This is a genomic window from Slackia isoflavoniconvertens (genome assembly GCF_003725955.1).
Lineage (GTDB): Bacteria > Actinomycetota > Coriobacteriia > Coriobacteriales > Eggerthellaceae > Slackia > Slackia isoflavoniconvertens.
The window spans coordinates 1-57,671 of sequence record NZ_QIBZ01000015.1 but is presented as its reverse complement, the minus strand read 5'-3'; the positions used below and the strand labels follow the sequence as shown (position 1 = coordinate 57,671).

General features: G+C 57.1%; 48 protein-coding genes, 1 tRNA gene and 1 rRNA gene (1 of these 50 running past the window's edge). 41 read left to right on the top strand and 9 right to left on the bottom strand.

What is annotated here, in order from left to right; translation table 11 throughout:
• From DMP05_RS08085 to lysS, 6 genes are all read left to right on the top strand, one after another.
• Positions 1–705, top strand: the 3' portion of a protein-coding gene (locus DMP05_RS08085; protein ID WP_123219961.1) for a C40 family peptidase. 453 nt of this gene lie to the left of the window's left edge; 705 of the gene's 1,158 nt are visible here — the last part of the coding sequence; its start codon lies off the left edge, out of view; the stop codon is at positions 703–705.
• 389 nt (positions 706–1,094) lie between these two features.
• Positions 1,095–2,306: a coiled-coil domain-containing protein gene (locus DMP05_RS08080; protein ID WP_123219960.1), complete on the top strand. Its 1,212-nt coding sequence runs from the start codon at positions 1,095–1,097 to the stop codon at positions 2,304–2,306.
• 127 nt (positions 2,307–2,433) lie between these two features.
• A tRNA-Pro gene (locus tag DMP05_RS08075) sits at positions 2,434–2,510 on the top strand.
• Between the two features lie 65 nt (positions 2,511–2,575).
• A complete protein-coding gene (gene tatA / locus DMP05_RS08070; protein ID WP_114614643.1) occupies positions 2,576–2,872 on the top strand; it encodes a twin-arginine translocase TatA/TatE family subunit in 297 nt (98 codons plus the stop codon).
• A gap of 140 nt (positions 2,873–3,012) precedes the next feature.
• Complete coding sequence (gene greA, locus DMP05_RS08065) at positions 3,013–3,480, top strand: transcription elongation factor GreA (protein ID WP_114614642.1); 468 nt, start codon at positions 3,013–3,015, stop codon at positions 3,478–3,480.
• 446 nt (positions 3,481–3,926) lie between these two features.
• Positions 3,927–5,888: a lysine--tRNA ligase gene (gene lysS / locus DMP05_RS08060; protein ID WP_123219959.1), complete on the top strand. Its 1,962-nt coding sequence runs from the start codon at positions 3,927–3,929 to the stop codon at positions 5,886–5,888.
• 3 nt (positions 5,889–5,891) lie between these two features.
• Here lysS and DMP05_RS08055 read toward each other — a convergent pair whose 3' ends face one another.
• On the bottom strand, positions 5,892–6,143 hold the full coding sequence (locus tag DMP05_RS08055; RefSeq protein ID WP_123219958.1) for a hypothetical protein: 252 nt from the start codon (positions 6,141–6,143) through the stop codon (positions 5,892–5,894).
• Positions 6,144–6,214: 71 nt separating this feature from the next.
• Here DMP05_RS08055 and DMP05_RS08050 point away from each other — a divergent pair, with 71 nt between their 5' ends.
• From DMP05_RS08050 to DMP05_RS08005, 10 genes are all read left to right on the top strand, one after another.
• Positions 6,215–8,788 (top strand): ATP-dependent Clp protease ATP-binding subunit, encoded by a 2,574-nt coding sequence (locus DMP05_RS08050; RefSeq protein ID WP_123219957.1) that lies wholly within the window; start codon positions 6,215–6,217, stop codon positions 8,786–8,788.
• Positions 8,789–8,876: 88 nt separating this feature from the next.
• A complete protein-coding gene (ispD, locus tag DMP05_RS08045; RefSeq protein ID WP_123219956.1) occupies positions 8,877–9,749 on the top strand; it encodes a 2-C-methyl-D-erythritol 4-phosphate cytidylyltransferase in 873 nt (290 codons plus the stop codon).
• 277 nt (positions 9,750–10,026) lie between these two features.
• Positions 10,027–10,512, top strand: coding sequence for a 2-C-methyl-D-erythritol 2,4-cyclodiphosphate synthase (gene ispF / locus DMP05_RS08040; RefSeq protein ID WP_123219971.1), 486 nt, complete (start codon positions 10,027–10,029; stop codon positions 10,510–10,512).
• A gap of 47 nt (positions 10,513–10,559) precedes the next feature.
• A complete protein-coding gene (cysE, locus tag DMP05_RS08035; RefSeq protein WP_123219955.1) occupies positions 10,560–11,273 on the top strand; it encodes a serine O-acetyltransferase in 714 nt (237 codons plus the stop codon).
• A 12-nt stretch (positions 11,274–11,285) separates the two neighbouring features.
• Positions 11,286–12,752, top strand: coding sequence for a cysteine--tRNA ligase (gene cysS, locus DMP05_RS08030; RefSeq protein WP_123219954.1), 1,467 nt, complete (start codon positions 11,286–11,288; stop codon positions 12,750–12,752).
• A gap of 212 nt (positions 12,753–12,964) precedes the next feature.
• Positions 12,965–13,732 (top strand): 23S rRNA (guanosine(2251)-2'-O)-methyltransferase RlmB, encoded by a 768-nt coding sequence (gene rlmB, locus DMP05_RS08025; protein ID WP_123219953.1) that lies wholly within the window; start codon positions 12,965–12,967, stop codon positions 13,730–13,732.
• A 17-nt stretch (positions 13,733–13,749) separates the two neighbouring features.
• Entirely contained in the window at positions 13,750–14,298 is a 549-nt protein-coding gene (locus tag DMP05_RS08020; RefSeq protein WP_123219952.1) for an NYN domain-containing protein, read from the top strand.
• 249 nt (positions 14,299–14,547) lie between these two features.
• Positions 14,548–15,018: a 23S rRNA (pseudouridine(1915)-N(3))-methyltransferase RlmH gene (gene rlmH / locus DMP05_RS08015; RefSeq protein WP_123219951.1), complete on the top strand. Its 471-nt coding sequence runs from the start codon at positions 14,548–14,550 to the stop codon at positions 15,016–15,018.
• Positions 15,019–15,216: 198 nt separating this feature from the next.
• Positions 15,217–15,723 carry a metallophosphoesterase family protein gene (locus DMP05_RS08010; RefSeq protein WP_244595100.1) on the top strand — a complete coding sequence of 169 codons (507 nt, stop codon included), beginning with the start codon at positions 15,217–15,219 and terminating at the stop codon, positions 15,721–15,723.
• A 373-nt stretch (positions 15,724–16,096) separates the two neighbouring features.
• The gene (locus DMP05_RS08005) at positions 16,097–16,600 is read left to right on the top strand and encodes a rhodanese-like domain-containing protein (protein WP_123219950.1); all 504 of its coding nucleotides are present in this window, start codon (positions 16,097–16,099) and stop codon (positions 16,598–16,600) included.
• Between the two features lie 165 nt (positions 16,601–16,765).
• Here the strand turns inward: DMP05_RS08005 and DMP05_RS08000 are convergent, their stop codons facing one another.
• On the bottom strand, positions 16,766–18,793 hold the full coding sequence (locus DMP05_RS08000) for a heavy metal translocating P-type ATPase (protein ID WP_244595099.1): 2,028 nt from the start codon (positions 18,791–18,793) through the stop codon (positions 16,766–16,768).
• A gap of 78 nt (positions 18,794–18,871) precedes the next feature.
• On the bottom strand, positions 18,872–19,129 hold the full coding sequence (locus tag DMP05_RS07995) for a DUF6110 family protein (protein WP_123219948.1): 258 nt from the start codon (positions 19,127–19,129) through the stop codon (positions 18,872–18,874).
• Positions 19,130–19,266: 137 nt separating this feature from the next.
• On the opposite strand from DMP05_RS07995, the gene DMP05_RS07990 reads away from it, so the two are divergent.
• On the top strand, positions 19,267–19,662 hold the full coding sequence (locus tag DMP05_RS07990) for a heavy-metal-associated domain-containing protein (RefSeq protein WP_244595098.1): 396 nt from the start codon (positions 19,267–19,269) through the stop codon (positions 19,660–19,662).
• 235 nt (positions 19,663–19,897) lie between these two features.
• Here the strand turns inward: DMP05_RS07990 and DMP05_RS07985 are convergent, their stop codons facing one another.
• Positions 19,898–20,842, bottom strand: a complete 945-nt coding sequence (locus DMP05_RS07985; RefSeq protein WP_123219947.1) for an SGNH/GDSL hydrolase family protein — start codon at positions 20,840–20,842, stop codon at positions 19,898–19,900.
• A gap of 138 nt (positions 20,843–20,980) precedes the next feature.
• A complete protein-coding gene (locus DMP05_RS07980; RefSeq protein ID WP_123219946.1) occupies positions 20,981–22,405 on the bottom strand; it encodes an aminopeptidase in 1,425 nt (474 codons plus the stop codon).
• Between the two features lie 198 nt (positions 22,406–22,603).
• Here DMP05_RS07980 and DMP05_RS07975 point away from each other — a divergent pair, with 198 nt between their 5' ends.
• From DMP05_RS07975 to DMP05_RS07935, 9 genes are all read left to right on the top strand, one after another.
• Positions 22,604–23,599, top strand: a complete 996-nt coding sequence (locus tag DMP05_RS07975; protein ID WP_123219968.1) for a helix-turn-helix transcriptional regulator — start codon at positions 22,604–22,606, stop codon at positions 23,597–23,599.
• 316 nt (positions 23,600–23,915) lie between these two features.
• Complete coding sequence (locus DMP05_RS07970; RefSeq protein ID WP_114614554.1) at positions 23,916–25,433, top strand: IMP dehydrogenase; 1,518 nt, start codon at positions 23,916–23,918, stop codon at positions 25,431–25,433.
• Positions 25,434–25,705: 272 nt separating this feature from the next.
• Positions 25,706–26,821, top strand: a complete 1,116-nt coding sequence (locus DMP05_RS07965) for a coiled-coil domain-containing protein (RefSeq protein WP_244595097.1) — start codon at positions 25,706–25,708, stop codon at positions 26,819–26,821.
• 304 nt (positions 26,822–27,125) lie between these two features.
• Positions 27,126–29,696, top strand: a complete 2,571-nt coding sequence (gene leuS, locus DMP05_RS07960; RefSeq protein WP_123219945.1) for a leucine--tRNA ligase — start codon at positions 27,126–27,128, stop codon at positions 29,694–29,696.
• A 333-nt stretch (positions 29,697–30,029) separates the two neighbouring features.
• A complete protein-coding gene (locus DMP05_RS07955; protein WP_123219944.1) occupies positions 30,030–30,671 on the top strand; it encodes a SanA/YdcF family protein in 642 nt (213 codons plus the stop codon).
• A 99-nt stretch (positions 30,672–30,770) separates the two neighbouring features.
• Entirely contained in the window at positions 30,771–31,097 is a 327-nt protein-coding gene (locus tag DMP05_RS07950; RefSeq protein ID WP_161957506.1) for a gamma-glutamyl-gamma-aminobutyrate hydrolase family protein, read from the top strand.
• A gap of 132 nt (positions 31,098–31,229) precedes the next feature.
• Positions 31,230–32,363, top strand: a complete 1,134-nt coding sequence (locus tag DMP05_RS07945) for a cysteine desulfurase family protein (protein WP_123219942.1) — start codon at positions 31,230–31,232, stop codon at positions 32,361–32,363.
• A gap of 60 nt (positions 32,364–32,423) precedes the next feature.
• Positions 32,424–33,590 (top strand): tRNA 2-thiouridine(34) synthase MnmA, encoded by a 1,167-nt coding sequence (gene mnmA, locus DMP05_RS07940; protein ID WP_123219941.1) that lies wholly within the window; start codon positions 32,424–32,426, stop codon positions 33,588–33,590.
• A gap of 284 nt (positions 33,591–33,874) precedes the next feature.
• Complete coding sequence (locus DMP05_RS07935) at positions 33,875–35,122, top strand: 4Fe-4S binding protein (RefSeq protein WP_123219940.1); 1,248 nt, start codon at positions 33,875–33,877, stop codon at positions 35,120–35,122.
• 152 nt (positions 35,123–35,274) lie between these two features.
• Here the strand turns inward: DMP05_RS07935 and DMP05_RS07930 are convergent, their stop codons facing one another.
• Positions 35,275–36,894 carry a helix-turn-helix domain-containing protein gene (locus DMP05_RS07930; protein WP_123219939.1) on the bottom strand — a complete coding sequence of 540 codons (1,620 nt, stop codon included), beginning with the start codon at positions 36,892–36,894 and terminating at the stop codon, positions 35,275–35,277.
• 238 nt (positions 36,895–37,132) lie between these two features.
• Between DMP05_RS07930 and DMP05_RS07925 the strand changes: the two genes are divergently transcribed.
• The 9 genes from DMP05_RS07925 (at position 37,133) to DMP05_RS07885 (ending at position 45,878) form a co-directional block, all read left to right on the top strand.
• The gene (locus tag DMP05_RS07925) at positions 37,133–39,625 is read left to right on the top strand and encodes a DMSO/selenate family reductase complex A subunit (protein ID WP_123219938.1); all 2,493 of its coding nucleotides are present in this window, start codon (positions 37,133–37,135) and stop codon (positions 39,623–39,625) included.
• A gap of 31 nt (positions 39,626–39,656) precedes the next feature.
• Entirely contained in the window at positions 39,657–40,283 is a 627-nt protein-coding gene (locus DMP05_RS07920) for a 4Fe-4S dicluster domain-containing protein (protein WP_123219937.1), read from the top strand.
• 94 nt (positions 40,284–40,377) lie between these two features.
• A complete protein-coding gene (locus DMP05_RS07915) occupies positions 40,378–41,013 on the top strand; it encodes a 4Fe-4S dicluster domain-containing protein (RefSeq protein WP_311718467.1) in 636 nt (211 codons plus the stop codon).
• A gap of 21 nt (positions 41,014–41,034) precedes the next feature.
• A complete protein-coding gene (dmsD, locus tag DMP05_RS07910; RefSeq protein ID WP_123219936.1) occupies positions 41,035–41,742 on the top strand; it encodes a Tat proofreading chaperone DmsD in 708 nt (235 codons plus the stop codon).
• Between the two features lie 107 nt (positions 41,743–41,849).
• Positions 41,850–42,713, top strand: coding sequence for a dimethyl sulfoxide reductase anchor subunit family protein (locus tag DMP05_RS10200; RefSeq protein ID WP_123219935.1), 864 nt, complete (start codon positions 41,850–41,852; stop codon positions 42,711–42,713).
• A 20-nt stretch (positions 42,714–42,733) separates the two neighbouring features.
• Positions 42,734–42,868 (top strand): response regulator, encoded by a 135-nt coding sequence (locus DMP05_RS10195; RefSeq protein WP_280176486.1) that lies wholly within the window; start codon positions 42,734–42,736, stop codon positions 42,866–42,868.
• A gap of 311 nt (positions 42,869–43,179) precedes the next feature.
• On the top strand, positions 43,180–44,001 hold the full coding sequence (locus tag DMP05_RS07895) for an amino acid ABC transporter substrate-binding protein (protein WP_123219934.1): 822 nt from the start codon (positions 43,180–43,182) through the stop codon (positions 43,999–44,001).
• Positions 44,002–44,124: 123 nt separating this feature from the next.
• Positions 44,125–44,763, top strand: coding sequence for an amino acid ABC transporter permease (locus tag DMP05_RS07890; RefSeq protein WP_221182927.1), 639 nt, complete (start codon positions 44,125–44,127; stop codon positions 44,761–44,763).
• 344 nt (positions 44,764–45,107) lie between these two features.
• The gene (locus tag DMP05_RS07885) at positions 45,108–45,878 is read left to right on the top strand and encodes an amino acid ABC transporter ATP-binding protein (RefSeq protein ID WP_123219933.1); all 771 of its coding nucleotides are present in this window, start codon (positions 45,108–45,110) and stop codon (positions 45,876–45,878) included.
• A gap of 451 nt (positions 45,879–46,329) precedes the next feature.
• Here the strand turns inward: DMP05_RS07885 and hpf are convergent, their stop codons facing one another.
• Both hpf and DMP05_RS07875 read right to left on the bottom strand, forming a co-directional pair.
• Entirely contained in the window at positions 46,330–46,896 is a 567-nt protein-coding gene (gene hpf, locus DMP05_RS07880) for a ribosome hibernation-promoting factor, HPF/YfiA family (RefSeq protein ID WP_123219932.1), read from the bottom strand.
• 245 nt (positions 46,897–47,141) lie between these two features.
• The gene (locus tag DMP05_RS07875; RefSeq protein WP_123219931.1) at positions 47,142–48,782 is read right to left on the bottom strand and encodes an amidohydrolase; all 1,641 of its coding nucleotides are present in this window, start codon (positions 48,780–48,782) and stop codon (positions 47,142–47,144) included.
• A gap of 165 nt (positions 48,783–48,947) precedes the next feature.
• Here DMP05_RS07875 and nhaA point away from each other — a divergent pair, with 165 nt between their 5' ends.
• Together nhaA and hisS are read left to right on the top strand one after the other, a co-directional pair.
• On the top strand, positions 48,948–50,540 hold the full coding sequence (nhaA, locus tag DMP05_RS07870; protein WP_123219930.1) for a Na+/H+ antiporter NhaA: 1,593 nt from the start codon (positions 48,948–48,950) through the stop codon (positions 50,538–50,540).
• A 112-nt stretch (positions 50,541–50,652) separates the two neighbouring features.
• Entirely contained in the window at positions 50,653–52,041 is a 1,389-nt protein-coding gene (hisS, locus tag DMP05_RS07865; RefSeq protein WP_123219929.1) for a histidine--tRNA ligase, read from the top strand.
• 97 nt (positions 52,042–52,138) lie between these two features.
• On the opposite strand, the gene DMP05_RS07860 is transcribed toward hisS, so the two are convergent.
• The gene (locus DMP05_RS07860; protein ID WP_123219928.1) at positions 52,139–52,906 is read right to left on the bottom strand and encodes a class I SAM-dependent methyltransferase; all 768 of its coding nucleotides are present in this window, start codon (positions 52,904–52,906) and stop codon (positions 52,139–52,141) included.
• A gap of 140 nt (positions 52,907–53,046) precedes the next feature.
• On the opposite strand from DMP05_RS07860, the gene DMP05_RS07855 reads away from it, so the two are divergent.
• The 4 genes from DMP05_RS07855 to DMP05_RS07840 form a co-directional block, all read left to right on the top strand.
• The gene (locus DMP05_RS07855; RefSeq protein WP_123219964.1) at positions 53,047–54,429 is read left to right on the top strand and encodes an amidohydrolase family protein; all 1,383 of its coding nucleotides are present in this window, start codon (positions 53,047–53,049) and stop codon (positions 54,427–54,429) included.
• Between the two features lie 3 nt (positions 54,430–54,432).
• Positions 54,433–54,621, top strand: coding sequence for a CASC3 protein CASC3 (locus DMP05_RS07850; RefSeq protein WP_114614533.1), 189 nt, complete (start codon positions 54,433–54,435; stop codon positions 54,619–54,621).
• A gap of 246 nt (positions 54,622–54,867) precedes the next feature.
• Positions 54,868–56,958 (top strand): glutamine synthetase III family protein, encoded by a 2,091-nt coding sequence (locus DMP05_RS07845; RefSeq protein WP_123219927.1) that lies wholly within the window; start codon positions 54,868–54,870, stop codon positions 56,956–56,958.
• A gap of 622 nt (positions 56,959–57,580) precedes the next feature.
• Positions 57,581–57,671: ribosomal RNA gene (locus tag DMP05_RS07840) — 16S ribosomal RNA — on the top strand; the annotation flags it as partial.

Genomic DNA, 57,671 nt, shown 5'->3' with positions numbered 1-57,671 from the left:
GCCGATAACGAAGCGCAGCGCGATGAATACGGCAAACAGGAACGCGAAGCGGCCTATCAAATGGAAGAGGCCGACAAGGCAGTGAAGGAAGGCACGGCGCTCGCCGAGCAATTCCAGGCCTCTTACGATGCGCTTTCCTCCGAGGCACAGGCGCTGTACGATCAGGAACGCCAGGCTGCGCTTGCTGCCGAAGCCCAGGCGGCTATCGAGCAGATTCAGCAGGAATCCGAACCTGAACCTTCGAACAATAATGGCGCGAGCAACAACAATGGTGGCAACAGCAACAACGGCGGCAACAATGGCGGTGGGAATAATGGTGGCGGCGGCACCTCGCCGAGCTACAGCACGAATAATTACATTCCGCCTTCGGGCTCGGTCGTCGATTTTGCGCGCAGCCAAATTGGTGTCCCGTATGAATGGGGCGGCAGCACTCCCAACGTCGGCCTCGACTGCTCTGGCCTTACGTCGTGGTGTTGGCAGCAGGCTACGGGTATCCGGATTGGCCGTACCGATGGTGCTCAGTACTCTTCCGCCCGTTGGCGTGGACCGCTTTCCGAGGCACAGCCCGGTGATGTTTTGTGGACGAGCGGCCATGTGGGCATTTGCACGTCTGCGGGTGGCGGTTCCTACATTCATGCTCCGCAGCCAGGTCAAACGGTATGCGAGTCGAGCTGGCCTCAATTCGTCTGCGCGCTTCGTTGGTAGCAAGTAAATACGTATGTATATGTTTCAGGCCTGTTCGCACGGACAGGCCTTTTATCTTTTATTCAGGTTGCTGAAATTTCACGTTTTGCGATTACATCGTAATAGGAGCGTACAAGTGAATCTAAGGTGCATCATCAAAGCACAATATGATGTGCCGGCTTTTGAATAACCCCTCATCATGCTGTCGAATTATCTTTAACGTTAACAGTATTAAAAGAAGCAAAGTATATAAAAGATACCTGGTTTCATCTGCGACATTCGATTCTAGGTTTGTGAAAGCCATGTGCCGCTTTGGTTACATGGGGTGTAATTAACGCCGCGGCTTTGCTATCCTCGTTCGTCGGAAGTCTCCATATCGACTTCCCGATACCATATGAAGGGGTTCGTTTATGACTACTTTAAACGCACGCTTGACGAGACGAGCCTTCCTCGGCGGAGCCGCCGCCTTTGGCGCCGCGGCCATGGTTTCTCCGAAGAATGCCTTCGCCGATCCTACGTCTGCCGATGTGCAGGCTCAGGCCGACGAAGCTCGTCAAAAGCTGAATTCTATGCGCGAGCAGCTCGGTGCTGCATCCGCGAATTACAACCAAGCCGTGCAAGAGCACGACGAGGCAGTCTCCAAGATGGACGAGTGCCAAACTAAAATCGACGATAACAACGCGCAAATCGACAAGCTGCAAGATAAGCTTTCCAAGCGCGCTCGCAACATGTATCGCGATGGCCAGACCACGTTCCTCGACGTTATTCTGGGCTCGAATTCTTTCGACGATTTCGCGAAGAACTGGGATACGCTCACCTCGCTGAATGAAAAAGATTCCGAGATGGTCGAGCAGACTAAGAATCTTCGCGCCGACAACGAGGCTCAAAAGCAGGAATATGCCAACCAGGCCGATATCGCCCAGCAGAAGGTCGAAGAGGCCGATGCTGCGCAGAAGCAGGCCGAAGAGCTTGTGCAGCAGTACCAAAATGAGGTTGACTCACTCGATTCCCAGGTAGCAGAACTGCTTGCCGAGGAAGAGGCTGCGGCTCAGAAGGCGGCGGAAGAGGCCGCTGCTGCGGCTGCCGCCCAGGCCGAAGCTGCTTCCTCTTCTAGCAACACCTCGAGTAGCGCCTCCAATAGCTCTGCATCCAGCGACAGCAGTTCGAGTGATAGCGCGACGAGTGGTAGCGCATCTGACAATGGCGGCGGCTCGTCTTCGGGAAGCAGCTCGTCGTCGAGCAGCAGCTCATCTTCGGGTGGCGGTTCGAACAATTACGGCGGCTCGGTCGTGGCCGCTGCGCAAAGCCAGCTCGGCGTGCCCTACGTGTGGGGCGGCACGGCATGGGGTTCGGGCCTTGACTGCTCCGGCCTGACGTCTGGCTGCTGGTCGCGTGCCGCGGGTATTTGGATTGGCCGTACGACATGGGATCAGATTGCTTCCGCCCAGTGGACGGGCTCGGTTTCCGAGGCTCAAGCGGGCGACGTGTACGCATGCGGCAGCCATGTGGCAATTGCTACGGGTGGCGGCGGATACATTCATGCCCCGCAGCCGGGCGAAGTGGTGTGCTACAGCTCGCTTTCGTGGTACAACCCCTTCTACTGCGCCTTGCGCTGGTACTAAGCGGGAATTGGAAAGGCATCGACCCAGGTCGGTGCCTTTTTTCGCTAAGAGTGTGCATGAAGTCGAAAAAAAGTGCTTGCATTGTTCGGCGCGTGTGTTAACATATAGCCCGCTGTTTGCGAGAAGTCGGGACGTGGCTCAGTTTGGTAGAGCGCTGCGTTCGGGACGCAGAGGCCGCAGGTTCAAATCCTGTCGTCCCGACCATTTGATCGCATCAGCTTTTTTGTTTTCCGGCCATATTGGTCGGGCCCCAAAACTTGGAGGCTTGCATGAAAATCTTTGGTCTTGGAGTTCCTGAGCTCCTCATCATTCTGGCCGTTGCTCTGCTTATCTTTGGCCCCAAGAACCTTCCGAAGCTTGGCTCCGCGCTTGGCCGCACGGTGAAGAACCTGCGCGATGGCATGGGAAGCGCCAAGAAGGAAATGGACGCGTCTGAGGAAGAAGCTCCCGCCGAGAAGCCCCGTAAAAAGAAGGCTGCTGCTGCAAAGAAGCAGGCTGCCGAAAAGGCCGAAGCGGAAGATGCGACCGAAGCTGCTGAGCCTGCTGCAAAGGCTGAAGAAGAGTAGCACATTCTCCCTTAAGGTAATATGCGGCGTGTCGGCCAGCCCGACATGCCGTTTTCTTATACGAGCACGCATTGCGTGCCCGTTTTAGTAAAAGGGCGGCGTTTTGCCGCTGAATCGATTTTGAAATTAGGTGTCACGAAATGGGTAGCGATTACATCCTTACTCCCGAGGGCCGCGAGAAGCTCGAGCAGGAGCTGCATTACCTCGAAACCGAGAAGCGCGCCGAGGTAGGCGAGCGCATCAAGGTTGCTCGCGAATTCGGCGACATTTCCGAGAACTCCGAATATGACGATGCGAAAAACGAGCAGGGCATGGTCGAGGCTCGTATCGCCGAGATCAACCAGATTCTCTCTGAGGCCACGATCGTCGATACGCCGAAGAAGTCGAACAAAGTTACTGTTGGCGCTATTGTCACGGTGAACATGGGCGGAAAAGAGCGCGTATTCACCATCGTTGGTGGCGCCGAGGCCGACGTCGCTGCGGGCAAGATTTCCAACGAAAGCCCCGTTGGCGCCGCTCTTCTCGGTCATAAGAAAGATGACGAAGTAACCGCCATCGGTCCCACCGGCCGTGAAATCAAGATGACGATTCTCAAGATCGAGCACTAAAAGTACGCTGGCCTTCCGGCCAGCGTACTTTGCTGCCGCTGCTAAGCCACACGGCGGGCATTTTCGCTTTCAGGCTTCGTAGGGATTTCGGCGTTCTGCCGAACGGCGAATGAAGCCTCCGCTGCGAGCCAGCCGGGCACCCCATCTTGGCATTCAGGCTTTGGCTTGCGTACCGAAGTACGCGGCGCCTCGCCTTCAGGCCAATATGGGGCACCCGGCTGGCTCTCGCTGTCGTGAGTGCGAATGCGGCTTTTCGCAACCCGCGGCGGCTTGAGCGCGAATGCGGCTTGAGCGCCTCGCCATCGAAAGGGGCAGGGGATTGTCCTCTGCCCCTTTTATATTTGGTGCGAAAGCGACGTATAATCTGCGACCTTTCGCACTTGTCGCTTGACCTGCGATAGAATGCTTTTGTTCATCACCACATCTGGAAACGAAGAGGTTTTCAAATGACCGATACCGAAAACACCATTGCCCCCGAGCTGCTCAACGACGAGCGTGCGCTGCGTCTTTCCAAGCGTGAAGACTACATCGCTCGTGGCGTGAACCCGTATCCCGAGCACTCCGAAGTGACCGACTACGTGCGTGACATCGTCGCGAAGTATGCCGACCTCGCGACCGGCGAAGACACCGAGGACGTCGTGAAAATCGGCGGCCGTATTGTGGCCAAGCGTGGCCAGGGCAAAATCATGTTCCTCGTGGTGCGCGACACCACGGCCGACATCCAACTTTTCTGCCGCATCAACGACATGTCCGAGGCCGATTGGGGGCTTCTGCGCAACCTCGACCTGGGCGATATCGTGAACGTCGAGGGCGTTGTCGTGCGCACGAAGCGCGGCGAGCTCTCCATCGCTCCGTGCGCCCTTACGCTGCTTTCCAAAGCCGTGCGTCCGCTTCCCGAGAAGTTCCACGGTCTCTCTGACAAAGAGACCCGCTATCGCCAGCGCTACGTTGACCTCATTGTGAACGAAGACGTGCGCGACACCTTCCGCAAGCGTTCCACCATCCTTTCCACGTTCCGTCGTTACATGGAATCTGACGGCTACATGGAAGTTGAAACGCCGATTCTGCAAACCATTCAGGGCGGCGCTACGGCCAAGCCGTTCATCACGCACTTCAACGCGCTTGACCAGGAATGCTACCTGCGCATTGCTACTGAGCTGCATTTGAAGCGCTGCCTGGTTGGCGGCTTCGAGAGCGTGTTCGAGATCGGCCGCATTTTCCGCAACGAAGGCATGGACCTTACGCATAACCCCGAGTTCACTACCATGGAGGCTTACCGCGCCTACAGCGACCTCGATGGCATGAAGGCGCTCGCTCAGGGCATTATCAAGGCGGCCAATGCCGCGGTGGGCAACCCCGAGGTCATTGAATACCAGGGCCAGCAGATTGATTTGTCGGGCGAGTGGGCGAGCCGTCCTATGACCGATATCGTTTCCGAGGTTTTGGGCTTCGAGGTCACCATCGACACGCCGGCTGACGTTCTGGCCGAAGCCGCGCGCGGCAAGGGCCTGGAAGTGAAGCCCGAGTGGACTGCAGGCAAGCTCATTGCTGAAATCTACGACGAGCTCGGCGAAGACACCATCGTGAACCCCACGTTCGTGTGCGATTACCCCATCGAGGTTTCGCCTCTTGCCAAGCGCTATGAAGACGATCCCCGTCTTACGCATCGCTTTGAGCTCGTTATTGCTGGCCACGAATACGCCAACGCGTTCTCCGAGCTTAACGACCCGGTTGACCAGGCCGAGCGCTTTGCCGCCCAAATGGTCGAAAAGGCCGGCGGCGACGATGAGGCCATGGAATATGACGAAGACTACGTGCGCGCCCTGGAATATGGCATGCCTCCTGCGGGTGGCATTGGCATCGGCATCGACCGCGTGGTCATGCTGCTCACCAACTCCGCGAGCATTCGCGACGTGCTGCTGTTCCCGCACATGAAGCCCGAGGCAGGTGCGAAGAGCGGCGCAAAGGCCGCCAAAGAGGCGCAGGATGCCGCTACGGCAAGCCCGTTTGTCAGCTCGATGATTCCGACCATCGACTACTCGAAGGTTGCCGTCGAGCCCTTGTTTGAGGAATTCGTCGATTTCGAAACCTTCAGCAAGAACGATTTCCGCGTGGTGAAGGTGAAGGCGTGCGAGGCCGTGAAGAAGTCGAAGAAGCTTCTGGCGTTCAAGCTCGATGACGGCACCGATGTCGAGCGCACCATTCTTTCGGGCATTCATGCCGACTATGAACCCGAAGACCTGGTGGGCAAGACGCTCGTGGCTATCACGAACCTGCCTCCGCGCAAGATGATGGGTATCGATTCGTGCGGCATGCTGCTTTCTGCCATCCATGAAGAGAATGGCGAGGAGCGCTTGAATCTGCTGCAGCTCGACAGCGCGATTCCCGCTGGCGCAAAGCTCTACTAACAATCAAAGGCCGTCCGCAAGGGCGGCCTTTTTCGTCTCTGGTTTCAGTAGATTCCGCACGAGCAGAACAGCACTTAATGCGCTGTTCGTCGCGAGCAGGATTTGACCGAGCTGGAACCAGGGACGGAACCGTCGAGCCAGACGAGGTAAAGCGAAAGATTTGTTGGTGATGCTTGCTGGAATTTCTTCCTGAATGAAGGGCAGAACCGTCAAGCTGGAAGCCCAATTGATTGTCAACAAGAAGGTATCGCGCATGTGAAGCTTTGGCACTCATTGCGAATGAGTGCTAGCATACATTCAGCAACCTCTACAGAAATGGACCGTATATGGCATTCGATAAATTTACCGACAAGGCGCGACATGTCCTTGTGCTTGCCAGGGAAGAAGCCGCTGCACTCAAACGCCCGCATGTGGGCACTGAGCATTTGCTGCTTGGCCTGGCGAAAGAGCCTGACGGCATTGCTGCGCAGGCTCTCGAACGCGTGGGCATAACGTACGAGAAGGCTCTTGAGGTCGTCGCCGGCATGGCCGAAGGCGAGCAAGAAGCCGAAGCGGGCGCGAACATCTCGTTCACGCCGCGCACCAAGCGCGTGCTGGAAAATGCGCTGCGTGAAGCTATGCAAATGGGCCAAAGCTATATTTCTACCGAACATTTGCTGCTCGGCATTGTGCGCGAAGGCGAGGGCGGCGCTATCGATGCGATGGCGAAGCTCGGCGTCGAAATCGACGCTGTTCGTTCCGCACTCAACGACTTGGTCGATCAACCGACGCCCGTGGCTGCGGGCATGCCGTTTTTCGGCGGCGAGCCCCATGGCGAGAAGAGCATGCTCGAGCAGTTCGGTACCGACCTTACTGCGAAGGCCAAGGCGGGCAAGCTCGACCCCGTTATCGGTCGTGCGGCCGAAATCGAACGCGTGATGCAGGTGCTCTCGCGCCGCCAGAAGAACAATCCGTTGCTCATTGGCGAGCCTGGCGTGGGCAAAACTGCTGTGGTCGAAGGCCTGGCGCAGCTCATCGTAGCCGATCAAGTGCCCGATATCATCTCGGGCAAACGCGTAATCACCCTCGATGTGTCCGCGCTGGTCGCAGGCAGCAAATACCGCGGCGAGTTCGAAGAGCGCCTGAAGAAGGTCATCAAGGAAGTCGTCAAAGACGGCAATATCATTTTGTTCATCGACGAAATGCATACCATCATTGGCGCGGGCTCTGCCGAAGGCTCCATCGACGCTGCCGCCATTTTGAAACCACCGCTGTCTCGTGGTGAGCTGCAGGTAATTGGCGCCACCACTACCGAGGAATACCGCAAGCATCTCGAGAAAGATTCCGCGCTCGCCCGTCGCTTCCAAACGGTGAACGTGAAAGAGCCGAGCGAGGAACAGGCTTTGCGCATTCTCGACGGCCTTCGCGACCGCTACGAGGCGCATCATCATGTGCGCTATTCCGACGAGGCGCTGCAGGCCGCCGTCTCTATGTCTTCGCGTTATATTCAAGATCGCTTCCTGCCCGACAAGGCGATCGACGTGCTCGACGAGGCTGGCGCGCGCATGCGCATTCGCAATCGTACGCTGCCCGACGAGATTCGCAAGTTCGATGACGAGCTTCGCCGCGTTCGCCTTGACAAGGAAGAGGCGGCATCGGCGCAAGAGTTCGAGCGCGCCGCGCAGCTTCGCGACGAAGAAAAGCGGCTTGAAGAGCAGCGTACCGAAGCTGAAAAGCGTTTTTCCGAGGAAAGTGACAAGGAACTCGCCAACATCACCGAGGTCGAAATCGCCGACGTGGTGAGTATGTCGACCGGCGTGCCCGTGAGCAACCTCACCGAAGCCGAAGCAGACAAGCTTTTGCGCATGGAAGGCGTTCTGCACGAGCGCATTATCGGTCAGGAAGAGGCCGTAACGGCCCTGTCGAAGGCTATTCGTCGCAGCCGTTCCGGCTTGAAAGATCCGAAGCGCCCCAGCGGCTCGTTCATTTTCCTCGGCCCTTCGGGCGTGGGCAAAACCGAGCTTTCCAAGGCGCTCGCTGAATTCCTGTTTGGTACCGAAGACGCGCTTATCACGTATGACATGTCGGAATACATGGAGAAGCACAGCGTGAGCCGCCTGGTCGGTTCGCCTCCGGGCTATGTGGGCTTCGACGAGGGCGGCCAGCTTACCAAGGCCGTTCGCCAGCGTCCTTATTCGGTCGTGCTGTTCGACGAAATCGAAAAGGCGCATCCCGATGTGTTCAACATCTTGCTGCAGATTCTCGAGGAAGGCCGCCTTACCGATTCGCAGGGCCGCTCGGTCGACTTCCGCAACACGGTTATCATCATGACCTCGAATGTGGGCGCTCGCCAAATCGCCGAAACTGCGCCGCTTGGCTTCACGCCCGATTCGCAGAAGGGCCTTTCCGATAAGGAAATCAAGAGCCGCGTGATGAGCGAGATGAAGAAGCTCTTCAGACCCGAGTTCTTGAACCGCCTCGATGAGATTATCGTGTTCAAGAGCCTTACCGAAGAGCAGATTGCTCAAATCGTCGACCTCATGGTTGCCGATTTGCGCGATCGTCTCATCGCCATGGATATGACCATCAATCTTACGCCTGAGGCCCGTGCGCTTGTGGCTAAGGAAGGCACCGATACCACGATGGGCGCTCGTCCGTTGCGTCGAGCGATTCAGCGTCTGCTCGAAGATCCTATTTCCGAGCAGCTTCTTGCCGGCACGTGGCATGCAGGCTCGGTTATTGATGTCGATGTGAAAGATGGCGAGCTAACTTTTACGCCTGGCACAGGAGTGATTCCCGCGCCGCGAAAACGTGATAGCATTGCACACGAAGCAGAATCGTTGCTGCCGCAGTTCGATTTGTCGCATGCCGGGGCGCCAAGCCACGGTGGCGGCGTGTCGAGCGACGGCGCGGCTGATTAACGAACCATAGGCGCCGCCTTCGCGGCGGCGCCATGCGAGGGGCGTCTGTGGGCGCCCCTTTGTTGTTGAAGCCATGAAAGGGGAGCCCATGAGCGCACCGGAGAATGTGAGAACCGTGGGAGGTGCAGCCGAGTTCGGCGTTATCGACCCGGTGTTTGTGCCTACGGCGCTTGTTGAAGTCGCCGAAGATGCGGCGGCGCGTCTCGATTTGAGCGAAACGGGCGCGAGAACGGTGCATTTTTCGGGCAAGGTGTCGAAGAGCCCGAAGACGGCTGCCATTATTTTGGCGGGCGGCTCGGGCGAGCGTTTCGGCCACGAGGGCGGCAAGCAGCTCGTCGAGATTTCTGGACGTCCCATGCTCACCTGGTCGATTGCGGCGTTCGATGCGGTTGAAGATGTAGGCGAAATCGTGGTGGTGTGCCCTGAAGAACGCATTGCGGAATATCGCAGTTGCGCCATTGACCCGTACCCGTTTGTGACGCCTATCACGATGGCCCCGGCGGGCGCCACGCGTCAGGAAAGCGCGTTCTCGGGTCTGGAATACGCGTCGGAGGAATATGAGTACGTGGTGCTGCACGATGGTGCCCGCCCGCTCATCGCCCCAGAGCTTATCGCGCATACCATCAACACGCTCAAAGGCACGCTCGACGCCGATGGCGCGATTGTCGCCACGCCTTCGATTGACACGCTCAAAGTGGTCGAAAACGGTTGCATTGTAGGAACCCCCGACCGCCGCGTGTTCTGGAACGCGCAAACGCCGCAGGTGTTCCGTGCGGGCGTGTATCGTCGTGCGCACGCGTCGGCGCTCTCGGAGGGCTTCGTAGGCACCGATGACTCGTCGCTCATCGAACGATTGGGCGGCAAGGTGCTCGTGGTGGAAGGCAAGCGCAGCAACATCAAGCTTACCGTCCCAGAAGATTACGCCATGTTGAACATGAGCCTGGGCGTTCAGCCCGACTAGTGAACCAGCTGAAATGGGGCAGGGGCAAGTTCTCTGTCCCATTTTTTATAGGGCGCATGGCTCTTGAAGGGATAAGCTTTTCGCTCCAAGCGCCACATGGGACGCGAGCAGAGAAGCCCAAGACGCTTTCATTCTGCTAAGCTGCCTCATCTTGTGCTCATCGGAAGGGGTTTTCCTTCTTGCGCCTGCCGCAAACTTCGTTGCGTTGAAGTGGGCTATAATCGTTCGGAACATTACGATTTCGTCTAAGACGAAGGGATTACTCGTGACGAACGCTATGAATATGCGCGTGGGCCTCGGCTTCGATGTGCACGCATTCGCGCAAGGCCGCAAGCTTATTCTGGGTGGTGTCGACATTCCGCATCATCAGGGGCTTTTGGGACATTCCGATGCCGACGTGCTTGCGCATGCCATCTCCGACGCGCTGCTCGGTGCTGCGCGTGCGGGCGATATCGGCAAACTGTTCCCCGATACCGACCCGGCGTATGCGGGCGCCGATTCCATGGTGCTGTTGTCGTGCGTTGCGAACCACGTGCGCGAACTCGGTTTCGATATCGTCGATGTCGATAGCGTTATTTCGGCGCAGGCCCCCAAGCTCTCGCCTTTCCGCGATCAAATGCGCGAGAACTTGGCTCATGCTATGGGCATCGACGTCGACCAGGTGGGCGTAAAGGCCACCACCACTGAACATTTGGGCTTCGAGGGTCGCGAGGAGGGCATTTCGGCTCAGGCCGTGGCCTTGCTTTTGAAACGATGTTGCTAGGGGCGCTTCCGTAACCGTATTTGCTCCCAACATCGAAGGAACCTATCGTGAATATCTTTAAAACCATCGCCGAAGACGTGAACAACGTTAAGCGTCTCGACCCTGCCGCGCAAAGTAAATTCATCATTTGGCTCACGTATCCGGGCCTGCATGCTCGTTGGAGCCATGTTGTTGAGCATTGGCTGTGGAACCATGGCCTGAAAAGTCTGGCGCGCATTTCGAGCCAGTTCACCCGTTTTATGACGGGTGTGGAAATTCACCCCGCCGCGAAAATCGGCCGTCGTTTCTTCATCGACCACGCCATGGGCGTGATTATCGGCGAAACGTGCGAAATCGGCGATGACGTCACGCTGTATCAGGGCGTCACGCTCGGCGGCACGGGCAAAGAAAGCGGCAAGCGCCACCCCACGCTTGGCAATAACGTTATGGTGGGCGTGAACGCGGCGGTTCTTGGCAGTATCACCATTCACGACAATTCGAAGGTCGGTGGCGGCGCGGTTGTCGTCGAGGACGTGCCTGAGAATTGCACCGTGGTCGGCGTTCCCGCGCGCGTTGTGGTGCGCAACGGCAAACTCGTGCAGCAGGAAGAGAAAGACGCCGCCGCTCGCCGCGAATGCCTGCCCGACCCCACGACTGCCGACGTCGTCGAACTCCAGGCGCGTGTTGCTCGCCTGGAAACGCTGCTTGCGGCTCAGGCGCAAGGCAAAACTATCGGAGGCCCCGCGAAAACCACTCCCGACGTTGCGTCGGACTCAGAATAACCAGGAGGAATCGTGCAAATCTACAGCTCCCAAACCCATAAAAAGGCAGAGTTCGAGCCTATCGAGCCGGGCAAGGTGCGCATGTATGTATGCGGCCCCACGGTGTATGACAATATCCACATCGGCAACGCCCGCACGTTTATCAGTTTCGACGTTATTCGCCGCTGGCTCATCGCGAGCGGTTACGAAGTGACGTTTGCCCAGAATCTGACCGACGTTGATGACAAGATTATCAATCGGGCCAACGAGCAGGGTCGCACAGCCGCCGAGGTGGCCACGGAATTTTCGAACAAGTTCATCGACGTCATGCGTCGCGCGAACGTGATCGACCCCGATGTGCGCCCGCGCGCTACCAAAGAAATTGGTCCCATGATCGCCATGATCAAAACGCTCATTGAGCAGGGCCATGCCTATGCGGTCGAGAACGGAGACGTGTATTTCTCGGTGCGCAGCGACGAGACCTATGGTGAAGTGTCTGGCCGCAATATCGACGACCTCATGGTGGGCGCGCGCATTGAGGAAAACGAAATCAAGCGCGATCCTCTCGACTTCGCCTTGTGGAAGGCCGCCAAACCGGGTGAACCCAGCTGGAAAAGCCCCTGGGGCGAAGGCCGCCCTGGCTGGCATACCGAATGCGCTGCCATGGTGCATCGCTACCTGGGTGTGCCCATCGACATTCATGGCGGCGGCAGCGACCTTGCGTTCCCTCACCACGAAAACGAATGCGCGCAGGCAACGTGCGCATGGCACCAGGGCTTTTCGAACACGTGGATGCACACGGGCATGCTGTTGGTGAACGGCGAGAAGATGTCGAAGTCGCTCGGCAATTTCTTCACGCTCGAAGAAGTGCTCGAGAAACATTCGGCGGCAGCACTTCGTCTGCTCATGCTGCAAACGCATTATCGCAGCCCGCTCGATTTCAGCTTCGAGCGCCTGGAAGGCGCGGAAAGCTCGCTGGCCCGTATTGCGGGCACGGCTCAGAACCTGCGTTGGGCTGCGGCCCACGCGACGGGCGAGCCCGATGCCGTATTGGCCCAAAAGCTCGCCGACGCTGTTGCGGCTGCCGATGTCGAGTTCAAGGCCTGCATGGATGACGATTTCAACACCGCAGGTGCCCTGGGCGCATTCTTCGGCTTCATCACCGAAGCGAACTCGTACCTCGATGCCGCCGACGGTGCGGTTAATGCCGAGGTGGTAGTTGCGGCTGCCGAGTTCATCGAGCGCTCCATGGACGTTTTGGGTATCGAACTCCCCGAGCAGGAGGCGGAGCTGCCTGTCGAAATCATCGCGCTTGCTGCTGAGCGCGCTGGTTACGCCGGCGACGACACGGCCGAGGCTGCCGAAGCCCTTATTGCCGCTCGTGCTGAAGCGCGCGCCGCGAAAGACTGGGCCGTGGCCGATGCCATTCGTGATGCTTTGGGCGAGCTTGGCTTGGTGGTGGAAGACACCGCCGCCGGCGCTCGCGTCAAGGCGAAATAACCAAGGGTTGGGTCGCTTCGTCGTTTTCGCTCCGGCGGTGCGGCCCTGTTTGTGACCGTCTGCGTTCATATGGACATTTCTTCTCAATATGAAACGCAGCCAGGCGGGCGCATAGTGAGCGAAGCGAACGGAAGCCCGGCGTGGTCATGGACGGGACCGCACCGCCGGAACGAAAACGACTGAGTGCTTAATGCACATGAAAAGGAGCCCACGTGGCAGACTATATTGAAGGAAAACGCCCGGTCATTGAGGCATTGCGTGCGCAAATGCCGCTCATTTCTGTGCTTATGGCCGACAACGTTCAGCAAGATAGCCAAATCAAAGACATTTTGCGCAAGGCAAAGCAGTACGACGTGCCCGTGAAAACCGTGCCTCGCAAGGTGCTCGACGAGCGCAGCGAGCGCGGCAGCCATCAGGGCGTTATGGCGCATGCAAAGCCGTACCAGTACTCCAGCGTCACCGACATTCTGAAATTTGCCGAGCGCGATGCCGAAAAGAACAATGGCGCCGCGCTCGTGGTGCTGCTCGATCACATTACCGATGCGGGCAACCTTGGCGCCATCGCGCGTTCGGTTGACGTGATTGGCGCGAGCGGCCTCATTATTCCGGGCAAACGTTCGGCGAGCGTGACCGCGGCTACCTATAAAAGCTCGGCGGGCGCCATTAACCATGTGCGCTGCGCCCAGGCGACCAACCTTGCTTCGGCGATTGACCGCCTGAAGAAAGCTGGCTTCTGGGTTGCTGGCGCGAGCGAGAAAGCTCAGCATACGGTATGGGAAGCCCCGCTCTATGGCAAAATCGCGCTTGTAATGGGCAATGAGGCCGAAGGCCTTGCCCGTCTCACGCTCGAGAAGTGTGACTTCCTGGTGAAGCTGCCGCAGGCGGGCCATGTTGGTTCCCTCAACGTTGCCCAGGCGTGCACGGCGGTCATGTATGAGTGGATGCGCCAGACCACTGCTCGCGCCGCCGAAGGCGAATAGCGGGGCGCCTGTTCGCAATGGCAAAGCAACGCAGGAAATTATTGCTCGTCGATGGCTATAACGTGCTGCGCAGCGGTTCGCGTTATCGCGACATGCGCAACCCCGGCCCGAACCCCGATTACGATACCGATTCGTTCAATCGCGCTCGCGAAGCGCTCATTGACGATGTGGTGATGTACGCTGGCCGCGACTTCGAAGCGATTATCGTGTTCGATGGGGCTGACAACGAATATTCCGATGGCAGCTTTGAAAAAATCGCTGGTGTACGCATTATGTTCTCGCGTGCGGGCGATTCCGCCGATAAGGTAATCGAGAAGCTCGCGTGGGATGCGCGCGCCCGAGGCATTGAGACCATGGTGGTGTCGAGCGATGCGGCCATTCAGAACACCGTATTCGGCGGCGGCGTCGATCGCATGAGCGCGAACGGCTTCAGTCGAGCGGTGGCGGTGAATGCCCACGAGTTTCATTTGGACGAGTCACCGAAAACGGCTGTGAAGAACACGGTCGCTGAGCGTTTGGGCGGCGATACGGTTGCGAAACTGAAGGCGCTTCGCGATTCGCTGTAGTGGGTGAATAAACGAAGCTTCCGACCCTCGGTTTGGCGCAAAGAGTCCCCAAAGGTCGCGCTGCCGTTGTTTTTCATGCATTGCGGCTCGGCAAAGCTAGCCTCGGGGTTTCTCTTCGAGATGCCGTTTGCGGATGGAAATGTGCCGTTGAGAAGCGCTCGGGCTTTCGCTACAATCAAATTAACGAATCCGCTTAGGCGTCGCCGTTGTGGTGGCGCCTAAATCGTATTAAGGGAAAGGAGTGGGCCAATGAAAATCCAGGTCGTTGCCGTAGGGAAGTTGAAAGAGCGATTCTGGAAGGAGGCATGCGACGAGTACCTGAAGCGCCTTAAGGGCTATGCGAAGGTGCGCGTCGACGAGGTGCCCGATTGCGATCCGGCGAAAGTCGGTGGGGAAGAGGGCGCACGCACGAAGGAGGGCCGCTCTATTCTGGAGAAGCTGCCCGAGCATTCGCATGTCATTCTGCTCGATGTGGGCGGAAGACAGCTTTCGAGCGAAGGTATTGCGGCGCGCGTCGATGCGTTGGCGCTTTCTGGCGTGAGCGAGATTTCGTTCATCGTGGGCGGCTCCGGCGGCGTGAGCCAAGGCGTGCACGACGCTGCCGACGAAAGCATGTCTTTCGGCAAAATCACGCTTCCCCATAATCTGGCACGCGTGGTGCTGCTCGAGCAAATCTATCGGGCATTCAAAATCTCGCGTGGCGAGCCGTATCATAAATAATTGGTTGCGCCGTTCTGCCGAACGGCGCAACTGCTCGACGCTGCGCCGGGTTTTATGCGGCATCTTGGCTTTCAGGCTTCGCTTTGCGTAGCGCTGCTACGCGGCAGCTCGCCTTCAAGCCAATCTGCTCGCCTAAAACCCTTGCTCGCTGACCTTGGTGCGAATAGGGTTTCTTCGGTGTTGAAAGAAGGGGGTTGCGTGTCACAGCTTCTTGTTGGCGTGCTTTCTGATACGCATGGACGACTTCCTGAAGACGCATATGCGGAACTGGCCGACTGCGACTTCATTATTCATGCGGGCGATATTTGCGGTCAAGGAATAATGCTCGAGCTCGGTGGGCTTGCGCCGGTGTGTGCTGTGCTGGGCAATAACGACTATCCCGAATATGGCGAATCGGTCGGAACGGTGGCGACTCCCCGTATTGGCGGAGTGCGTTTTCTTGTGACGCATACGCCAACGGATTTGCGCGCGATTCTGTCGGGCCGCACAAATGTATTGAAGCCTGGTGACCCCGTGCCGCAGGTGGCGATTCATGGGCATACCCATGTGCCCGAATTGCTGCGCGGTTCGGCCGCTTCTCCCGCCGATGTGGTGCTGTGTCCCGGCTCGGTAACGCGTCCGCGCGGTGGCTCGAAACGGCAGCTTGCGAAAATCGCCATCGAGAATGGCGCCGTGAGGGAGATTCGTTTCGTCGAGCTCGAGTAATCTTCATAATATTCGAACGTGTGTTCGATGATACAATATGATGCGGTAGTGCTCGCCGATTCCTGCGGGTGATGCTCCCTTCGATTTTGATAGGAGTTACCGCCATGGATATTGTGATGGCCGTTGCGGCATGGTGCTCAATTATTGGATTTATTTTCGATAGTGCTGAGCGAATCCAAAGCAGGAAGAAACGAGAAAAGAAAATGGTGCCTAGGAAATGAAAAAAGCCGGTCGTAAGACCGGCCCAACATAAACGAAAGCATCACCCGTAGCTAACTCCCCTGGAAAGTGTGTTAGTTCGGCGGGCGCTGCCATCTGACCGTATTATAACACGGCCCAGGTCGTGAAAACAATTTATAACGAAGGGCTTGCTATGGAACTTGATCACGCGGAACTGCAGGAAATGCTTGCCAATGACCCGTATATGCTGTTGGTCGACGTGCGCGACGAAGAGGAGTTCGATGCTGGGCATATTCCTGGCGCTGGCAACATGTCGGTTGACGATATCGTCGACTGCTTGTTCGATGAGGCGCTCGGCGAGCGAGGCCTCGACGCTATCGCGAATGGTAAAGGCATGGAGCTTTCCGACGACGCTTCGGTCATCGTGCTCTATTCGAATGCTGGCGAGCGATCGGCTCGTGCGTGCGAGCACATGGAATCGCTCGGCTATGTGAATGTTTACAACGCCCCCGGCTTGTCCTCGTGGCCTTATGAGGTTGTAACGACGGCGGAAGAGGCCGCTGTGGCTGCGGCGCTTGCGCAAAATGGCGCCGTTGCGACGCGAGAGGTTGGCCAGAGCCACGATTGCGGTTGTGGACACGATCATCATGGGGAACATGGCCACGAGCACGGGCATGACTGCGGTTGCAATCACTAAATGGCTGCAAGTTTCATTTAATACATTATACGCAAAATAAAAATTAGGTTTCTATTAGATACCAAGCATATGTTTAGTAATCTAATATCAAAATAGCATCTGGTATTAAAAAGAAACTATTACCGTGAAAATAATGGGCGTCCGTTAGGGCGCCCATTATGTTGCTTAGGCTTTCTTTGGTGGCAAATAAGCCTTGGTGTTGTTGAGGCTGAACAAAATCGTTGAAGCATTGTGCAAAAGCGACGAAGTTTGCGGTGTGATGATGCCAGCGATGCCGAGCGCTAGCAAGGCGGAATTGGTAATCATGACCTTGCTGTATGACCCGTTGAGCCTGCTGACGAGGCCCTGGCTCATCTTGCGCAGGCGCACGACGGCTTGCAGATCGGTATCGGACAAAATGATATCGGCAACTTCCTTGGCGATATCGCTGCCACCACCCATGGCAAGACCTACGTCGGCGCGGCCAAGCGCCGGCGAATCGTTTACGCCGTCGCCAACCATGGCGACGCAGCGACCTTCGCTCTTGACGCGGTCAACATAGGCGAACTTATCTTCGGGTAGCAAGTCGGCTTGGAATTCGTCGATGCCCGCCTCAGAAGCGATGCGCGCAGCGGTGCGTGCGGAATCGCCCGTGAGCATGACGATATGCTTGAATCCTAAATTGCGAAGTTCGGCAACGGACTCTTTCACGCCGGATTTCAAAGGGTCTTCGATTCCCAGCACGCCAACGACTTCGCTATCGACGGCCAAGAATAAAGGCGACAGGCCTTCCATTTCGGTCTCGACGCGAGAAAGTGTCTCGGGGTCCAAATGCGCATGCTCGTCATCGAAGACGAAGTGCGCCGACCCGATGACGGCGCGTTTGCCGTCAAGTGCCGAAGCGATGCCATGCGCGACGACGTACTCCACGGCCGCGTGGCGCTCGCGATGCTCAAGCCCTCGTTCTTGGGCGGCGGCAACCACGGCGCGGGCGACGGGGTGGGGGAAATGCTCCTCCAAACACGCCGCAAAACGCAGCACTTCATCTTCGCTCCACCCGTCGGTGGGGATGACGCGCGCGAGTTTCGGCTGTGCCTCGGTGAGCGTGCCCGTCTTATCGAATATGATGGTGTCCGCTTTGGCGAACGCTTCGAAGTATTTCGCTCCTTTGACCATGACGCCGGCTTTGGCAGCATTGCTCATGGCAGTCATTACGGCGATAGAGCCAGTGAGCTTCAGCGCGCATGAGTAATCGACCATAAGCGCGGCCGACGTTTTCACAAGGCTGCGCGTAGAAAGCGCCACAAGTCCCGCGAGCAGGAAGTTCCAAGGCACAATCTTGTTCGCCAGGTTTTCCATGCGCGATTGGCCTTCCGATTTCAGCGAATCGGCGGCTTCGACGAGCGAAACGATCGATCGAAGCTTGGTTTGAGACGTGTTGGCGCGCACGCGCACCAAGATTTCGCCATCTTCGACGACGGTGCCAGCGAACACGTCATCACCAACGGTGCGCTCGACCGCGAGTGGCTCTCCTGTCAGGGTGGCTTGGTTTACCATGGCGCAGCCATGTTCCACCACGCCATCGATGCAAATAGACATGCCAGTGCGCACGGCTACCAAATCGCCAGGCATAAGCTCGCTTGCCGGAACGCTGGTTTCGGTGTCGCCAATCACTTTTTGCGCCTTGTCGGGCACATCGAGAAGTGAATTGATGAGCTCGTTTTCGCTCATGGTGCGCGTGTAATCTTCGAGCAGCTCGCCCACGTTCAACAAGAACATGGTTTGCGACGCCGTGTCGAAATCGCGTTTCACGAACGAAATGCCAATTGCCGATGCGTCAAGCACGGGTACGGTAAGGCGCGAGCGCGACAGCTCGAACAGCGCGGCGCGCAAGAACGGCAGGAAGCTGACTACCGTGCACACGGCGCGAATGGGCGCGGGCAAGAACCATTTGCGTGCATAGCGGGCGCCAATAAGAACAGCCAGGTTCATGAACAGCGCATGCGTTCGCGGCTCGAATTGCACGGAATAGCCGGTTTTTGCATCGGCGATTTTCTCGGCGTTGATTTCGCAGAGCGCATCGAGCACGTTTGTGCGTTTGGGTGCCTCGAAGTCGACCGACATCTGACCGATGCGTCCGTAAAGCTGCACGCGGCGCACGCCGTCGATTTCTTTGGTGAGTTTGATAAGCGCGTCGAGGTCCTCTTCAGGCACAGGGCCCGCCAATTTCAGGCGGGCCCTGCCAGGGATCTCTTTGATTATCGAGAACTTCATGACGAATGCCGTAAGGCTTTATTCGGCGGAAGGCTCCGAATCGGCCTTGGCGGCTTTGGCGTCGCTCGTGAGGTACGTGGCCTCGGCGACCAGATCGTCGACTTCGGCTTTTGCCTGTTCAACCATATCCTGATAGCAGTTCTTTGCACGCAGGCCGCATGCGATGCCATGCACATAGGCCTTCTTTGCGGGCGCACTCGTAAGCGCCTTGATGCCTGCGGTTCCCAGCAGGAAGCCGCCGCCGACGAGCAGGGTGTTGAATGTAGCCTTCTTCATGTTTGTCCTCTTTCGAATCGCGAATGCGTTTATGCATGAACGATGTTCGCTCATGCATACTTTTTGTAAAAGTAAGAGTAGTGTTACACTTTGCGAAAGTCAATGAAAGTAAACTCGATGTTAAGGAAGATTTACATATGGAAGGCATGAATGTTCAGACGGCAGTTTTGCTGGCGGTCATCGTCGTGGGCATGGTCTTCGCCGCGCGACGCATGTATCGTGTGTTTTCGCTGAAGGACGATTGTTGCGGCGGCGGTGCGAAAGACTCGTCGAAGAAATTCAAGGCGCAGCGCGTGAGCGATACGAACGAGGCGAACTACAAGCATGCGCTCGATTTGAGGATTGGTGGAATGACCTGCGAGAAATGCGTCGAGAACGTGCAGAATGCCATCAATTCCGTTGATGCGGGCAATGTGTGGGCTCGTGTCGATTTGGGCTCGAAGACGGCGCATATTCTTTCGAAGAACGCCCTTGACCAGGCTTCTGTTGAGAAAGCGGTTGAAGCGGCGGGGTATTTCGTAAGTCGTCGATAGGGTGGTGCCAATCGAGCTTCGCTTCGGCCTTCGCGCATTCCGCAATGCGGCGCGATCGTCGTACGCGGCTGGGATTGGCGGCTGCCAGCATTTCGCTTGAGCGGTTTCAAGCGAGTTTTGAAGTTGCTGCGCAATTGAAGGAACTGCCTAGATGCGCGCTTGTTGCGCTTAGATAAAACGAAGGCGCCGGCTCCTCGGAAAAACGAGGGCCGGCGCCTTTTTGAAGCGTGCATGCCTAGTTGTCGCACATAAGCAGCCAGGCATTGTTCGGCGCCATGGCATGCTCGCAGAAGCTGCAGGGCTTATCGGCGCACAGCGGCGCGCTGCGCCACAGGGCGGCGTCTTCCCATTCGCTGAGCAGTTCGGCGGGCAGCATGCTTTGCGAAACTGTGGCAAGCTCGCGTGCACCGCGTCCAAGGGCGGCGTCAATTTCCGCTTCATGCTCCATCGACCAGGCGAACATGCCGGCGAGTTGGCGCATGCCTCGTGCGGTGGGGTGCGTGCCTTCAATTGCTTCGTAGTCCATGCCGCAGGCGAAGGCGTCGGCCACATGAGCGCCGGCTTCATGGGCGGCTGCGCGAATGGCGTCGTTGTATTCGGCAAAGGGAACGCCGCGGAAATCGTAAGCGAACTGCGGTTTTACATGGCCCGCAATGCGCCCGGGAACGAGTGTGACGCACCAGATTTCAGTTTCGGGGCAGCGTGCGCGAAGGCGTGCGAGCATCGAAGCATAGGCGGTTTTGAAACGGTCGATTTGACCGGGTGCTGCAAGTTCGGCAAGAACCTTCTCGACGGGTGCTTGTGCGGAAAGCTCAGCAGGGCAGGCCGATCCATGGCCGTCAGCATTCATTTCCGCGCCGCCCCAGCCGTAGTCGTTGATGCCGATGAAACATACGATGGCGTCGGGGGCTTCGCCCTCATCGCCCAGAATCGCGTCTGCGCGCGCATCGGAATCGCCGGCAGGGAAGAACCCGCCTTCCACGAGGCTTCCCGAAAACGAGTCGTTTTTCAAAAGCGAACCGCCAAAATGGTCGATGAGCAGGTGCCACCATGTTTGTTCGACATGCGTAACGCCCGTTTTCTCCAATCTCTCGTCGGAGTAGAACACGTCGAAGCCCGGCGGGTTCCACCCGTCGAATGTGGAGATGGAATCGCCGAGGATCGAAAACGTTTTTGCCACCAGATTGCTCCTTGGGTCGGTTGCTTGGTCGTGCGTGCAAACGCACACGACCCACGCGGCGGGCGCGCGGGTCGATTTGTGCTCATATAAAAGGGGCGCGAAACGACGGATTAAGCCGAGCGTTTCGCGCGTGTAGCGCTAAGCGTATTTCAGGAATGCGCGGTAGGCTTTCAGCGCTTCATATATGTCGGCCTTATCGACCACTTCCCACGGCGCATGCATCGAGAGCACCGGCACGCCACAGTCGATGACATTCATGCCGTATTCGGCCAGAATGTAGGCGATAGTTCCACCGCCGCCCACGTCGACGCGGCCGAGCTCGGCGGTTTGGAACGCGGCGTTGCCCTTGTCCATGATGGAGCGAATCTTGGCCATGTATTCAGCGTTCGCGTCGTTCGAACCGCTTTTGCCGCGCGCACCGGTGAACTTGTTGAACACCACGCCGCGGCCCAGATAGGCGGCGTTCTTCGTTTCGAAAGCGCTCGCATAGCTGGGGTCGAAGCCCGCAGACACGTCGCTCGAAAGCATGGAGGAATTCGCGAGGCAACGACGCAGCGGCAAATCGCCTGCCTGGCCAGCAAGGTCCATGAGTTCGGCGATGGTGTTCTCGAAGAACATCGATGTCATGCCCGTAGCGCCCACGCTGCCGATTTCTTCCTTATCGACCAAAATGCAGATGCCCGTTTTCTCAAGGTCGCTCGCCTCAAGCTGCGCGACCAAGCTGGGGAAGGCGCATACGCGATCGTCGTGGCCGTAGCCGAGCACCATGGAGCGGTCGAAGCCCAGCTCGCGTGCGCGGCCGGCGGGAACGACCTCGAGCTCGCTCGAAAGGAAGTCCTCTTCTTCCATGCCGTATTTCTCGGCGAGCAGCGCGAGCATGGTCGCTTTCACGGGTTCTTTTTCCGCGAGCTTCTCGAGTTCGGTTTTCTCGGCGTTTTCCTTATCTTCCGTCTTTGCGGCAGGGCGGCCACCTGCGAGCACGTCGAGGTTTTCGCCTTCGACAACCTCAGAGGCCTTCTTCTGCATTTGGTCGTTGGCGAGGTGAATGAGCAGGTCAGTGATACAGAACACGGGGTCGCCCGCGTCTTCGCCCACATTCACGCGCTCAACGCTGCCGTCTTTTTTCGCGATAACGCCGTGAATGGCGAGCGGCAGCGTGACCCATTGGTACTTCTTGATGCCGCCGTAGTAATGCGTGTCGAGCAGCGCCAAATCGCCCGATTCGTAGAGCGGGTTTTGCTTGATATCCAAACGCGGGCTGTCGACGTGCGCGCCCAGAATGTTTAGGCCGTCCTGCATGGGACGGCTGCCGATGTGCGCCAAGATGATGGTTTTGCCGTACAGCTCGGCGTAGACCTTGTCGCCCGCAACAAGTTGCTTGCCCGCGGCACGCGCCTCGTCGAGCGAAACGTAACCCGCCTCGCGCGCCTGTTCGATGGCGGTCGCCACGCATTCGCGCTCGGTTTTGTTGGCGCTGATGAAATCGATGTAGTCGGTCGCGAGCTTCTCGAGCTCGGCCAGCTGCGGCTCGTCGTATGCGAGCCATGCGTTCTTGTGCTCCAAAGCAGTTCCTTTCGCTTGGGAATTCTCACAAGCGCATTATAGAAGGGAATGGGCGCGGCGGCGTGTCGGCGGCGAAACGAAACAGAATGGTCTTAACCGAAAGCCTTCTTCGGTGTGTACACCACAAGGGACACTCATCTTCTTTTTCGGAATATAATTGTTTCGAGCAAAGCATGGGCGTTGGCGATTGGAGCGAACATGGCCGAAGTTGTCGCAAGCAAATTGAAGCTGTTGCATTTGGCTCGCATTTTCGAGCGCGAGACCGACGACGGTCACGGCCTTACCGCGCCGCAAATCATCGGAAAGCTCGCCGAGGTCGGCGTGAATGTCGAACGTAAAACCTTGTATCGTGATATCGATTGTTTGCGTGCATTCGGCTACAACATTCTGAAGTACAATCGCGCGCCCGTCGAATACGGCTTGGCCACGCGCGATTTCCAAGAGCAAGAGCTGCTGCTTCTGGCCGATGCCGTGCAGTCGTCGAAATTCCTTACCGAAAGCAAGAGTCGCTCCCTCGTCGAAGGCATCGGAAAGCTCGGCAGCAAATACATGGACGAAAACCTGCGAAAGCAGGTGCACGTCGAGGGCCGTATCAAGAGCCAAAACGAGTCGGTGTTCTACAACATCGACGCCATTCAGCGCGCGATATCGCTTCGCCGCAAAATCGAATTCCGCTATTTCAAATACGACGAGCATAAGAAGCGCGTTACGAGCAAGCATGGGGATGGAAGCGAGATATATAAAGAAACCCCTGTTCAGCTTGCATATATGGACGATGAATACTATCTCATTGTATGGAATGACAAATACGCCGGTTTCACTCATTACCGCGTCGATAGAATGCAGAACCTCGAGGTGTCGAGTGAAACGGCCACGCGCAACGATGAGATATCATCATTTGACGTGGCCAAGCATCAGCAGCGTGTATTCGGCATGTTCCATGGCGAATCGGTCGGTGTCACGCTGCTCGTGCGCGGGTCTGTGATGAGTGCGATTGTCGACCGTTTCGGTAAAGATGTCGAAGTGCTGCCTGCGGAAGACGGTTGGGCGCGCGTGTGCGTGACGGTTATGGCCGCGCCCACGTTTTACGGGTGGCTCGCGACGTTCGGGTCGAGCGTGCAAATCGAAGAGCCGCAGTCGTTGCGCCAGGCATATGCGGGATACCTATCGGCAATCCTGGAGAATTACCAGTAAGGGTCCACGCCGAAAGCGTGGTTGAGTTGTAGTGTGAGGGGTTTTCGTGGCTGAATGCTGTAGGTGTCACCGTCGACTCGGCGTGCTGTCCAAAATCGACGAGATCATTTGGGCGGAATTCGATGAATAACCGCTCATGGGCGTTTTCTTGCCTTTCGCCCTTGGCCAGTGTCGTTTCGTCGCCTTATTGCTGCATCCCGCCCTTCAGTTTCGTGCGTCCTTTGAATTTGTTTGGAGCTATGGCATTCGCGCGTTGGGGGCGCATATAATATTCCGTTAACGTTCCGGAAAACACACAAACCGAAGGAGACATCAGATGGCGTTCTACTACGAGGAACCCTCGCGTACGTTCAATGAGTATTTGCTGGTCCCGGGCCACACCCCGGCGTCCTGCATCCCTGCGAAGGTTGACTTGAAAACGCCGCTGGTGCGTTACCGCAAGGGTCAGGAAGAGTGCCCCATTTCGCTGAACATCCCCATGGTGTCGGCAATTATGGCCGCTGTTTCTGACGACCACATGGCTGTTGCCCTCGCCACTGAAGGTGGCATTTCGTTTATTTACGGCAACCAGACCATCGAGAGCGAAGCGGCCATGGTCGCTCGCGTGAAGGCGTACAAGGCCGGCTTCGTCGTTTCCGACACCAACCTTTCGCCCGACACCACGCTCGAGGAAGTCGTCGCCCTGAAGGAGCAAACCGGCCATTCCACCATGCCCGTCACCGATAACGGCCAGGCTGGCGGCAAGCTGCTCGGCATCGTTACCGAGCGCGACTATCGCCTTTCGCGCATGTCGCTCGACACCAAGGTTTCCGAGTTCATGACTCCCCGCGAGAATCTCGTGGTTGCTACCGAAGGCACCTCGCTCAAGGAAGCCAACGACATCATCTGGGATCACAAGCTCAACAGCCTGCCTATCGTCGACGCGAACGATAACCTGTGCTACCTCGTGTTCCGTCAAGACTACGACACCCATAAGGAAAACCCGCTCGAGCTGCTCGACAACGAGAAGCGCTACCTGGTTGGCGCGGGCATCAACTCCCGCGACTACGCCGAGCGTGTTCCCGCTCTGGTCGAGGCTGGCGCCGACGTTTTGTGCATCGACTCTTCCGAGGGCTATTCTGACTGGCAGAAGATGACCATCGAATGGGTGCGCGAGCACTACGGCAACGATGTGAAAATCGGTGCCGGCAACGTTGTCGACCGCGAAGGCTTCCGCTTCCTCGCCGAGGCTGGCGCCGACTTCATCAAGGTCGGTATCGGTGGCGGTTCCATCTGCATCACCCGTGAGACCAAGGGTATCGGCCGTGGCCAGGCTACCGCGACCATCGAAGTCGCCAAGGCTCGTGACGAGTACTTCGAGGAGACCGGCATCTACGTGCCCATCTGCTCTGATGGCGGCATCGTGTACGACCACCACATCTCGCTCGCGCTCGCCATGGGCGCCGACTTCGTGATGCTCGGCCGTTACTTCGCGCGTTTCGACGAGTCCCCGTCGGCCAAAGTCATGGTCAACGGCACCTACATGAAGGAATACTGGGGCGAGGGTTCTGCCCGCGCTCGCAACTGGGGCCGTTACGACCTCGGCGGCAAGAAGAGCCTTTCCTTCGAAGAGGGCGTCGACTCGTACGTGCCTTACGCTGGCAGCCTGAAGGACAACATTGCCGTTACGCTGCTCAAGATCAAGTCCACGATGTGCAACTGCGGCGCGCTCACGATTCCTGAGTTCCGCGACAAGGCGAAGCTCACTACCGTGTCTTCGACCTCCATCGTCGAGGGCGGTGCTCACGACGTTTTGCTGAAAGACAAGACGCCGTACGCTTCTCGCGTCCGCTAAAAGCTGCGTTTTGAACAAATAACAGCACGGAAAGCGACCCCTCGGGGTCGCTTTTTACATGGGCAAACGTTACTAATGTGGGGTGTGAACTACTCGCATTGACTTTACCAGGGAGTTTGTTCAAAATAGGCGGTTGTGTTTCTTTCCCACACGATTCGTGGGTATAGGAAGGCGGGTTTCCGCCACTGCTAATGGCGCATTGAGCGCGGTTGGCGGCGTAGAGAAAAACGACGAAAGCGGTTTATATCAAAACCTTTTCCAACATAACGGCGTTGCTGCTCGCGGGCGTTCTGTCCGCTGGCTCGCTGACCTTCGCGTGCGCCGCACCCGCCTATGCCGACGAGGTGAGTGACGCCCAGAACGCGCTCAGTGCCGCCGAAGCTCGCATGTCTCAAATTGCTTCGGAGCATGAAGCTCTTGTTAAGCAGGCAGAGGAATTGCAGCAGCAAATCGATGAGGCCACTCAGGGCGTGATGGACGCGCAGGCGGCTGCTCAGACCGGTCGAAACAAGCTTGGCATCTATGCCACTCAGGAGTACAAAACAGGCGGCATCTCACTTATTAAAGTATTGCTCGAGTCGCAAAGCATCTCTGATCTCGTGAATAACATGCAGTATTTCGATGCGATTCAGGAAGACCAAGCTCGTCAAATCGCAGAGCAGAAGCAGCTCGAAGCTACGCTTAACGACGCCCTCGACGATTTGAACAAGAAAAAAGACGAACAGGTCAAGGCCATTTCCGATGCCGAAGCCAAGCAAACCGAAGCTCAGCAGGTCGTGGCCCAGGCCACCGCGCACTTAAGCGATGCCCAGGCTGCTGCCGAAGCCGCTCGTTTGGCCGAGCTGCAAAAGCAGGCTGAAGCGCTGAAGGCCCAGCAGGAAGCCCAATCTCAAACCGAGCAAGCCCCTGCGGAGGAATCGAAGGGCGCCGCCGAAAAAGCGGAGGAATCTGGCAACGGCGCTGCGTCGAATTCCGGCAACCAATCTTCAAGCGGCTCGTCGAGCGGATCGAGCAACTCGAACGGTTCAAGCTCGAACAATTCCAATTCCTCGAATACGAGCACCTCGGGTTGGCAGTCTGGCGTTGTTTCCGCCTACGGCTCAACGAGCGATGGCACGCTGGGCGCCCACACCGCGACGGGCGCAATCGTCAGCGAAAGCTCTATGGGCGTGGCTGTCCCTATGTCTATGCCCAACTACCGATCCTATTTTGGGCGCTCGGTCGAAATCAGCTATGGTGGCCGCACGGTTGTCGCCGTGGTGAACGACTGCGGTGGCCTGGGCGGTGGCTCCCGTGCGCTCGATTTGCAGCCTGGTGTATGGAAGGCCCTTGGCGCGAGCAGCTGTTTCGATTGGGGCGTGCGCACCGTTTCTTACCGTTTCCTGTAGGGGCAAGTGCCCGCATCGTTAGGGGCTACGCCGCCCGCTTCTTTACGCAATGGAACACTATGTAAAGAAAGGGCGGTCTCGATCAATGCGTTTCCCAATGCGTATCGCACGGCGGGCTGGCGAGCGGTTCCATATTCAATCCAAGCCCGAGCTCGTTGAATTTCATTTGAATATTTTCTATTGAGCTGAATTAGCGTCCGCGTTTGCGGACGTTTTTTTGTACGGAGCGCAAAGGCGCGTTACAATAGTCAAATTATCGTTGCGCATGCGTATGCGCTGAAGTTCCGGATTAGCAGGAGCACACATGAAGGAATACAACCCTCTCGAGATCGAGCCGCGTTGGCAAGCGGCTTGGGAAGAAAGCGGCATCAACAAGGTGCATGAAGAAGACGGGCGTCCCAAGAAGTACATCTTGGAAATGTTCCCGTATCCCTCGGGTGACATTCACATGGGCCACGCCCGCAACTATTCGATTGGCGACGTTATTGCTCGCTACTATCGCATGAAGGGCTTCGACGTTTTGCACCCCATGGGTTGGGATGCCTTTGGCCTGCCTGCAGAAAATGCTGCCATCAAGCACCACAGCCATCCTGCCAAATGGACGTATGCCAACATCGAAACCCAGAAGGCCAGCTTTAAGCGCATGGGCTTTTCCTATGACTGGGACCGCACCGTTGTTGCGTGCGACCCTGAGTACTATCGCTGGGGTCAGTGGATTTTCGAGAAATTCTGGGAGCGCGGCCTCGTCGAGCGTCGCAACTCTCCTGTGAACTGGTGCCCGGGTTGCCAGACTGTTCTGGCGAACGAACAGGTTATCGAGGGCCGTTGCTGGCGCTGCGATTCTGAAATCGAGAAGCGCGACCTCACGCAGTGGTATCTGAAGATCACCGACTATGCGCAGGAATTGCTTGACGACCTTGACCAGCTTGAAGGCTGGCCTGAGCGCGTGAAGCAGCAGCAGTCCAACTGGATTGGCCGCTCCGAGGGCGCCGAGGTCGACTTCGTGCTGTGCGATAAAGACGGCAACGTGCCCGCCGAGCCCGCTGAAGACGACATCATCACCGTGTTCACCACGCGTGCCGACACGCTGTTTGGCGCGAGCTTCTTCGTGCTTGCTCCTGAATACAAGGGTCTTGCGGCGCTTGTCGAGGGCACCGAATACGAGAAGCCGGTTATGGACCTCGTCGAGGCCTCCAAGAAGATCACCGCGGTGCAACGCGCCCAGGGTGACCACGAAAAGCACGGAGAGTTCACCGGCCGTTACGCGGTCAATCCCATCAATGGCGAAAAGCTGCCCATCTGGGTTGCCGACTATGTCGTTGCCGATTACGGCACGGGTGCCGTTATGGCTGTTCCATGCGGTGACCAGCGCGACTTTGAATTCGCTCGCAAATATGATTTGCCCATCATTCCCATCATCTTGGGTGATGACGACCCGCTGTTCGAGCAGCTGAAAGACGAGCAGAATCGCGTGGTTACTTCGGTCGATTGGCCCGAGGCCTACGCTGCTGAAGGCACGCTTGTGCAGTCGGGCAAATACACCGGCATGACCGGCGGCAAGCATTCCGAGGGCGAGGCGGCCATCGTCGCCGAGCTCGAGGCTATGGGCCGCGGCCGTCGCAAGGTGGAATTCCGCCTGCGCGACTGGCTTATTTCTCGTCAGCGCTATTGGGGCAATCCCATTCCGGCAATCCATTGCCCGAAATGCGGCGTTGTGCCCGTTCCTGAGGAAGATTTGCCCGTGCGCCTTCCCGAGGATATCGATCTTTCCGCTGGTGAGACGCTTGCCACGCATGAAGAATTCGCGAAGTGCACGTGCCCGAAGTGTGGTGGCGAAGCTCGCCGCGAGACCGATACCATGGACACGTTTACGTGCTCGAGCTGGTATTACATGCGCTATACCGATCCCCATAACACCGAGCGCCCGTTCGATTCCGATAAGGCGAACTCGTGGCTGCCCGTCGACCAATACATTGGCGGCATTGAGCACGCTATTCTGCACCTGCTCTACAGCCGCTTCTTCACGAAGGTGCTGCGCGACGAGGGCATGCTGAACTTCGATGAACCGTTCACGAATCTGCTGTGCCAGGGCATGGTGCTCGACGAGCACGGCGACGTTATGTCGAAGTCGAAGGGCAACGTTATTTCGCCTGAAGACATGATTGCCGCCTACGGTGCCGATGCCGTGCGCTGCTACATTCTGTTCATGGCTCCGCCCGACAAGGAGCTGCTGTGGAATGAAGACGGCCTTGCGGGCCTGTACAAGTTCCTGAACCGCGTGTGGCGCGCTGTGTACGACCTGAAGCGCGAGGCGGGCGAGGATACGCTGTTTAACGGCGGCTCCAAGCTGAATGCCGCCGACGCCTTCAAGACGTTGATGCGCGAGCGCCATCGTGTGGTGGGCAAAGTGTCCGATGACATCGACCGCAACAACTTCAACACCGCGATTGCTGCCATCATGGAGCTCGTGAACAGCACGAACGACTTCCTGCGTGCTGCCGGCGCCGAAGAGCGCGCTGCCAACGCCGAGTGGGCTGCTGGTTGCGACGAGGTTGCCGAAGTCATTGTGAAGCTGCTTGCTCCGTTTGCTCCGCACTGGGCCGAAGAGCTGTGGACTACGGTGCTTGGCAACGAGCCCAGCATCCATAACCAGCCGTGGCCCGAGTTTGATCCCGAGAAGGCCAAGGCCGATGAGGTTGAGCTTGCTGTGCAAATCAACGGCAAGGTGAAGGCCCGCATCACGGTTGCCGCCGATTCTGCTGAGGAAGACATCATCGCCAAGGCGTTTGAGGCTGCCGCCAATGCCGTTGAGGGCAAGACGGTTGTCAAGAAGATCGTTATTCCCGGCCGCCTGGTGAATATCGTTGTGAAGTAAGAATACGTCGGCCTAACGGCCGACGTATTGCGCCGACGCTGCGCGGCAATCTGGCGGCGCATTTTGGGTTCAGCCTTCGGCTCGCGTACCGAAGTACGCTGAGCCCAGCTGAGCTGGGCGCGCCCGCTCGGGCGCATAGGCAGGAATTGAAAATGCCACAGGCATTTTCAACGCCCGAACTGCACCCGCCAGTGTGCCGCTCGCTGACTTCTAGTGCGAATGCATCTTTTATAAGCCGCTCCTGTGGGGGCGGCTTGCTTGTTTTTGGGAGACTTCGCGCGGCCGCGAAAAGGCGGCTTATTATGGGACGCTCAGGAAACGAAGGAGGTTTGCGTGCTTAAAGGTTTGTTCAAATTCGTGTTGGCAATTGCGGTTGCGGCGATTGTCGCCGTGGGCGGCATTAATGCGTGCGTTGTGCTGTCGGCGAATCCGGCCATTACGACGTTGGACAAATACGAGCAGTCCCGGGTCGCGTCATGCGACGCTATCGTCGTACTTGGGGCGAGCGTGCTGCCCGATGGCTCGCTTTCGCCTATTCTGCAAAAGCGTGTCGATGCGGCAATCGATTTGTATTTCAGGGGCGTGGCTCCCATTGTCGTTATGTCTGGCGACGGCCGCGAATCGAATTACGACGAACCAAACGCGATGAAGGCCTATGCCATTGCGCAGGGTGTTCCTGAATCGGCGATTTATTGCGACGGGGGCGGCTATCACACGTATGACACCATGTGGCGCGTTGCGAATGTATATGGCGCGCAAAGCGTGGCCATTGTCACGCAGAAATACCACCAATATCGCGCGGTGTTTGATGCGCAAGGCGTGGGTATGTCAGCCGTTGGCGTGGTGAGCGATACGGGCACCTATGATGACCAGGCCTATTACGATATTCGCGAGTGGCCCGCGCGCGTGCAGGATGCTATTTCGGTATGGACAGGCGCCGAACCCGACAATCCAGGCGAGGCTATAACGCTGTAAGGCTCTTTCGGTCTTTTACGGAAGCTATACCTTGACAAATTTCTCGAAATAAAGAAACCTATATCCCTAGTTAATATGTGGGTTTCAGAGGGCCGCATTTTGGAGACCGATCGCCTTGCTACGAATTTCATGCATCATCAGGGAGTGCGCACGGTGGCGCCCATGCTCGACCCTGTTGCATATGGCCCTGATGGGCTGGTAGAGGCGGTTGAGGTGCGTGACAGGTCGTTCATCATGGGGGTTCAGTGGCACCCTGAATTCTTTGCGGGCACGCGGAAAATGGGGTGTCTTTTCGCCTCGCTTGCGCAGGAAGATATTCGCTCACATACTGCGACGGTCGATGCGCGTGGGTGTTACCGTCTCAATATCAAGAAGGCTCCCGACGCAAGGTCGTGGCCGACAATGGAATATGCCGATGGTATTTAAAAGATGTTCGCATATATTTAGGATGTAGGTATCTAAAAGAAACTAGAAGCAAATTAACTTTAAGTATCAAAGAGATACCGATATAAAAATAATGCCTAGTACCTTAATAATGTAAGGTTTCGAAAAGTAACTATGATATATCTCGATAACGCCGCAACAACCGCATTGCACGAAAGCGTGCTTGAGCGAATGATGCCGTATTTCGGTGTCGACTTCGGCAATCCGGGGAGCGTGCACGCGGCGGGGCGTACGGCGCTGCATGCCGTGATGAATGCTCGCGCAACGGTTGCGGAATGCCTCGGTTGCACGCCGCGCCAAATCGTTTTTACTTCTGGCGGTACCGAAGCCGACAATCAGGCATTGGCAACGGGAGCTGAATTTGGCCGCAGGGCCCATCGAATGCGCATGGTTGCCTCGTCCATCGAGCATCCTGCAGTGCTCAGGGCGCTTGATTATTGGGAGGCCCAGGGCTTTGTGATTACGCTCGTCAATCCCGATGAGACAGGCGTCGTGAGCGCTCGAGCTATCGAGGCCGTTCTCGATGGCGATGTGTGTCTCGTGAGCGTCATGTCGGCGAACAATGAAACAGGCGTTTTGCAGCCCGTTGCCGAAATTGCGCAGGCGGCGCATGCTGCGGGCTCGCTTTTCCATACCGATGCCGTGCAGGCGGCTGGGCACGTGCGCCTCGATGCCGAAGCGTTGGGGGTCGATATGCTGTCGATTTCGGCGCACAAGTTCCATGGCCCCAAGGGAGTCGGCGCGTTGGTATGCCGTACGCGCGAAGGCGCCGAGTCTATCGTGTACGGCGGCGGTCAAGAGCGCGGCCGTCGTTCGGGCACGGAAAACGTGCCAGGCATCGTAGGCTTGGCTGCGGCGCTCGAAGAAGCGTGCGAAACCGTGGAAGAGAATGCAACTCGCGTGCGTGGTTTGCGCGATCGCCTTGAAGAGCAGCTTGAACAAATCGAGGGTGCATATGTCGTAGGAAAAGCGGCTCCACGCGTACCGGGCATTTCGAATGTATGTTTCGAAGGACTCGATCACCAGGTTCTTATTCCGCTGCTTGATGCACGAGGCGTGTGTGCGTCGGCGGGGTCGGCCTGTTCTGCGGGCGCGGTGAAAACTAGCCATGTGTTGCGCGCTATGGGCGTTTCGGAATCGCTCGCGAAAGGTGCTGTGCGCTTCTCGTTTTCTGTGGATACCACGCAAGAAGATGGAGACGCCGCGGCTGCCGCAATGCACGAAATCGCCATGTCGCTCAAGCGGTAAAATATCTGCGCCTGCCGTGAGCCGAAAACGGCGGAATGGAACCGATGAAGAAGGATAAATATGGCGAAATCTAAGGGGCGCGTGCTTGTTGCAATGAGCGGCGGCGTCGATTCGAGCGTGACGGCGTATCTGCTGCAGAGCCAAGGCTACGAATGCATCGGCGCTACCATGAAGCTGTACAACAACGATGCCATTAACAACGATGGCCATACCTGTTGCAGTCTCGATGACGTCGAAGATGCGCGCGACGTTGCGTTCCGCCTGGGAATTCCGCATTACGTGTTCGATTATTCTGCGGAGTTCGAAGACGAAGTCATGCGTCCTTTTGTGGAAGAGTACGAAGCGGGACATACTCCCAATCCGTGCATCGAATGCAATCGCCGCATGAAATTCAGTAGGCTTTTGCAGCGTGCCGAGGAACTGGGCTGCGATTTCATTGCTACCGGTCATTACGCTCGAATTGAGCGTGCGGGGCAAGATGTGTCGAGCGCCGCGAGCGTTGATGATGGTTCCGATTCGTGGGCGCGCGATTATGCGCCCGCAAGTGATGACGTTCGTTTCGAGTTGCGGCGCGGCCTTGATGCTACGAAGGACCAAAGCTACGTGCTCTCCTTCATGACACAAGACCAATTGGCTCACACGCTTCTGCCTCTCGGCAGCTTCACGAAGGCCCACGTGCGAGAAATCGCCGAAGAACAAGGCTTCATCAATGCGCAAAAACACGATAGCCAAGATATATGCTTCGTGCCCGATGGCGACTATCTGGGCTTTTTGGAACGCTACCGCGGCTCGTCGTACGAGCCGGGCGAGATCGTCGATGCTCAAGGCAAGGTGCTTGGCCAGCATAAGGGCGCCGTTGCTTATACCATTGGGCAGCGCAAGGGGCTCTGCATTGGAGGCGCTCCCGAGCCTTATTTTGTGCTGGGCAAGAACATGGCCGCCAACCAGGTAGTAGTGGGCCCGCGCGCGGAACTCTCGTCGCAAGGCTGCGTGGCCAAGAATTGGAACTGGGTTATGCCGCCCCTTTTGGCTGGTGAGACTATGAACGTGCAGGTGAAGGCGCATTATCGCCAATCTCCTATTCCTGCCGAACTCTCAATTGATGCTGATGGCTTGGTGCGCGCGGCGTACCTCGAACCTCGCCAAGCGGCCGCTCCTGGCCAGGCGCTCGTTGCCTACGTGGGCGATTCGGTGGCTGGCGGCGGCACCATTGTTGAAGCCTTCTAGGCGTTTTGCCGTGGCGCCATTCGATTTCGATTGTGCTTTGAAAAATGCCCGGTCTGCGCAGGTTTTCGGAGCGGGCACGAGTACGCCAGTATTTTGAGAAGATCTGACCTGGTGTTTGCTGCAATTGTCAATCGGCGAAGTCGAGCAACGAAGAAGAACCTGCGCAAATCGAGCTTTTTTTGATGTCGCTTGCGTCGCATGCACCCTGCGATGGGGCGTGTATTGCGTTACCATACATATGGTTCGCGTATGCGAATAATTTTGGCCGCGAATAAGGGGGATTCATGGCTCTTGTCGATAATGTTGCACTTTACGCGCTGGGCTATGCTGCCCACGAGAGCCATCCTATGCGCCTTGACCAGTATTGCTTGAATACGGTGCAGCGCAAATATCCCTGTTCCGATTGCGCCGATGCATGCCCGAAAAACATCGATATCGCCGCAAAGGAAATCAGCTGGCGCGGTTGCACGAATTGCAATCTGTGCGTTACGGCGTGTCCTACGCAGGCAATCCATGAATCGTCGGCGAGCCTCGATACGGCTCTTGCGAACGCCGGCAGCGCAGGCGACGTTGTGGTGGTGGCGTGCGATCAGCATAAAGGCCAGGCCAACGTTCGCGCGCATTGCTTGGCATCGATTCCGTGGGAGCTTGTGGCAGCGCTTGCGCTGAAAAAGCCCGTGGTGCTCAAGGTGAAGGCATGCCGCGAATGCCAGAACGATGATCTTCGCGAAGGCGTGCATGACCTGATCAGCAGCTTGAAACGCTTTTTTGGCCCGGAGGAATTCAAGAAACGTATTCATTCTCGCGTACCCGAAGGGGCGCATGCGGGTTCGGGCGCATCGAAGCGCACGGCGTTCGAGGGTGCGATGTCTACCGTGAAGCGAGGCGCCGAGGAACTACTGTCCGATATGGACGAGCAGGGCCGCGTGTCGCACTACCGCGCCATTTTGCTTGAAACGTTGCGCGAAATTCCCGAGGAAGAACGCCCCGAAGTCACGTGGCTCACGCTTACCGAAGACGGCAATTGCCGCGGATGCGAGATTTGCTCGAAAATGTGTCCCCATGGCGCGATTGAGCTGCGTATTCCCGAATATGCTGCGGAGCAAAAGCGCCGCGAGGTCGAGCGTGAAGTGAAACGCCGTAAAATTCCCGTGATTATTGAGCCTTCCGGGAGTGATTCGAGCGACGAGGTTTCGTTTACCTACCAAGCTGCTCCTGCCGGAACTTCGACTCAGGCGCTGAACGAGGCGAAAGAGGCGGCTCTTGCCGCCATCGACGAAGAGCTCGCGCGCAATATATCGCTTGGCCAGGCGTTCGTGCATGACGCGTCGCGCTGCACCCAGTGCGGTTTGTGCTATATGAGTTGCCCCGAAGAAAACATTGGCGGCTGGGCTGAAATAACCACGCGCAAGCTTCCTGCGAAAGTCGAGCATGACCTTGCGGTTCAGCTATGCGAAAAGTGCGGTCGCCCCTTCAAGCCGAAGGCTGACGAAACCAAGTGTACCGCCTGTTCAAGGGTGAGCTTCCTGTAATCGTTTTGCCGGCGACAAACCTGTTAAATGCTCGTAGCGTTTAACAGGTTTGTTGAAGCGGCCGGTTGCGGCGATGGAATGCGCGGGGGCGCAGTGTTGGATTTGCCGCTTTTCTGACGCGGCATTCTCGCGGGCGTGTTTTGTCTGCGCGGCTAAAGCGTGGGATCAACTGTGCTCAGCAGTTCGCCAAGTTCTTGGCGCGAGTGGATATCGAGCTTTGTGTAGATGTGTTTGCTATGCGTGCGCACGGTATTCTCGGAAACGAAAAGCTCTTCGGCAATCGCGGCAACGCTGCGTCCACGAGCGATAAGCTCGCATACCTCAGTTTCGCGTGCCGAAAGACCGTAGTCTCGTTTAAGCACCAAACATTGCTTTGACAGACGATCAGTAATAACAAGCCCATCATCGCCTATAGGGCGCCGCGTTTTTGAGGGCTTTTTGTCGGATTGTCGTCCACTGTGTTGGAGAGATCCGACAGGTGCGTCTGCGGCTCCTTCTTCGCTTTCTATGGGACTCTTGGAGAACATTGCCTCTTCGGGGGCTTTCCATGCCTTTCCGCTTGTGAGCTCAATTTGGTCATCGCGTCGCGGCGTTCCGTTTTTTGACGGTCCCAAAAGCGTGCCTGCCGAAAAATACAGTGACATGCCGAGTGCATATGCGGCGAGCATGGAAAGAATTGCGGTTTTCCCTATGCCCGTTACGTCGATATCGAGCGTTATCCATCCTAAGATGAATCCGAGTGCTTGAGGCACGTATGCGCATGCTCCAAAAAATGCATAAGCGAATACAGGGTTTGTGCCGCGGTCTCGTGCGATTTGGGCACTCTGCATCATGAGGACGAGCACCATAATCGAAAATACTGTGTATGCGACGCTGGCGAAGAGCGTAAGCCCCGCTCCTTGTGCAAAAGGGAAAAGCAGTAAGCCTGTGAACATGATGGGATATACCGCGCGAAACGCCGACCTGAGGCTAAATTGGAATGGGAACCAGCGCCATGCGACAATCAAAAAACCGCATGCAATGAGCACGCCTGCCATGGATGTCGTGTTTACTGCGATTTGAATATCGGGTTCCACAATGGCAACGCCTCGTGCCAGGCCGGCTGCGAAGGCAAGCGCCCCCAACCCGCCGGCTGATCGCCAGAAGTTGTGGAGCATACGCGCATATACTTGTGGATGTTCTCGTGGAATATCTTCGAACATCGATTGGTCGAAGTCCATCTCGCGCACCGAAAGAGATAGGCACAGCGCGCAAATCGGCAGAAGCACCACGGGAATGAGAAATGCGGTAAGTGAATTGGGAATCAAGTAGAGCATGAAATAAAGCAGGGAGCCAAAAGCGGTTCCAGCGATAAGCCTCCAGTTGCACTCAGGTGCAGAAATCGAGGAAAAATAACGTTGCCAAAGCATGAAAATGCCCGCGCATCCCACGCCGAGGAATGCGCCTCCGGCAACGATGAGGCCGAGCGTGAACATGGGAACGTACATGACCGCGATGATAAAGCATGATCCTATGAAAGCGAGTGAGATGGAGAGAGTGACAAGCATTCGTCGTGCTGCGGAGGGCACGTAGTATGATCCAAATGCGCTCGCGACATACGATGCGCAAAACGCCAACGACTGCGAAAGGTAGAACGTCAGGGTGACTTCTTGCGTTTGAAAATCGGTCGGCAGAAACGGGAATACGCCGCCCCAAATTTGAGTTGCATACACCACAAGAAAAATCGCGAAGCCCGCAACGGAGGCGTGCGGTGCCAACGTCGATTTCCCCATGCTGAATCCTTCCTGCGTATGTCATGCGATTAATGAGAGATTGCTCATTTCAGTGTGCCTATCGATCGGCTCTCGCGCAAGCGCAAATGCCCTTGAATTTTGCCATTGCATGCGTAATTGCACGAAATCACATGTGGGGTGTGATGCGTTCATCTGGTCTTTTCCCGTACGGTAGCAGCACGATGCATGGCTCCTATGTCATGTGGGCTTGAAGGGAAACCTGAAAGAAGGGGGAAAGATGAGCGAGAATGAGAAGCGTGGCTTTACGCGTCGAAACTTCGTAAAGGGGTCGTTCGCGGGCGCTGCGGTGGCCGCAAGCGCACTGGGCGCTAGCTCAATGTTCGGCTGCTCGCCGGCGGGAGACAAGAAAGGCGAAGGCTCCGCTGTTGAAGCAAACGAGGCCATCGCGTGGAGCCAGTGCAATGTCAACTGTGGTGGCAACTGTGTTTTCCAGTGGCATTCCAAAGACGGCAAAGTGCAGTATATGGAAACCGACAATACGGGAGACGACGATTTTCAGGCACGCGCCTGCCTGCGCGGTCGCTCCATGCGTCGTTGGCTGAACAGCCCCGATCGCCTGCTGTACCCGATGAAGCGCGTTGGCAAGCGCGGTGAGGGCAAGTTTGAGCAAATCAGCTGGGATGAAGCAATTTCGACCATTGCCGATAAGCTGAAGTACACCATTGAGACCTATGGCAATGAAGCCATTTATGTAAACTATGCAACGGGCATGCATTCCACGACGGGCAAGCAGCCGGGCTTGCGCCTGTTGAGCCTTTTGGGCGGATATGTAAATCAAGGTTACGACTACTCTACGCACATGCTCTCGGCTGCTATGCCGTATATGTACGGCAGCTCCGCGAATCTTGATAAAGATGGTAACCACGTTACGCTTGGGAAGCCGGCGACGGCGTTCAGCTGCTATGATGCGGTAAATGCGAGTTCGTTTAGCGAGGCTGAAGCGAATTCCGACCTTGTGGTGATGTTCGGCAACAGCCCCGCGGAAACGCGCATGGGTGGAGCCAACGCCGTATGGGATTTCGCGCGTGTTCGCGAGGCCGTAACTGGCCGCGGTGGCAAGATCGTCAATATCGACTATCGCATGAATGAAACCGCGTCGGGCCATCCCGATGAATGGCTGCCTATTCGCCCCGGAACCGATGCCGCGCTTGTTGCGGGCATCGCACACGAGTGGATTGCCAATGGCCAGGTGAATAAAGAGTTCCTGGACAAATATACCGTCGGTTATGATGACGATACTATGCCCGAAAGCGCAAAGGGCCAGAACAAGTCGTACAAAGATTACATTATGGGTACTGGCTACGATATGGTCGAAAAGACTCCCGAGTGGGCTGCGACCATTACGCAAATCCCCGTCGATACCATTCGCCAATTGGCGTCCGACTTGGCTGCCGCAAAAGCTCCGTTTGTGTGCCAGGGCTGGGGTCCTCAGCGCCATACTAATGGCGAAGACACCACGCGCGCTATTTGCATGCTTCCTATTTTGTTGGGTCAAATTGGCCTGCCTGGCACCAATACCGGTCAGCGCGAAGCCGAACCGCCCGTATACCTGGTTGGCAGCCTTCCGTCGAAGAATCCGGTGAAAACCACCATCCCTGTATATCAGTGGGTTAACGCTGTCGACCACGGTCATGAAATGACCGCAACCAATGCCGGCATCATGGGCGCTGAAAAGCTTCAGAGCGATTTCAAATTTATCTGGAATTATGCGGGCAACTGTTTGACCAATCAGCATGACGATATCAACCATACGCACGACATTCTTGTTGATGAATCCAAATGCGAGTTCATTTTGGTATGGGATACCGTTATGACCGATTCTGCGAAATACGCCGACATCCTCCTGCCCGATGCCATGCGTTCCGAGCAGCTCAACATGCAGACTCAGGGTTACTCCGAATGGTATACGGGCGTTACGGTCGGCGGTCCCGCCCAGGAAGCTCCAGGCGAATGCCGTAGCAGCTACGATGTGTGCGCCGACATCGCCGACAAATTTGGTAAGAAAGATGAGTTTACCGAAGGCCGTACACATGACGACTGGGTTAAGTATCTCTATGAGCAGGGCCGCGAGGCTCATCCCGAAATGCCAACATGGGACGAAATTCGTGAACAAGGCGTTTACAAGGCGAAGCTTGAGCCCGTCATTGGACTGAAAGATTTCCGCGACGACCCCGAAGGCCACCCGTTGGCCACGCCGTCGGGCAAGATTGAGATTTACTCCGAGGCGCTTGCCGGTCTGAACGATACGTGGGAGCTCGCCGAAGACGAGCATATCAATCCCATCCCTGTGTTCACTCCGGGCTTCCAGGGTTATGGCTCCACGACCGATGAGTATCCGCTGTATTGCACTGGCTTCCATCACAAGAGCCGCACGCACAGCTCCTACGGATTCATTCCCGAGCTTGAGCAAGTTGCGCGCCAGCAACTGTGGATCAATCCCGCCGACGCTGCGCCTCGCGGTATCGCTAACGGCGACATGCTCGCTGTTAAGAGCCCTGCGGGCGAGATTCGTATCGAAGCCAAAGTCACGCCGCGTATTATTCCTGGTACGGTTGGCATTCCGCAGGGCGCATGGCACAAGGCTGACATGTCGGGCGACAGGATTGACGAGGGCGGTTGCGTGAACACGCTGACAACCTACAAGCCCACGCCGCTGGCCAAGGGCAACGGCCCGGCGCATTCGATGATCGTCCAGGTTGCTAAGGCGTAAAGCGCGAGCAAGAAAGAGGGGGAATTGAAAAATGGCTTACGGATTTTATTTCGATAGCACGCGCTGCACGGGCTGCCGTACCTGCGAAATGGCGTGCAAAGACTATCACGACCTGTCCACCGAGGCGGCTTTCCGTCGCGTGTTCGACTACGAGGGCGGCGAGTTCGTCGAGAATGCAGACGGCACAGTGACCGCCACCACGTATGCGTATCACTTGTCTGAGGCATGCAATCACTGCGAAAGCCCGAAGTGCTTTGCCGCATGCCCCACGGGTGCGATCGAGAAGGACGAAGACGGCATCGTCTATATTAAGGAAGACGTATGTACTGGTACGGGCGCCTGTGTGGACGCCTGCCCGTTTGGCGTGCCCATTCTGGTGAAGGAAAAGAACAAGGCCGTGAAGTGCGACATGTGTCGCGACCGCATCGCCGAGGGCAAGCGCCCCATCTGCGTCGAGGCCTGCCCGCTGCGCGCTCTTGAGTGGGGCGATTTGGACGAGCTGAAAAAGGCGCACCCCGATGCGGTGCACGCCATCGCGCCGATGGCCGACCCGTCCATCACCAACCCGAGCGTTATCATCAACGCCTGCCCGGCCGCAAAAGAAGTCGGCGACACCACGGGCGCTGTGGCGAACGAGAAGGAAGTTACGTTTGCATAAGCAAGGGTAGCTGGTCGAAAGCCTCGCGTATCAGCGCGAGGCTTTTGCCGTATTATTGGAAAGCTGTTTTATAACGCAAGGGGGTGCGGCAATCTTGTACGGGTTTTTCTTCGACAATTCGCGATGCACGGGTTGCCGCACGTGCGAGATGGCGTGCGTCGATTTCAATAATCTTTCGGTGGGTCGTAGATACCGCCGTGTAATCGATTACGAGGGCGGATCGTGCGAGCTTGCCGCCGATGACACTGCGAAAACCACAGCGTTTTGCTACCATGTGTCGCTTGCGTGCAATCACTGCGCCAATCCCGAATGCGTGCACGTGTGCCCTACGGGTGCCATGCATAAAAACGAACTCGGCCTGGTATGTGTCGACGCGCATAAATGCATCGGTTGCGGATATTGCACTATCGCGTGTCCGTATCATGCCCCGTCCATCGATCCTGAAGCGCATCAAAGCTCAAAGTGCGATGGGTGTACGAGCCGCGTGGAGCAGGGCAAGCGTCCCATATGCGTGGAAGCGTGCCCTCTGCGTGCGCTCGACTTCGGCGAGGTGGACGACTTGCTTGCGCGCCACACTGACACAACGAGCGATGTGGTGCCGTTGCCTTCTTCGGAATACACGAACCCGAATTTGTATATGAGGCTGTCGCCGGCTGGCGAATCGACGCGCATGGGCGATGGCTTTATTGCGAACTCGCAGGAAATTGAGAATAATCACGAAAATTCGTAGTGCTGTGCTGGAGGGGCGCTCATGAACGTGCAACAAAAATCATATTCGCGCGCGAAGGCGGATGGGACGCTTGATTTGCTTGGCGACGCAGAGTTTCTCGAGGCATATGCTGCGACGGCGAAGCTTCTGGGGACGTGTTTTGCTTATTCGCCGAAAGAAGAGGCATCGATGCGTGCTTTAGCGGCGATTCGCTCGATGGATGTTGCTTCCGACTGGCCGTTCGATGCCGAAGCGGAAGAAGGCACGACCGGTGAAACGAGTATGCGCGCTCAGGCGGCGTCGCTTATCGAAGACGGCTTGAGCGAAGACGAAGCTTCGCTTGCGCAGGAATATCAGCGCTTATTCGTAGGGCCGGGTCATTTGGCGGCTGCTCCATGGGGGTCGGTTTATTTGGATCGCGACAAAGTGCTCTATGGCTGCTCGTGGGTCGAGCTTCGCGCCTGGATGCGCGAGCATGATGTGGTCGTCAAATACGACGAGCACGTTCCCGAAGATCAAATAGGGCGCATCCTTGTGTTGTCCGCCGAAGTCGCATTGCAAAAACGCGAGCTTCTTCCTGAATTACTCGGCAACCATATGTTGCCCTGGGCGGGGCATTATTTCAACTTGTTGCTGGCCGACGCTCGCCTTGCAACCTACAAAGGTTTGGCGCAGCTTGCGCACGCGACGATTACCGACGTGCAAATGCTATTGGGAATAACGCCCGCCAATCGCAGGCTGTATCGTTAACGTATGCCGAGAATTCGGCTTGGCGTCGCTCGGAATCGGCGTCGTAGCGTGTCAATGCTCAGAGCGTTTAGCATGTTTTGCGGGATGTGGACGAAAGGATTCGAGGCGTGTTTGACGGAGGATTCAGCGCTACTTCGCTGGCTGTTTTCACGGCCCTTGCGCCTGCGGGCGCAGTGGCGTTTGCCTGCTTGGCGGCGTTTCTGCTGGTCAATCGTTCGCAATCGCGAGATTGGCGTGATGTGCTTGCGCACCTTCTTTTCATCCCCCTCGCTATTGCTTGGGCTGGATTCATCGCGTCGGCTACGCATTTGGGCACGCCGGCGAACGCGTTGCATGCTATTAATGGGCTGGGGCGTTCACCGCTTTCTAACGAAGTGGTGTCGGCCGTGGCGTTTTTGTTCTTCGCCGGAATGGCGTGGATGTATTCCTACCGCGAAAAGCCGAAAGCGTCTGTGATGAATGGCCTGCTGGCGATCTCGATTGTATGTGTGATTGTTATGCTGTTCCATACATCGTTCGCGTATTCCATCGCCACGGTTCCTACGTGGGATACGTGGCTTACACCGGCCAATTTATGCGCGACGGCTTTGTTGTCGGGCCCGGCGTTGGCCACAACGGTGCTGCAGGCGGCTCGGGTGCGTGCGGGAAAGTGGCCCTATGCGCTTTTGCTTATAGCTGTGGCTGCGCTTGCTGCGGGCACGGTGCTGCTCGTATGCCATATGAATTTCTTGGGTACCGTCGGCAATAACGTAACGCTTGCCTCGGCTCTCGTCCCAAATTATGGCTGGCTTATTGCCGCTCATGCGGCGCTCGCAATATGTGGTCTGGCATTTCAGCTGCATGGTCTGCGCTTGGCAACGTCGCGCACGCGTGGTCCGGTGTTTTCCGTAATCGGCTGTGCCGTGGTCATCATTGCGGCTTTGTTGGCGCGTTTCCCCTTTTACGATGCATATCTGTCGGTAGGGTTCTAGAGCGTAATAAAAGATACGTCGTGGGAGCAGTGGCAGGCAGCCAAGCGCTTGAGAAATTCGCCAATGTGAAGCCCGATCTTGTGATTCTTGACATTATGATGCCTGGGCTTGATGGTTTTGAGGTGCGCGGGCTTGGATACCGCTTGGGCGATTAGCTTGTCTCAAAGAGTGCGGCCCAGGAACTGGGAGGCAGCTCATTCGTCGGTCGCTTTTGTGCTTTAGGGGCCGAAATTACGTGAGATGGCGGTGAAGGCCGATTGCGAAACCGACTTTCATGGAGTGATATGCCGTTTGTCGGTGGTTATTTGCGCCGTTTGCGCTTTAGTACGCCGCCGTGCTAAACTATCTCTCGCATTGAGCACTTTAGCACGCTAAAGTGCTCCAAAGGCAGTCGCCACGCTGCCAGAAGGGAAGGGCGCCGGCAACAAGCCGTCGCGAACGATAGATTGTCGAAGAGGTATTTCATATGAAGAAGAAATGGTCCCTTATCACGGCAGCCGCCGCAGCGCTCGCGCTTGCTGGCTGTATGCTCGCCGGTTGCGGTTCGAACGATGCCGCCAAAGATTCCGCGAATTCCGACACCACCAAGCTCATCGTGGGCTTTGATCAGTCGTATCCGCCGTATGGCTTCGTCGGCGACGACGGCAACTACACCGGTTTTGACCTCGACCTCGCCACCGAGGTCGCCAATCGCAATGGCTGGGACATCCAGCTTGAGGCCATCGATTGGGATGCGAAAGACACGCTGCTCAATTCCGGTGCTATCAACTGCATCTGGAACGGCTTCACCATGGAGGGCCGCGAAGACGACTACACCTTCACTGATCCGTACATGCTGAATGCTCAGGTTGTTGTTGTGAAATCGAGCTCGGGCATCAAGAGCCTTGACGATCTTGCGGGCAAAAACGTCATCACTCAGACCGATTCCGCCGCCCAGGAAGTGCTCGAGGGCGATAAGGCCGACCTCGCCGCGAAATTCGCGCAGCTCGAGACCATTGGTGATTACAACACCGCATTCATGCAGCTCGAGTCGGGCGCCGTCGATGCTGTCGCTTGCGACCTGTCCATCGCCCAGTACCAGATGTCTGCCAAGCCCGGCGTGTACACCCAGCTTTCCGATGAGCTTTCCAGCGAGCACTACGCCGTCGGCGTGAAGAAGGGCAACACCGAACTCGCGCAGAAGATCACCGACACCCTGAAAGCCATGAATGAAGATGGCACCGTGAAGCAGCTGTGCGAGAAATATGCCGACTATGGTCTGAGCTACGAGAACTGGATTCTGAAATAAGATAGAATCGGTTGAAACATATGCGAGGCGTTTGGCAAGGCGCCTTGTGGCGGAATCGCGGGCGGGGCAATCCGTTCGCGATTCATGCTGTTAAGAGAGAGGATCGCCGTGGATATTTCCACTATGCTCGCCATGCTGGGTCAAGGTTTCGTGGTTACCCTGCAGATTTTCTTCCTCACGCTTTTGGGCTCATTGCCCCTTGGCGTGTTGGTTGCGCTTGGCCGTATGAGCCGCGTCAAGCCCCTTGCGTGGCTTATACGCCTGTACATTTCCGTCATGCGCGGCACGCCGCTCATGCTGCAGATGTTCTTCATCTACTTCGCGCCGTATTACCTGTTCGGCATGGATTTGTCCACCGATTCCAAGTTCAATGCGACCATCGTGGCATTCATCATCAACTATGCGGCGTATTTCGCGGAAATTTATCGCAGCGGCATCCAATCCATTCCGCGCGGCCAATACGAAGCCGCCGAAGTGTTGGGCTATTCGCGCGTGCAGACGTTCATGAAAATCGTGCTTCCGCAGGTCATCAAGCGAATCTTGCCTGCAATGGGCAATGAAATCATCACGTTGGTGAAAGACACCTCGCTTGCATTCGCCATCGGTGTGGCCGAGATGTTCTCCACGGCGAAGGCGCTCGTTGCATCGCAAGTCAGCATGCTGCCGTTCGTGTTTGCGGCCGTATTCTACTGGGTGTTCAACTTCATCGTCGAGGTCGTGTTGAATAGGATCGAGAAGAAGCTCGATTACTACCACGACTAAAAGTTGCGCCGTTCTGCGAACGGCGCAACTGCTCGATGCCGCGCGACAATCCGGACGGCATCTTGCCCAGCTAATCTGGGCGCGCCCGCTCGGGCGCAGCAGTTGGAGATTGAACATACCATTTAGGAATGTTCAACATCGCGCGCGTATCGAAGCAGGTAAGGAAATGTAGGCGCTCGCGCGCTGGCATGCGCGGAACAAAACTTCGCTTCTCTTAAACTGGTTTTATTTTAAAAACCGCAAAAGCGAAGCGTGACGCATAGCAAGCAAAGTGAGCGGTAGGAGCGCTGCGCTTTGAGCGGCGCATGCCAGCGCGTGAGCGCTGGCGGGATACGGAGGTCACTATGGCCGAAAACAAACCGGTCGTGCGCCTGTCGCACATTAAGAAAAGCTTCGGCGATGCCGAGGTGCTGAAAGACATTTCGCTCGAGGTGAACCCGGGCGAGGTTGTTGCCATTATCGGTCCGTCGGGCGGTGGCAAATCGACGCTTTTGCGTTGCGCCACGCTGCTCGAAACGTTCGATGCAGGCGAGCTTTCCTATGGCGACCTTGAGGTCGCGACTATGCAGAATGGCAAGGCGGTTTATGGCAAAAAAGACGTGCTTCGCGCAGCGAAATCGCGCTTTGGCCTTGTGTTCCAGAACTACAACTTGTTCCCGCACTACACGGTACTCAAAAATATTATGGATGCGCCCATTGCTGTGCAAAAGCGCGATAAGGCCGATGTTGAACGCCAAGCCCGCGAGCTCATCGCGAAAATGGGCCTCGATGGCAATGAAGGCAAGGTTCCTTGCGAACTTTCGGGCGGACAGCAGCAACGCGTTTCCATTGCTCGCGCATTGTGCCTGAACCCCGATATCGTTTTCTTCGACGAGCCCACCAGCGCGCTCGACCCTGAGCTTACCGCCGAGGTGCTGAAGGTCATCAAGCAGCTCGCCGCTGAGCATATGACCATGGTCATCGTGACGCATGAGATGTCGTTTGCACGCGATGTTGCCGATCGCATCGTGTTCATGGATGGCGGCGTCATTGTTGAAGAGGGCCCGGCTGAGCAAGTCATCAACAATCCCCAGCACGACCGCACGAAAGCATTCCTCAATCGCTACGACGACTAGGCTAGAGCATCTTGCTGCTTTGTCGCGCGTCAGAACTTTGACGTCTGCATCTTAGAATCGCGATATGCGCAGATAAATACGCAGTTACCCGAGTGCTCGCAAATTAGAAAGCCCCTAACCTGGAGTTTTATAAACTAAGGTCAGGGGCTTTCTCGTTGCCTAGAGACTCGTCTGCGCATATCGCGATTCTAAGATTGAGGGTTGCTTGATGTGTTAAATGCTCGGAGCATTCAACACATTCCGCTTTTGCATAAAAGAGCGCGAAGTGCGTACCCTTGCTTTAATAAGTTCTTTTGCCGGTTCGGCGAACAGGTGTTTTACGAACGGTTTTGCCGCGTGTTGGCGACAATCGGGCATTAGGGTATGCGCTTCGTGCAGTTTCTTGCAAAAAAAACGGAAGGCCCCGGAGCGAACTCCAGGGGCCTTCCGCCTCCAAGGGTTGGATGGCAAGTTATTCGGCCTTCGGCTTCAACAGGCCATAGCCGCCTTCGGTGCGGCGATACATCACGTTGACCTCGTTGGTGTCGCGATCGGTGTACACCAAGAAGTCGTGGCCCAGAAGGTCAATCTGAATCATGGCCTCTTCCTCGGTCATGGGCGTGAATTCGATTTCCTTCACACGTACGACTTCGTCGTCGGCGGAAAGCTCGGCCATAAGCTCGTCGAGCGAGGCGCCGGTGGGCTCGATTACCTGGTCGACCTTCAGAGTCTCACGCATGCGGTAGTCGATGACGCGAGTCTTGTACTTGCGCAGCTGGCGCAGCACCTTTGCGGCGGCCACGTCGATGGCGGCGTACATGTCTTCCTCGTGCTCTTCCACGTGAATGGTGTGGCCCTTCGGGCGAATGGTCACTTCGCAGATGCAAGGAACCGCGCGGTTTTTCTCGACACGCAGAACGACTTCGGCCTTCGGAATGTCGATGCTCAGAACCTTCATCGCATTGCCGATTTTTTCAACGGCGTAGTCGTTGAGCGCGTCGGTGATGGTGACTTTGCGACCGATGACAGTGACTTCCATGATTTACCATCCTTTCCCTTGTGCGCTCGAGCCTTAATTCCCCACTCGAGCGATTTTGCGGCGATGGCGGCGCCGCACGCGGGGGCTCAAACGAGCCGAATCCCTAGCGAATGAACTCGCTTTCTGGCTCATATGGTAGCGCACTTGGCGGACCAAAACGGCGAGGCGTTGCCATCTCGTGATGCGACCTGCGTCCACGCGGCGGGGCGTATCTATGCGTCCTGTATAACGCACCCGGGCGTGTCTTACGCTTTACGTGAATCGAACACGGGGCGGCCCGCTAAAAACGTCGCGATCGCGTGCGTTTCGAGCATGAGCTCGGGGCACTGTTCGGCATCGACGAGTGGGTTGCGATCGAACGCGGCGATGTCGGCCCACATGCCTGCTGCGAGTTTCCCAATTTCATTTTCACGTCCTGCGGAAGCGGCGGCCCCGGCCGTGTAGGCGCGAATTGCGTCGGCGGCGGAAATGCGCTCGCTCGCAAGCCACCCACCCGTCGGCTCGTGCGTTTTCGCATCTTGCCTGGTGACGGCTGTATAAATGCCCGACCACGGATTCACGTCTACGACGGGCGAATCGGTGCCGAACGCGAGCGTTGCGCCTTCGCGTAAAAACGACGCGAATGGCCACATTACCTCGCAGCGTTCATCGCCCAAATCTCGCTCCGGGCCGCCTGGGTCGAGCGTGATGTGCGGCGGCTGAACCGACGCCACGATCCCCGTCTTCGCAAGCCGCGCGACGTCGGGCTCCTTCATGTTCTCTAGGTGCTCAATGCAGTGATGGCCGATTGCGGGGGCGCCGAATCGCGCGTTCGCCTCTTCGAAAATGTCAATCGCCTGCGTAATGGCCTCATCGCCGATGGCGTGAATGCGCACGGCGAACCCGCGCCGCGCCGCTTCCATCACGTAATCGCGCATAAGCGCGGGTTCCACGGTGGGACGCCCGCAATCGCCTTCGAAATGCGCATTGGTGTAGGGTTCGGCGAGCCAGGCGGTATGCTGGCTCGAAACGCCGTCGAAGAATTGTTTGAATCCGCGCGCTTGCACCAGGGGCCCGCGCAATTCGTCGCGCATGCTTTCGAAACGAGAAACGTCGCGCGTAAGCGTGGGGAAGAGGTGTGCGCGGCACGTGAGTTGGCCGCGGCCTTCGAGCGTGCGATAGATGTCGTCCCGTACGAAATCGAGCCCGGGTTCGGCGGAAAGCGCCATATCGCAGATGCTTGTGATGCCGAGGCTTGCAAGCCTCGCGAGAAATCCCTGATAGGCGCCAAGAATCTCCTCATCGGAAAACGTAGCCATGATGCGCGGCATAAGCGCCATAGCCGCGGCTTCGCGCACGATGCCCGTGAGTTCGCCTTCTTCGTCGACGTCGTAGCTGCCGCCGGCTGGCGGCACGCTCTCGCGTGAAATTCCCAGTTCGCGCAGTGCGCACGAATTCAGCCACAGGGTATGGGCATCGCCGGAATACAGGGCGACGGGGCGGTTGGGGAAGGCGGCGTCAAGCGAGGCTTTGCTTGGCAGCACGGGCGGGTTCCATCGGTACTCGCGCCACCCTTGCGCCAAAAGCCAGCCATGGGGTTTGCGCTTGGCAAGGGGAGCAAGCCGTGCGACGCAGTCGGCTTCCGATTCGCCCAAAAACATTTCGGCCAAAGGGCTCGAGTACAGTGCCGAATGGAATGCGTGCACATGTGCATCATGGAAGCCTGCGCACAAGAATGCGTCGCCAAAATCTTCCACGCGCGTGGAGGGGCCGATGAATGCCTCTGCCTCGCCCTTCGGTACCACGGCGCAAATAAGCCCACCCCGTACGCAAATCGCCAAGGGAAGAGCCTCATCGCTCGTGCCCGTGAACACGTTTTCGCTCATAAAGACCGATTCTGCCTGCATGCGTTCCCCTCTCGCGCATATTTCGTGGTGCGGAGCAACGGCTGGGCAACGTCCGAGCGGTTCCCCGCGAATGCTGCGGCTATAATACTGCTTCCGAAAAATAATGCTTTCGTTGCTTTTGAAAAACCCTGTCTTCGAAAACGGAAAAAACCAGATTGGAGCAGCATGGTAAATAACGCCTCGCCCCATAACGCCGACCAACCCCTTTTCATTGAGGAAGTGCAAGGTCATCAGGCTCGATATACCAAAGTCATCGAGCTTACCCATTCGGCCACGAAAGCGGCGAGCGTTATGCTGCTCGCCGCCATTGCTGCGCTTGCCATTGCGAATTCGGGTATCTACGGCCAATTCGAGCACCTCATTCACACGCAGATTGGCTTCGTTGTGGGCGATTCGATTTCGACCATGTCGATTGCGCACATCATCAACGACATTCTCATGGCAGTATTTTTCCTGCTCGTGGGTTTGGAAATCAAATACGAGATGACCGTGGGCGAGCTCACGAACATTCGCCAGGCCATTTTGCCCATCGTTGCGGCATGCGGCGGCGTGCTCGCGCCTATTGCTATTTATGCTGTTTTCAATTTCCAGAGCCCCGAAACGCTTGGTGGTTGGGGCGTTCCCACCGCGACCGACATCGCTTTCGCGCTTGGCATTATGGCGCTCTTGGGCAATCGCATTCCTGTTGGCGTGAAGGTGTTCCTCTCCACGCTTGCCGTGGCCGATGACATCATCGCCATTATCGTGATCGCCGTATTTTATGGGCACACGCCCGATTTCATGTGGCTTGCGGCAGCTGTCGTGGTTATGTTGGCCCTCGTCGCGCTCAATAAGTCGCACGTGTACTCGCTCGCGCCTTACCTTGCGCTGGGCGTGGTGCTGTGGTTCTGCGTTTTCTCGAGTGGCGTTCATTCGACCATCGCTGGCGTGCTGCTCGCATTTACCATTCCGTCGGGCTCGCGCGTTAACCTGAAAGGCTTCGTCGCCTGGTCCGATAAGAAAATTCGTCAAGCGGAAAACGCGTTCGACCCCAATGAGCCGGTGCTTGGCCAGAAAGACTACATTCGCAACGTGAGCAATCTCTCGTCGGTGTCGCGCCTGGTCATTCCGCCTGCTACGCGCCTTGAGCACAAGCTGTACCCGTGGGTGTACTTCGCCATTTTGCCGCTCTTCGCCCTCACGAACGCCGATGTTGCCCTTGCTGGCGCCGATATGGGTGCCATCTTCACGAGCCCCGTCTTTTTTGGCGTGTTCTTCGGCCTGCTCATCGGCAAGCCCGTGGGCATTCTGCTGTTCAGCTTCGTTGTCGTAAAGCTGAAAATTGCCAGCCTGCCTGAAAACGTGAACTGGCGCCACATGGCTGGTGCCGCGGTGTTGGGCGGCGTGGGCTTCACCATGGCGATTTTCGTGGCGAATCTCGCCTACGATTCTGAGCTCGCGGTTACTACGGCAAAGGCCGCGGTTCTTTTGGCCTCGACGGTCGCGGGCGTTGTCGGCTTCCTGCTGCTGCTCACCGAGGCCCGTCGCAGCGCAAGTGCGGGTGTGGCGTTCGTTGCGCTGCCCGCCGATGGCGAAAACGTGACCCACGATGGAGCCGAGGCTCGTCGTGGCGCCCGCGCAATGCGCGATTCGTTCGACGAGGCATCTCTCGCTGAAATCGACCGCTGCAAAAATGATGGCTGCACCCACGAGGTAGTGGCTCGTCTGCGCGACGCTCGCGGTACCCAAACCGGCCGCGAGCAATATGGCCGCAAGTAGCTAACTGCGATGCGTGTTCTTTCGCGGTAGCGTCTCGGGGAATATACGGCGTGCGGCAGGGTGGTGATACAATTCTTTTTTCAGGAAACACCTGTACGACGAAGGATATTTCATGGCATACAACGCACCTGAGGGAACTGCCGACATGCTTCCCGCCGCCGCGCGCCTGTGGCGCTCGACGGTCGATTCTGCGGCAAAGCTGTTTGGCACGTATGGCTACGAGCCCATTTACACGCCGCTTTTCGAGATTACCGATGTGTTTACGCACGGTATTGGCGAAGCGACCGATGTGGTGGGCAAGGAAATGTTCGTCGTGCGCAGCGGCGAGAACTACAAGCGCGCGCTTGCTGAAGGCGACGATTCCAAACTGAAATCGAAGCAGAAGCTTTCGCTTCGTCCCGAAGGCACGGCGGGCGTTGTGCGTGCCGTCGTTCAGCATAATCTCGTTGAGCAGGGCGCCGCTCCTGCAAAGCTGTTCTATGCCGGCCCCATGTTTCGCGCCGAGCGTCCCCAGAAGGGGCGCCTGCGTCAGTTCCACCAGATCGGCGCCGAGTGCCTCGGCTCTACGGAGCCCACGGCCGATGCCGAAATGATCATCATGCTCATGCGTTTCTTCGAGAAGATGGGCGTGCCTATGGGGAAAACGCGCCTGCTTATCAATTCCATGGGCGATGACAACTGCCGTCCTGCATATCGCGAGTCGGTGCGTCAGTTCATTTTGGACCACGAAGGCGAGATGTGTGAAGAGTGCCGCCGTCGCGCCGACACGAATCCATTGCGTGCGTTCGATTGCAAAAACGAGGCATGCGCGCACGTGATGGAGAATGCTCCGAAAATCACCGACCATCTTTGCGACGATTGCCGCGAGCATTATGAGCAGGTCAAGGCCCTGCTCGATGCTGCTGGCGTGAAATATATTGAAGACCCCACGCTTGTACGCGGTCTCGACTACTACACGCGCACCGTGTTCGAGGTGCAGGTTGTTGAAGGCATGGGTTCGCAGAGCGCTATCGGTGGCGGCGGGCGCTATGACAAGCTCGCTGAAATCGAGGGCGGCCGTCCCACGCCGGGTCTCGGCTTCGCTCTTGGCTTTGAGCGCATGGTGCTTGCCCTTGAAGCGGCCGGCACGCTCGCCGATTCTCCGAAACGCGTCGACGGCTATATCGCCTGCGTTGATCCGTCGGTTCGCGCCACGGCCTTCGATTTGGTGTGCGCCGCCCGCGATGCTGGGCTTTCGGTTGAGATGGATCACCAGGGCAAGAGCTTGAAGAGCCAGTTCAAGATGGCCGACAAGCTTGGAGTTCGTGTTGTTATCGTGCTCGGCCCCGACGAGCTCGCTCAAGGCAAGGCGCGCGTTCGCAATATGTCGACCCATGCGGAGCGCCTGGTCGACATCGCCGCGGCGAAGCGCTTGCTCGCACAATTTGGCGGCAACTTGGTCGGTGGAGGTGCTGCCCCCGTTTCCATCGACGCGCTTTTCGATGCTGAAGGTGCAGAATAAGGCGAGTCGAACACGTCCACCAAAAACAAAGCCCGCTCAACCGAGCGGGCTTTTCTCGTAAATCTACCTTTGCTTCCTTCGGCCAAGTCCAGGTCGATTATTTGTGTCCCGTATGCACAGCCACGATACCTCCGGCGTAATTCTTCCAGCTCACATCGCTGAATCCTGCATCGCGCAGCATTTGGGCGTAGTGTTCCTGGTCGGGGAACGCGCGAATTGAGTCGGCCAAGTATACGAAGCTTGGGCGATCGTGCGTGAATACTTGCCCCCAGAATGGAATCATGACTTTCAAATAAATGTGGTACAGGAAACGCCATACCGCATTCGGTGGGGTCGAGAATTCCAGGCAGGCGAAGGTTCCGCCCGGCTTCAGCACGCGGTGCACCTCGCGCAGCGCCTTCATGCGGTCGGGGATATTGCGAATGCCATAGGCCATGGTCACGGCGTCGTATGAATTGTCGGCGTAAGGAATCTCTTGCGCGTCGACAACCTCGAAATCAATCGGAACGCCGCATGCGGCCCCTGCCGCCTCGCGCTCGCGGGCAACGTCGAGCATTTCAGGTACGAAGTCGGTCAGCTGAATATGCGCCGGGGGGCGACGGCTTGCCGCCATATAGCTCACATCGCCTGTGCCGCCCGCCAAATCGAGCAAATCACTTTCGGGCGTGAGGTTTGCCGCGTCGACGGTTTTGCGCAGCCAGCCCTTGAAAAGACCGAAGCTCGATACTGCGTTGAATCGCGCGTATTGCTTCGCAATATTGCTGAAGATATGCTGCACGCGCTCTTCCGAAATTTCGGCGGGCGCTTCGGCTCCGGTGGCGGTGTCAACCACCCGTTCTTCGGCATGCTGGGCTTCGCTGCTCATAGGTCCTCTTTCTCATGGGCGTCGCAAAAAAGCGGCGCGCTTGTTTCCATTCAGTAAAAAACGGCGGTGACTTTTGCCATGTACCGTGATTTTGCTCGGCTGCAAAGTATAGCCGAATCCATGATGCTATTATGTTCACCATGCTACTCTGTGCCGAACATATCATCCCGATTGCAGGCGAGCCCATCGATGATGGCGCAGTGCTCGTCCGCGACGGAAGAATCGTGGAGGTCGGCGGCGCGCAGCGCATGAAGGCGCACTATCCACAGGAGGAAGTGCGTGACTTCGGTCGAAGCGCGATCATGCCGGGTTTCGTCGATTGCCATACCCATCTCGAGTACACCGCACTGCGCGGTATTGTGCACGATGTGCCCTATGCCGAATGGCTTGTGACCGAGCACGCTAAGGCCGACATGATGTCGCGCGACGATCGCTACGATTCCGCGGTCATCGGCGGCATGGAAATGATTGCCGGCGGCGTAACCACGGTTGCCGACTTCACGAGCACGGGCGCGTCGTTTGAGGCGGCCCAAGATGTCGGTTTGCGCGGAAAGTTCTATCGCAGCGTTGGCGCGACTTCGAAATCGCAGGTCGATACCGCGATTGAAGAAGCTGTTGCCGATATCGAGCGTTGGCGTTCTGAGGCCGATTCCGACCGCATGCAAATCGGCATTGCACCGAAGGCCCTGCACGCATGCCACCCCACTATTTTCAGCAAAGTGAACGAGGTCGCCGAAAAGCTCGACCTTCCCGTTGCGATGCACGTGGCTGGTAGCTATGAGGAATATAGCTACATCATGCGCGGCTCTACGCCTCTGTCGGTGCGTGGCATCGAAACGGGCGGCGATGCGCTTACCGATCGCCCTATGTGGCTCCCGACGGGCGTTACGCCTGTCAGCTATGCGCTCAACTGGAACGCCTTCAATAGCCACGATGTGCTTGCTGCGCATTGTGTGCACGTTGACGACAATGACATCGCGAAGCTCAAAGAGCATGACGTGGCCATTTCGGTGAATACGCGCTGCAATGCGCAGCTCGGCATGGGCTTGGCTCCGCTGCCCACGTTCCTTAAATCGGGCATTCGCGTTGGCTTGGGCACCGACTCTCCTGCCGCGACCGATTCTTCGGACATGTTCATCGAGATGCGACTGGGCATGCTCATCCACCGTTCGGTCGATCGCGATGTATTCCTTACCGCGAAAACCATGCTCGAGCTTGCCACAATCGGCGGCGCCCGTGCATTGCATATGGAAGACGAGATCGGAACCCTCGAGCCTGGCAAACGCGCCGATATTACGGTGGTCGATTTGTCTGGTTCGCGTCAGACTCCGCTTGTCGACCCCGTTACGGCGGTCGTTGAAGGCGGCGCTGCGGCTGACGTCATGTTCACCATGGTCGGCGGCAAGCCAGTTTACGAGCGCGGAAGCAAGTGGGACGTGCGCGGCAATAAGTGGGAAATGCTCATCAATCCCGCGGAGGCTCGCGAGCGCGGCATGCAGATTCGCGGAAAGCTGAGGGATTAACGAATGGGTCAAAAGCTTACGGCCAAGCAGAAGGCCGCAAAGGTTGAGGCTGCTCGACAGCGCGAGCTGCAGGAGCAGAAACGTCGCGAAGCGGCGCAGCGCACCAAGAAGATTTTCACGGTTGTCGTGTGCATCATCTTGGTGTTGGCGCTGGGAGTCCCCACCGTCGCCATTATGGCAATGGGTCTCTAGCATCGAATACGAGGTCGGCGAAAGCCGGCCTCTTTTCGTTTGTGGCCGATTCCCCTTGTATGCGGGATGGGAAAGCTTTGCGCGGGGGCGGCGCACCCCGCGCCTTTGCCGTCCGAAAATTCCGGCCCGTGAGTTTCAAAGAGCGAAACTTCCGCGTAACCCAAGCGAAACACAGCGCCCATAAGGTGGAAGGGTCACAAAAAGCAAAGGTGGTCGCGCGAGCGGCCGCGAAGCGAGGAGGCCCGTATGTCCCAGCTTACTGAGCGTTTCGGCACCCTGGTTTTTTCCGACCACGTGCGAAAGCAGTATCTTCCTTCCGACATATATAAGAAGCTCAACAAGACCATCGAAGATGGTGAATCTCTCGATCTCGATGTGGCGAACGCGGTCGCGCACGCGATGAAGTCGTGGGCCATCGAACACGGTGCCACGCATTATGCGCACTGGTTCCAGCCGCTTTCTGGCATTACGTCCGAAAAGCACGACAGCTTCCTTGAACCGAACCACGATGGAACGGCAATCGAGAAGTTTTCAGGCAAAGAGCTCATTCAGGGTGAGCCCGATGCATCGAGCTTCCCCAATGGCGGCCTGCGCGCAACCTTCGAAGCACGCGGTTATTCCGCATGGGATCCCACGAGCCCCGCGTTCATTAAAGATGAGGTCCTCTGCATTCCTACGGCATTCTGCTCGTATACCGGTGAAGCGCTCGATAAGAAAACGCCGCTTCTGCGCTCTATTACCGCGCTCGACCGCGAAGCCAAGCGCGTGCTGGCGCTGTTCGGCAAAACCCCGAAAAAGGTCGTTCCTTCTGTGGGCAATGAGCAGGAGTACTTCCTTATTAAGAAAGAAGACTACGCTCGTCGCAAAGATCTTGTGATCACGGGTCGCACGCTGTTCGGCAATACGCCATGCAAGGGCCAGGAGCTTGAGGAACATTATTTTGGCGCGATTCGTCCCACGGTTTCCGCCTTCATGAAAGACCTCGACGATGAGTTGTGGGCGCTCGGAATTCCCGCCAAAACCAAGCACAACGAGGTCGCCCCGTGCCAGCACGAACTCGCGCCGGTGTATGCCGAAGTCAATGAGGCGATTGACAACAACCTCGTCATGATGGAAAAAATGAAGCTGCTCGCTTCTCGTCATGGTTTGGTGTGCCTGCTTCATGAGAAGCCTTTCGAAGGCATCAACGGTTCGGGCAAGCACAACAACTGGTCCATCGGCACCGAATCCGAGAATCTGCTCGATCCGGGCGAGACCCCTGCAGATAACCTGCAGTTCGTCGTGTTTCTCACCTCTGTCATCGAAGCGGTTGACGACTACCAGGATTTGCTGCGCATGAGTGTTGCGAGCTGCGGCAACGATCACCGTTTGGGTGCGAACGAGGCTCCTCCGGCGATTATCTCTATCTTCTTGGGCGATGCGCTTACCGAAGTGGTCGAGAAAATCGCCGACGGCAAAGCTTCCGTGCACGCGAAGCACGGCATGCTCGATTTGGGCGCCGATGTGCTTCCGAAGATTAAGCAGGACAACACCGACCGCAACCGTACGAGCCCCTTTGCCTTCACGGGCAACAAGTTCGAATTCCGTGCGCTCGGCTCTGAGGCCAATCCGTCCGATTGCAACATGGTGCTCGACTGCGCCGTGGCAAAATCGCTCAAGAAATTCGCCGATACCCTCGAAGGCGTTCCTGCTGAAGAGTTCGGCGAGGCGGCCCTTGTATACTGCAAGAAGGTGCTCAACGAGCACAAGCGCATTCTGTTCTCGGGCAATGGTTATGCTGACGAATGGCATGTTGAGGCCGAGAAGCGTGGGCTGTGCAACTACAAGACCACGGCCGATGCGATGCCGTGTTTCGTTTCCGACAAGAGCATCGATTTGTTCACGAGCCTCGGCGTGCTCACTGAAGTCGAAGTGCGCAGCCGCTACGAAGTGAAGCTCGAGAAGTACACGAAGCTGCTCAATATCGAAGCAACGACGATGATTCGCGAAGCGCGCCGCACCTATCGACCGGTCATCAGCGCCTATGCGACCAAGGTTGCCAAGGGCCTCGAAACGGTAAAGGGGGTAGGCATCGAAAGCGCCATGCAGTGCGAGCTCAATACGCTCAACAAGCTGTGCAATGGAATCACAACCATCAATGATTCTATCAAGGCGCTCGATGCGGTGCATCAGAAGGCAGAGGCCATCGACGACCCTCAGGAAGAAGCGAACTGCTATGCTCATGAGGTCGTCCCTGCAATGGCAAGCTTGCGTACCGCGGTCGACGCCATGGAAGAGCTCGTTGCCGCCGACTACTGGCCGGTGCCCACGTACGATGACATTCTGTTCTATGTCTAGCATTCAATAGAAGAGGCGTGAACGCGCGGTTTGAAGAGCGACCTATAGAGAGATATATAAAGTGAGAATATGGCTGGCGCCGAAGAAGGTGCCAGCCATATTCATAGAGTGCGGCGAAGGAAGCGGAGGCAAATGGTCGGCAAAAGCGGGGCTCAATCCCGGAGGGTTGCTCCCGTGAGACAGGCGAACTTCTTAGAAGTGGAGGCGTAGTTTACGCGCTCGAACCTCGGTTGCTTAGCGTATCGAGGGCGATAGGAGACTTATGAAGAGGTATTCACATCTTAAGAAGAAAGGCGGGGAAGAGTAACTAATGTGATTTACCAGGCAAAACAAAAAAAAGCGCCTACGGTAAATCAGACATATGCAAAAACTTTTCGACCAAAAAGTAAATTAATCCTTGACCCTATGAGTTCAAGTCCGTAATATACATTCCTGCGCCAAGCGGGAACGCGAAGCGCACGGCGGGCCGCAGGCCCCGCCGGGAACCTTGAGAACCGGATACTGTGGATGGAATTTTACGAAGCCAGACAGGGCTTCGGGGCATGAGCCCCGAAGCGATCATATGGACCCTGATTCAATTTTTTAATTAACTAGGATTCGAAGCCCCTCGGGGCTTCGGCTTTCCACGGAGAGTTTGATCCTGGCTCAGGATGAACGCTGGCGGCGCGCCTAACACATGCAAGTCGAACGAGTAAGACGCCTTCGGGCGTGGA

Coding starts and splice junctions, on each gene's coding strand:
- DMP05_RS07930 (WP_123219939.1), bottom strand. CDS start 36,894: ATGGGGAAATCGACGTTGGCACCGCACGCCTCCGTTGCGGGCTTCGCG.
- DMP05_RS07920 (WP_123219937.1), top strand. CDS start 39,657: ATGGCTTACGGATTTTATTTCGATAGCACGCGCTGCACGGGCTGCCGT.
- DMP05_RS07945 (WP_123219942.1), top strand. CDS start 31,230: ATGATATATCTCGATAACGCCGCAACAACCGCATTGCACGAAAGCGTG.
- ispD (WP_123219956.1), top strand. CDS start 8,877: ATGAGCGCACCGGAGAATGTGAGAACCGTGGGAGGTGCAGCCGAGTTC.
- DMP05_RS07860 (WP_123219928.1), bottom strand. CDS start 52,906: ATGAGCAGCGAAGCCCAGCATGCCGAAGAACGGGTGGTTGACACCGCC.
- DMP05_RS07890 (WP_221182927.1), top strand. CDS start 44,125: ATGCTCGCCATGCTGGGTCAAGGTTTCGTGGTTACCCTGCAGATTTTC.
- DMP05_RS07875 (WP_123219931.1), bottom strand. CDS start 48,782: ATGCAGGCAGAATCGGTCTTTATGAGCGAAAACGTGTTCACGGGCACG.
- greA (WP_114614642.1), top strand. CDS start 3,013: ATGGGTAGCGATTACATCCTTACTCCCGAGGGCCGCGAGAAGCTCGAG.
- DMP05_RS07850 (WP_114614533.1), top strand. CDS start 54,433: ATGGGTCAAAAGCTTACGGCCAAGCAGAAGGCCGCAAAGGTTGAGGCT.
- ispF (WP_123219971.1), top strand. CDS start 10,027: ATGAATATGCGCGTGGGCCTCGGCTTCGATGTGCACGCATTCGCGCAA.
- DMP05_RS07970 (WP_114614554.1), top strand. CDS start 23,916: ATGGCGTTCTACTACGAGGAACCCTCGCGTACGTTCAATGAGTATTTG.
- DMP05_RS07885 (WP_123219933.1), top strand. CDS start 45,108: ATGGCCGAAAACAAACCGGTCGTGCGCCTGTCGCACATTAAGAAAAGC.
- DMP05_RS07975 (WP_123219968.1), top strand. CDS start 22,604: ATGGCCGAAGTTGTCGCAAGCAAATTGAAGCTGTTGCATTTGGCTCGC.
- DMP05_RS07845 (WP_123219927.1), top strand. CDS start 54,868: ATGTCCCAGCTTACTGAGCGTTTCGGCACCCTGGTTTTTTCCGACCAC.
- DMP05_RS08080 (WP_123219960.1), top strand. CDS start 1,095: ATGACTACTTTAAACGCACGCTTGACGAGACGAGCCTTCCTCGGCGGA.
- DMP05_RS07995 (WP_123219948.1), bottom strand. CDS start 19,129: ATGAAGAAGGCTACATTCAACACCCTGCTCGTCGGCGGCGGCTTCCTG.
- hisS (WP_123219929.1), top strand. CDS start 50,653: ATGGCATACAACGCACCTGAGGGAACTGCCGACATGCTTCCCGCCGCC.
- leuS (WP_123219945.1), top strand. CDS start 27,126: ATGAAGGAATACAACCCTCTCGAGATCGAGCCGCGTTGGCAAGCGGCT.
- DMP05_RS07895 (WP_123219934.1), top strand. CDS start 43,180: ATGAAGAAGAAATGGTCCCTTATCACGGCAGCCGCCGCAGCGCTCGCG.
- DMP05_RS07925 (WP_123219938.1), top strand. CDS start 37,133: ATGAGCGAGAATGAGAAGCGTGGCTTTACGCGTCGAAACTTCGTAAAG.
- hpf (WP_123219932.1), bottom strand. CDS start 46,896: ATGGAAGTCACTGTCATCGGTCGCAAAGTCACCATCACCGACGCGCTC.
- DMP05_RS07855 (WP_123219964.1), top strand. CDS start 53,047: ATGCTACTCTGTGCCGAACATATCATCCCGATTGCAGGCGAGCCCATC.
- DMP05_RS07990 (WP_244595098.1), top strand. CDS start 19,267: ATGGAAGGCATGAATGTTCAGACGGCAGTTTTGCTGGCGGTCATCGTC.
- DMP05_RS08020 (WP_123219952.1), top strand. CDS start 13,750: ATGGCAAAGCAACGCAGGAAATTATTGCTCGTCGATGGCTATAACGTG.
- dmsD (WP_123219936.1), top strand. CDS start 41,035: ATGAACGTGCAACAAAAATCATATTCGCGCGCGAAGGCGGATGGGACG.
- DMP05_RS08055 (WP_123219958.1), bottom strand. CDS start 6,143: ATGCGCGATACCTTCTTGTTGACAATCAATTGGGCTTCCAGCTTGACG.
- mnmA (WP_123219941.1), top strand. CDS start 32,424: ATGGCGAAATCTAAGGGGCGCGTGCTTGTTGCAATGAGCGGCGGCGTC.
- lysS (WP_123219959.1), top strand. CDS start 3,927: ATGACCGATACCGAAAACACCATTGCCCCCGAGCTGCTCAACGACGAG.
- rlmH (WP_123219951.1), top strand. CDS start 14,548: ATGAAAATCCAGGTCGTTGCCGTAGGGAAGTTGAAAGAGCGATTCTGG.
- nhaA (WP_123219930.1), top strand. CDS start 48,948: ATGGTAAATAACGCCTCGCCCCATAACGCCGACCAACCCCTTTTCATT.
- DMP05_RS07935 (WP_123219940.1), top strand. CDS start 33,875: ATGGCTCTTGTCGATAATGTTGCACTTTACGCGCTGGGCTATGCTGCC.
- tatA (WP_114614643.1), top strand. CDS start 2,576: ATGAAAATCTTTGGTCTTGGAGTTCCTGAGCTCCTCATCATTCTGGCC.
- DMP05_RS08005 (WP_123219950.1), top strand. CDS start 16,097: ATGGAACTTGATCACGCGGAACTGCAGGAAATGCTTGCCAATGACCCG.
- DMP05_RS08050 (WP_123219957.1), top strand. CDS start 6,215: ATGGCATTCGATAAATTTACCGACAAGGCGCGACATGTCCTTGTGCTT.